Genomic DNA, 57,671 nt, shown 5'->3' with positions numbered 1-57,671 from the left:
CGATCGCCACGTCCGTGAGCCCCGCACGCCAGGGGCGTCCGAAGGTGTCGGTGACGACGACGCCGACGTCGACGCCGAGCGCCTCCCGCAGCCCGTCCCGGATCGCCCGCGCGGACGCGTCCGGGTCCTCGGGCAGCAACAGCACGGTCCCCGAAGGCGTGTTGGAGGCGTCGACCCCGGCGGCGGCCATGATCAGCCCCTGCCGGTTCTCGACGATCCGCAGCATCCCGCGCCGGGCCACGACCCGTACGGTCTCGGCGTCGATCGCGGCCTCCCGGTCGTCCGCCCGGACGATCCGCCCCTCCGCCTTGGACACGATCTTCGACGTCACCAGCAGCACGTCACCGTCGACGAGCCCCGGCTCGGCGGCGGCGATCAGCTTGGCGAGATCGTCACCGCCCTGCACCTCGGGCAGCCCGCCCACGGCCCACACCCGGTAGCCGTCGCCGGGCACAGCGCCCGCAGAGCCGGAGGCCCCCCCGCTCAACACTTCACCCGGCAGCCCGCTCGCCGTCCCGCTCACGCCGCCCGCACCTCCTCCGCCAGCTTCAGCGCCTCCCGGGCCATCTCCGCGGTCGCGTCGAGGTCGCTCATCATCAGCGGGACCGCCCGGCAGCGGATGCCCGCCGCCTCGACCCGCTCCACAGCGCCCGCGTCGACCGTGTCGACGAGCCAGCCGTCCAGCAGTCCCGAGCCGTAGTGCTCGGCCACCGCCGCGGCCGTCGACTCCACGCCGACCGCCGCGAGCACCTTGTCGGCCATCCCCCGCACGGGCGCGTCCCCGACGATGGGGGACAGGCCCACCACCGGCACCCCGGCCTCGGCGATCGCCTCGCGGATCCCGGGCACGGCGAGGATCGTGCCGACCGAGACGACCGGATTCGACGGCGGGAACAGCACGACGTCGGCCTCAGCGATCGCCTCCAGGACACCGGGGGCGGGCTTGGCCTGCTCCGCGCCGACGGGCACGACCGCCTCCGCCGGCACCGAGGCCCGCAGCCGCACCCAGTACTCCTGGAAATGGACGGCCTTGCGCTCCCCGTCGATCTCGACGGCGACATGCGTCTCCACCCGGTCGTCGGTCATCGGGATCAGCCGTACGCCCGGCTGCCACCGGTCGCACAGCGCGTCCGTCACCGCGCTCAGCGGAAATCCCGCGCCTGTCATCTGCGTCCGCACGATGTGTGTGGCGAAGTCCCGGTCGCCGAGCCCGAACCACTCGGGCCCGACGCCGTACGCCCCGAGCTCCTCCTTCAGATGGAAGGTCTCGTCGGCCCGCCCCCAGCCCTGCTCCTCGTTGATGCCGCCGCCGAGCGTGTACATCACCGTGTCGAGGTCCGGGCAGACCTTCAGCCCGAAGAGGTGGATGTCGTCGCCGGTGTTGCCGATGACCGTGATGTCCGCGTCCGGCACGGCCCGCTTCAGACCGCGCAGGAACCGGGCACCGCCGATGCCGCCTGCCAGAACCACAATGCGCATGAGAGCCAGTCTCGCAGGCAGCACCGACAACGCGTCGCCCGGTTGTGGACAACCACCCGGTTGTGGAAAACCCGCCCCCGCCTACGAGCTGACGGTGTCCACTTCATCCCCGTCGTACGAGCCGGGTCCGACCCCGTCGTAGGAGTCGAGCGCCGTGCAGGCCAGGGGGGCCGCCTCGGCCGGCCGGAGCCCGGATCGGAGCCCGGACCCGGAGCGGGGGTGCATCGGCATCTCCGTGAGCCCCGGGAAGTAGACGTGCAGGCTGACCGCCGGCTCCAGCGCGTCGTTGACGACCTCGTGCACGTACCCCGGCGCGAAGACCCTCTCCGCTCCCGCCCCCAGCACGCGCTCGCCCCGATCCGTGCGCTCGGTCAGCTCGCCCTCCAGGACGGTGAGCACGCCGGAGGAGGGGCCGTGGTCGTGCAGCCCGCTGCCCTGCCCGGGCACCCAGGACAGCAGCCACACCTCGTAGCCCGGGCCGGTGCGCAGCCGGTGGTACCAGCGGGTCGTCGCGTCGTAGCGGACGAGGTGCTGCCACTGGGCGCGGTCGGCGGCGAGGGAGCGGGCCAGGCCGACGAACTCGGCGACGGTGGCCGGGTGCTCGCGCGGAGCCTGCAGGAGGTGTTGGACTTCGAGGATGTCGCCGGCGATCTGGAGGTCGCTGTCGCTGTTCATGGGGTGCGGTGTTCCTCGGCGGAAGAGGCGGAAGAGTGGGGGGCCGGGTGTCGCGTACCGTCCGCCCGGGTCGCGGGCGACAGGGATGCCCTGGTGCGGGCGGGGGAACGAGCGGCCGAGTCGCGGTGGACTCAGAGGCAGCCGGAGCGCGCTTGGCTCAACAGCTGGAACGGCAACAACAGCTACAGCGAGCGCGGGCAGCACCGTGGGACCCGGCGGGGCGGGTCGAGGTGAGTGCCAAGTTCGCGAGCATGCCCACAAGAACACCGGTTCACACCCGACGTGTCAACTCGACGCCCGGTATGTGGGACATGGTTCACCTCATCCGGTTCATCTCCGAGGTGAAAGGTTTGTTCATGCCGTCACCGGGACACATGGCGCACAAGCCGGGCGCGCAAGCCCCGGAGTGATCCCGTGATCCGACTGTGATCCGGTTCGCTCTTCGCACGCGTGCCGCAACGAGATCGAACTTCTGGACGTCCTTCCTCGTGCAAGCGCTGTGCGGAGTCGGACCCCTCCAGTGCCTCATCTGCGTGTCAAGGTTTATGGCGATTTGAACACTTACTGCGCAGCCTTGGTTCCGCAGAGTGAATAAGGGGCCCAATAGCAGATCTCGGCTTGACTCGCCCGGAGCAGCACACTTGTAATTTCACTCGTGTCGTTCAGCCGAAATCGGTAACGGCCACGTCACGGGGACGCGAAAAAGACAGAGCGAGGGGCGCACATGACCGAGCTGGTGCAGCAACTGCTGGTCGACGACGCGGATGAGGAACTCGGCTGGCAGGAGCGCGCACTGTGCGCCCAGACCGATCCCGAGTCCTTCTTCCCCGAGAAGGGCGGCTCCACCCGTGAGGCCAAGAAGGTCTGCCTCGCCTGCGAGGTCCGCTCCGAATGCCTCGAGTACGCCCTTGCCAACGACGAACGCTTCGGCATCTGGGGCGGCCTGTCCGAGCGAGAGCGTCGCAGGCTGAAGAAGGCGGCCGTCTGAGCACGGCGGCTGTCCGAGCACGGCGGCCGTCCGAGCAAGGCAGCCGTCCGAAACAAGGCGAACGGCCCGTCGCAGGTGGGTTATCCACAGGCGGCGGGCCGTTGCCATGCCCAGCCGATAGTGTGGGCGCTCGTCCGAGACACCCCGCCGCCCCCACAGGGCGCAGGCGTCCACCGCAGTCCATCGAACCGGGGCCCGTACCTCGATGTCCGTGCACAGCCACACGGCAGCCCATCAAGACAGCGCTGCCACACCTGAGTTCCCGCGTCATGTCGTGACCGCGGTGATCGTCTCCCACGACGGTGCCCGCTGGCTGCCCGACGCGCTCGCCGGGCTGCTCGGCCAGGAGCGCCCCGTCCAGTCCGTCATGGCCGCCGACACCGGCAGCTCGGACGACTCCGCCCAGCTGGTCACCGACGCCCTCGGCGACGACCGCGTCCTGCACCTCGCCCGGCGCACCGGTTTCGGCCAGGCCGTCGAAGAGGCCAGCCGCACGGCCCCGGTCCTCACCCCCGAGGAACTGCCCTACCTGAAGCGGCCCAGCGGTTGGGACCCCGTCACGCGCACGTGGCGCGACGACGCCTACGACATGCCGGAGCTCCCGCACGGAGAGCCGATCCAGTGGCTGTGGCTGCTGCACGACGACTGCGCCCCCGAACCCGACGCCCTGGCCGAACTGCTGCGCGTCGTGGACAACGAGCTCGAACTCGGCCGCGACGACGTGGCCGTCGTAGGCCCCAAGCTCCGCGGCTGGTACGACCGCCGGCAGCTGCTCGAGGTCGGCGTCACCATCGCCCACTCCGGCCGCCGCTGGACCGGCCTGGACCGCCGCGAACAGGACCAGGGCCAGCACGACCACGTCCACCCCGTGCTGTCCGTGTCCACCGCCGGCATGCTGATCCGCCGCGACGTCTTCGACCAGCTCGGCGGCTTCGACCGCCGACTGCCCCTCATGCGCGACGACGTCGACCTGTGCTGGCGCGCCCACGCCGCCGGCCACCGCGTCCTTATCGCCCCCGAAGCCGTCGTACGACACGCCGAGGCGGCCTCCCGCGAGCGCCGCGCCGTCGACTGCGCGGGCCGCACCACCGCCTCCCCGCACAAGGTCGACAAGGCGGGCGCGGTCTACACCCTCCTCGTCAACAGCCGTACGGCCCTGCTGCCCTGGATCCTGGTGCGCCTGGTCCTGGGCACCCTGCTGCGGACCCTCGCCTACCTCGTCGGCAAGGTCCCCGGACAGGCCCTCGACGAGATCCGAGGCCTCCTGGGCACCCTGCTGCGGCCCGAGCGGATCATCGCCGGGCGACGCACCCGCGGCAAGCCGCAGATCGACAAGGACGAGCTGCGGCCGCTGTTCCCGCCGCCCGGCGCGACCGTGCGAGCCACCGTCGAACAGGTCGCCGGCGACTTCTTCGGCGACAGCGACACCGAGATCGCCGCCGGCGCGGGCCGGCACGGCGGCGCCGTCGAGTCCGGACCCGGCGGCGACGACGCCGACTTCCTGGACATCGAGCAGTTCGCCCGCCTCAAGCGCATCGCCCGCAAGCCGGGCCCGGTGCTCTTCCTGGTCCTGCTGCTCGTCTCCCTCGTCGCCTGCCGCAACCTCCTCGGCGGCGGAGCCCTCGCCGGCGGCGCCCTGCTGCCCGCCCCGGCCGACGCCTCCGAGCTGTGGTCGCGCTACCTCGACGCCTGGCACCCGGTCGGCGCGGGCGGCACCTCCGCCGCCCCGCCCTATCTCGCGATCATCGCGACGCTGGCCTCGCTGCTCCTCGGCTCGACCGGCCTCGCCCTCACCCTGCTGCTCGTCTGCTCGGTGCCGCTGGCCGGCCTCACCGCCTACTTCGCCTCCCGCCCGCTCGTCGAGTCCCGCCTCCTGCGCGCCTGGGCCGCGGTCGTCTACGCCTTCCTGCCCGCCGCCACCGGCGCCCTCGCCGGCGGCCGCGTCGGCACCGCCGTACTCGCCGTCCTGCTGCCGCTCATCGCCCGCGCGGGCGTCGCCGCGAGCGGCCTGACGCACGCCTCCGGCGCCCGCGGCAGCTGGCGCGCCACCTGGGCGTACGCGCTGCTGCTGACGATCACCACCGCGTTCACCCCGATCATCTGGCCCGTCGCGCTCGTCCTCGGCCTCGCCGTCCTCGCCGTGCGCCGCACCGACCTCCCCGCCTACGGCCTGCGCTTCCTGGCCCAGCTGGGCATGCCCCTGCTGATCCTCGCGCCCTGGTCGCTGACCCTGCTCCCGCTCGGCTTCTTCACCCAGGCCGGACTGGACTTCGGCGCCTCGTCCGCGTCCGCGACCGACCTGCTCGGCGCCAGCCCCGGCGGACCCGGCACGGTCGACGGGCTGATGCTCGTCGGCGTCGTCCTGGCCGCGCTGGCCGCCCTGCTGCGCAGCGAACGCCACTTCGGCATCTGGGCGGCCTGGGCGGTCGCCCTCGTGGGCCTCGTCTTCGCCGTCCTGTCCAACAGCTCGACGTGGGCCGGCCCCGCCACCCTCGTCTACGGCCTCGCCCTCCTCGCCGCCGCCGTCATGGGCGCCGACGGAGCACGCGCGCGGGTCGCCGAACAGAGCTTCGGCTGGCGCCAGCCCGTCGCCGCCCTCATCGCCTTCGCCTCCGCCGCGGGCCCCCTGCTCCTCGCCGCCGGCTGGATGATCGGCGGCGCCGACGGCCCCCTGGAGCGCCGCGACCCCGTCCAGGTGCCCGCGTTCGTCGCCGAGGAGGCCGGCACCCGCGACCAGGCCCGCACCCTCGTCCTCGACAGCGACTCCGCCGCACACGTCGACTACATGCTGGTCCGCGGCTCCGGCGCCCGCCTCGGCGACGGCGAACTCGCCGCCGCCGACGGCGAGAACGCCATCCTCGACAAGGTCGTCGCCAACCTCGTCGCCGGCTCCGGCGCCGACCAGACCGACGAACTCGGCAAGTTCGCCGTGCGCTACGTCCTCGTCCACAAGGGCGCGCCCCGCGAGGTCACCCGCGTGCTGGACGCCACGCCCGGCCTGAGCCGGCTCAGCCAGCAGGACGGCAGCGCTCTGTGGCGGATCGACCAGGAGGTCTCCCGCGCGGCGATCGTCGCCGCCTCCGGCAAGGGCACGGCGACACCGGTCGCCGCGGGCCCCGTCGACGTCCACACCACCGTCCCCGCCGGCTCCGGCAGCCGCGTCCTGCGCCTGGCCGACGCCGCCGCCGACGGCTGGAGCGCCACCCTGGACGGCAGGCCGCTCACCCGCACCACGGTCGACGGCTGGGCCCAGGGCTTCGAACTCCCCGCCTCCGGCGGAAAGCTGGACGTCACCTACGACGACCCGTTCACCCACACCGCCTGGCTGTGGGCGCAGGGCTTCCTCGCCCTCGTCCTCGTCGTCCTCGCCCTCCCGGGCCGCCGCCGCGACGTCGACGACGACCTCCCCGAGGAGCAGCCGATCCCCGCCCAGGCCACCGAGGGCGAGGGCCGCCGCGCCCGCCGCCTGCGCGCCCAGGCCGAGGCCGAGGCGGAGGCGGAGTCCGAAGGGCCCGACCAGGCCGAGGAGTTCCCCACTCCTGCCGCTCATCCCGTTCCTCCTCAGGAGGAACCCGCCGCCGCGATCCCGCAGCAGCAGCAGCCCTACGACGAGTGGGACCCGGCGAGCTATCAGAACGCCGAGTACGTCGACTACGGCGGCGAGCAGTACCAGAACGCCCCCCAGTACCAGGCGGGGGCCTACGACCAGCAGTCCTACGACCCCTACCAGGCCGGCCCGTACGACCCGTACGCCTACGACGGCCAGGCCCAGCAGACGCCGTACGACCCGGCCTACCCGCAGCAGGGCTACGACCCGCAGGCATACGGCCAGGGCTACGACCCCGCCGCCTACGACCCGGCCCAGCACCCCCACGGCACCGGCAGTGAGCGCCCCGACGGGAGCCAGCAGTGAACCGCACCACCCTGTCCCTGATCGCCGGCACGGCCGCCCTCGCCGCCGTCACCGGGTTCGCGGTGCTCAACCAGCCGCCCGCCCCCTACGCGGACCCCCCCAAGGCTGCCGCCGAACTGCCCGTGGAGCGCACGAGCCTGCTGTGCCCCGCGCCCAGCACCTCCGACCTCGCGGAGACGTCGTACACGTCCTTCACACCCGTCACCAAGGGCACCGGCAGCGACGGCACGGCCGCCCTCGCGGCCGCGGGCGAGGAGTCGGCGGACAGCACGACGGACTCCGAGACCGACAAGACCGACAAGGGTGACAAGGGTGAAAAGGACGGCAAGGGCGACAAGAAGGCGACGTCGGCCAAGCCCGTCCTGACGCCGAAGGCGCCCGGCACGCCGGCCACCGGGGACACCTCCGGCGGCGAGGCGCCCGCGCTCGTCGGCACCGCCGAGGGCAAGTTCGCGCCCGGCTGGACGGTCCAGGAGACCACGGAGGTCGCCGCCGGCAGCGGCCGTGGCCTGCAGGGCGTCACCTGCACCCCGCCGGACACCGAGTTCTGGTTCCCCGGCGCCAGCACAGCCGCCGACCGCACGGACTACGTCCACCTCACCAACCCGGACGACTCCGCCGCCGTCGCCGACATCGAGCTCTACGGCAAGGACGGCGCCCTCGCGACCACGGTGGGGGAGGGCATCACGGTCCCGGCCCACTCCAGCGAGCCGATCCTGCTGTCCACGCTCACCGACGAGAAGCAGGACGACCTCACCGTCCACGTCAGCGTCCGCAGCGGCCGCGTCGGCGCCTCCGTGCAGGCCCTGGACGACAAGCTCGGCGGCGACTGGCTGGCCGCCGCCACCGACCCGGCGAGCAGCCAGGTCGTCCCCGGCATCCCCAAGGACGCCACGGCCGTCCGCCTGATCGCCTACGCGCCGGGCGACGCCGACGCGGATCTGAAAATCCAACTCGCCTCCCCTTCGGGTCTGATCACCCCCGCCGGGCACGAGACGCTGCACATCAAGGCGGGCATGACGGCCGCCGTCGATCTGGGCGACGTCACGCGCGGAGAGGCGGGCTCCCTGATCCTGACCCCCACGGACCAGTCGGTTCCGATCGTCGCGGCCGTACGCGTCCTGCGCGGCAAGGGCGCCCAGCAGGAGTCGGCGTTCATCCCCGCCACCGCCCCCGTCGGCACGCGCGCGTCCGCCGCCGACAACAGCGCCAAGGGCTCCACGCTCTCCCTGACCGCCCCCCAGGGCGCCGCCAAGGTCAAGGTCACCGCCTCCGCGGGCAGCGGCGGCGGCACGGCCGCCTCCAAGACGTACACGATCAAGTCGGGTACGACCCAGGACGTCGAACTCCCCGTCCCCAGCGGCCTGAAGGGCGCCTACGCCCTCACGGTGGAACCCCTCACCACCACCCCGGTCTACGCCTCCCGCACCCTGGCGGCGACCGAGGAGGGCGTCCCGGGCTTCACCGTCCAGACCCTCCCGGCCGACCGGGGCACGGTCGCCGTACCCGAGGCGGACGAGGACGTGGCGGTGCTGCAGAAGTAGCACGAGGTCGCGGCGCGCGCGGCCACTCAAAGGGCAGCGAGGTCACTCAAAGGGCTGCGCGGCAGCTCGAAAGGGCGGGGGCGCAGCTCGAAAGAGAGGCGGTGCTCAGTCCTCGCCGTAGCGCGGATCCACCGTCTCCGGGGTCAGCCCCAGCAGCTCCGCCACCTGCTCCACGACCACCTCGTGCACCAACGCGGCCCGCTCGTCCCGCCCCTTGGTGCGGATCTCCACCGGCCGCCGGTAGACGACCACCCGCGCGCGGTGTCCCTCGCGCGCGGCGACCGTCCCTCCCAGAGGGACCGCCTCGTCGTTCCACGGCTCCCCGGCCGCGGCCGGCCGCGGCACCTCCAGCACCAGGAAGTCGATCTCGGCGAGCTGCGGCCACCGCCGCTCCAGCCGCTCCACCGAGTCCTGCACCAGATCCGCGAAGACCTCGGCGCGACTCGCGGCCAACGGCACCTGAGGGGGCGCGATCGGCCCCCGCATGCCTCGACCGTGGCGATCGCGACGACGGGGCCCGGGGCCTGCGGCGCGGGGCGGTACGGGGTTGTCCATCACTACTGAAGCGTAGTCCCCGCCGCGCGGCCCGGGCGTTGCGCGCCGCATGTCGCGGGATGGCCATTCCAGCCAAGGTTGGCCAGATCCTCCATCTCGCCGAGGCCGTCGAACTCACCGCAATTGATGCCGTTTGTGTCGAGTGGTGACCGGCCCGCTCCTTCTTCCTCCCGTTAATGGCTGGTGTTAGCGCAGGTCAGCGAGGTATGACTGGAGTGGCGCGTGGGGCGTTTCACAACACGACACGGTGGAGTGACCTGGTGGAGAGTCGTCGCGGCCCGCTCAAGAGTGCGGTACCGTCCAACGTCGTGAGCCCTGTACGTCGCTGTTCGCGCACCGCCTGCGGCCGACCCGCCGTCGCGACGCTGACGTACGTCTACGCCGACTCGACCGCGGTCCTCGGCCCGCTCGCCACCTACGCCGAACCCCACTGCTACGACCTGTGCGCTGAGCATTCCGAGCGCCTCACCGCCCCGCGCGGCTGGGAGGTCGTCCGCCTCCTCGACAGCTCGGCTCCCGCGCGCCCCAGCGGCGACGATCTGGAAGCGCTTGCCAACGCCGTCCGCGAGGCCGCCCGCCCGCAGGAACGCGCGGCCGGAGCCGGCGGCATGGGACGCGGAGCGGACCCGATGGAGGTCGCGCGCCGCGGCCACCTACGGGTGCTGCGCTCGCCGGACAACTGAGCTGTCCCGTAGCCGCAGCGGCACCCACATCACCCGGGATTACGTCCCGAAATGCCCACCGGGTTACGTCTGTGGGTCCACTGCGCTGAGCCGCGGCCGATCGCGAACCCGTCCGGGTAGTTTGTGGTGCCTACAGGACGTTTCAGGAAGGTTGACCGTGGCTGCTGATCTGTCGCAGATCGTGAAGGCGTACGACGTACGCGGGGTGGTGCCGGACCAGTGGGACGAGTCCCTCGCCGAGCTGTTCGGGGCGGCCTTCGCCCGGGTGACCGACGCCCAGGCGATCGTCGTCGGCCACGACATGCGCCCCTCCTCGCCCGGTCTGTCCGGCGCCTTCGCGCGCGGGGCGGCGGCACTCGGCGTACACGTCACCGAGATCGGCCTGTGCTCGACCGACCAGCTGTACTACGCCTCGGGCGCCCTGAACCTGCCCGGCGCGATGTTCACGGCCTCGCACAACCCGGCGCAGTACAACGGCATCAAGCTGTGCCGCGCGGGCGCGGCCCCGGTCGGCCAGGACACGGGCCTGACCGAGATCCGCGAACTGGTGGAGCGCTGGACCGACTCGGGCGCCCCCGAACCCGCGCCGGTGCGGGGAACCGTCAGCCGGACCGACACGTTGAAGGACTACGCGGCGCACCTGCGCGGACTCGTCGACCTGACCTCCATCCGCCCCCTGAAGGTCGTGGTCGACGCGGGCAACGGCATGGGCGGCCACACCGTCCCCACCGTGTTCGACGGCCTGCCCCTGACCGTCGTCCCCATGTACTTCGAACTCGACGGCACCTTCCCCAACCACGAGGCCAACCCCCTCGACCCGGCGAACCTCGTGGACCTGCAAAAGCGTGTCCGCGAGGAGTCCGCCGACCTCGGCCTCGCCTTCGACGGCGACGCCGACCGCTGCTTCGTCGTCGACGAACAGGGCGACCCGGTCTCCCCGTCCGCGATCACCGCACTGGTCGCCGCCCGCGAACTCGCCCGCAACGGCGGCAAGGGCACGATCATCCACAACCTGATCACCTCCTGGACCGTCCCGGAGGTCGTGAAGGAACACGGCGGCACACCCGCCCGCACCCGCGTCGGCCACTCCTTCATCAAGGCCGAGATGGCCCGCTCGGGCGCGATCTTCGGCGGCGAGCACTCCGCGCACTACTACTTCAAGGACTTCTGGAACGCCGACACCGGCATGCTGGCGGCCCTCCACGTCCTCGCGGCCCTCGGCGGCCAGAGCGGCCCCCTCTCCTCCCTCGTGGCCGAGTACGACCGCTACACCGGCTCCGGCGAGATCAACTCCACCGTCGCCGACCAGGCCGACCGCATCGCAGCGATCAAGGCCGCCTACGCCGACCGCACCGACGTCACCCTCGACGACCTCGACGGCCTCACCGTCTCCTCCGCCGACTGGTGGTTCAACGTCCGCCCCTCCAACACCGAACCCCTCCTCCGCCTCAACGCAGAGGCCCGCGACGAACCGACGATGACCAAGATCCGCGACGAGGCCTTGGCGATCATCCGAGGCTGAGGGCCCCTCCGGGGGGTGGACGGGGTCCACCGAGGACGGGACGGAGTCCAGGGGGACAGGGCCCACGCGACGGGATCCAGGGGCGGTGCCCCTGCCTAGGCGCAGGGGGCAGAGACCCTGGCGGGGGCCGAACGGGCGGAGCCCCGGGAGATGGGAACGCGCAAGGGTGGCGAGGGCGAAACCCCACACCCCGCCACCCAAGCGCACCCACCCCCGCCCAGCCCAGCCCACCACCCCCGAACCACCCCAAATCCACGCACCCAACCCCCTCCACCCCCACCCCGCCCAACCCTCACGCCCCACCTCCACCAGCGGTACGCTGACCAGGCACATCCGTACGCCCCGACACCCCGCACCCCCCGAAAGGACACGCCATGCCGCTCGAAGCCGGCCTCCTGGAGATCCTCGCCTGCCCGGCCTGCCACGCTCCCCTCAAGGAGCAGGACGCCGAGCTGATCTGCACGAGCCAGGACTGCGGTCTGGCGTACCCCGTCCGCGACGGCATCCCCGTCCTCCTCGTCGACGAGGCCCGCCGCCCCGCGTAACCGCACCCCTGAGCACCACCCCGCTGCACCCTCACCTCCACCCCCGGCCCCGCACACCGACGACGCCCCCAGCGACCGGAGACTGCCGCCATGCTCGACGACTCGCTGCTCGACACGCCGGAGGCCCTCGCCGAGGCCGACCGCCGAGCCCTCCTGCGCGGCGCGGCCGAAGCCGGCGCCCGCGTCCGCACCGCCGCCCGGCACGCCGCCGAAGCCGGCGTCCACCAGCTCAAGCCCGACGGCCGCCCCCGCGCGATCCTCATCGCCGGCCCCGGCGCCGCCGCCACCTGCGTGGCCGACCTCCTCGGCACCCTCGCCGGCGCCGCCTGCCCGGTCATCCGCCTGGCCCCCACCGGCGTCGCCCCCGCCGCAGGAGCCCTGCGCTGGGAACTCCCCGGCTGGGCGGGCTCCGTGGACCTCCTCCTGATCGCCACCCCGGACGGCGCCGAACCCGGCCTCTCCCTCCTCGCCGAGCAGGCCTACCGCCGCGGCTGCACCGTCGTGGCCGTTGCCCCCGCCGGCACCCCCCTCACCGAGGCGCTCACCGTCGCGCACGGCCTGTTCGTCCCGCTCGCGACCGCACCGTACGAACAGGACGAGCAGCCCCCCGTGGCCGCCTCCGCCCCCGGTGTCCTGTGGGCCCTGCTCACCCCGCTCCTCGCCCTGCTCGACCGCATCGCCCTGCTCTCCGCCCCGCCCGAGGCGCTGGAGAAGGTCGCCGACCGCCTCGACAAGGTCGCCGAACGCTGCGGCCCCGCCATCGCCACGTACAGCAACCCGGCGAAGACCCTGGCCGCCGAACTCGCCGACTCCCTCCCGGTGATCTGGACCGAGGGCGCCTCGGCCGGCCCCGCGGGCCGCCGCTTCGCCGCCGCGCTCGCCGAACTGGCCGGCCGCCCCGCCGTCGTCGCCGAACTCCCCGAGGCCCTCGCCGAGCACAACGCCCTCCTCGCGGGTCCGCTCGCCGCCAGCGCCGACCCGGACGACTTCTTCCGCGACCGCGTCGAAGAAGCACCCGCCCTGCACGCGCGCGTGGTGCTGCTGCGCGACCGCCCGCTCGGCGGACTCACCGCCGCCCCCGCCGCCCGCGAGCTGGCCCTCAGCCACGACACGCCGATCAGCGAACTCGAACCGGAAGCCGGCGACGAACTCGTCACCCTCGCCGAACTGATCGCCACCACGGATTTCGCCGCCGTCTACCTGGCGCTCGCCTCGGGAGCCTGACCTCACACCTGACCGTCCACAACCGGACGTCAGACGGCACACAGCCGGCCGACCGCCAACCCACCCCCACAACCCTGACTCCCCGACGCCCCGAAGACCCCAACGCGCAGGCAGAGAGAACCGCATGGACCGCCTCGACAACACCGTCCGCCCTTACGCCTGGGGATCCCCCACCGCGATCCCGCACCTGCTCGGCACCGAGCCGACCGGCGAACCACAGGCCGAGATGTGGATGGGCGCCCACCCCGGCGCCCCCTCGCGCACCGCCCGAGGCACCCTCGTCGAGATCATCGAGGCCGACCCCCAGCAGGAACTCGGCCCACAGACGGTCACCAAGTTCGGCCCCCGCCTCCCCTTCCTCCTCAAACTCCTCGCCGCCGGCGCCCCCCTCTCCCTCCAGGTCCACCCCGACCTCGAACAGGCCAGGCAGGGTTACGAGGACGAGGAGCGCCGCGGCATCCCCGTGGACGCCCCGCACCGCAACTACAAGGACGCCAACCACAAGCCCGAACTCATCTGCGCCCTCACCGAGTTCGACGGCCTGTGCGGCTTCCGTGACCCGCAGCACGCCGCCGACCTCCTCGACGGCCTCGGCGTCGACTCCCTCAAGCCGTACGTCGACCTCCTGCGCGCCCACCCCCCAGAGGCCGCCCTGCGCGAGGTCCTCACCGCGATCCTCACCGCCGACCGCGAGGAGATGACCCACACGGTCACCGCCGCCGCGATCGCCTGCGACCGCCTCGGCGGCGACTACGCCCCCTACGCCGGCATCGCCCACCACTACCCCGGCGACCCCGGCGTCATCGCCGCCATGCTGCTGAACCACGTCCGACTCCAGCCCGGCGAGGCCCTGTTCCTCGGCGCCGGCATCCCGCACGCCTACCTCAGCGGCCTCGGCGTCGAGATCATGGCCAACTCCGACAACGTCCTGCGCTGCGGCCTCACCCCCAAGCACGTCGACGTCCCCGAACTCCTGCGCATCGTCCGCTTCGAGCCCGGCGACCCCGGCGTCCTGCGCCCCGAAGCCGCCCCGGACGGCGAAGAGGTCTACGACACCCCCATCGACGAGTTCCGGCTCTCCCGCCACGTCCTCCCCGAGGGCGCCCCCGCGCACGACCTCACCCTCCCCACCCCCCAGATCCTGCTCTGCACCGCGGGCGCCGTCCGCGCAGGCGAACACCGACTGACCCCCGGCCACTCCGTCTTCGTCCCCGCCGCCGAAAATGCCGAAGTATCCGGGCCCGGTACGGTCTTCCGGGCAACGGTCGTCGCCTGACCCCCGTCACGACGACCTGACGATCCGCCGCCGGACCGGGCTGCAAGAATGACCCACCGGCAAAGGACGGGCAAAGCCGGAAGAAGACGAAGGGACAACGCGAACACATGAGCGCGTCAGGCGGCACCAAGGCGATCGTGGCGGCACTCGGCGCCAACCTCGCGATCGCGGCATCGAAGTTCGTGGCGTTCGCCTTCAGCGGCTCGTCGTCGATGCTCGCCGAGGGCGTGCACTCGCTCGCCGACTCCGGCAACCAGGCCCTGCTCCTCATCGGCGGCAAGAAGGCCCAGCGCGAAGCCACCCCGCAGCACCCCTTCGGATACGGCCGCGAACGCTACATCTACGCCTTCCTCGTCTCCATCGTCCTGTTCTCCGTCGGCGGCATGTTCGCCGTCTACGAGGGCTACGAGAAGATCAAGCACCCGCACGAGATCGAGCACTGGTACTGGCCGGTCGGCGTCCTCGTCTTCGCGATCATCGCCGAGGGCTTCTCCTTCCGCACGGCCATCAAGGAGTCCAACGAACTGCGCGGCACCCATTCCTGGTCGCAGTTCATCCGCCGCGCCAAGGCCCCCGAGCTGCCCGTCGTCCTCCTAGAGGACTTCGGCGCACTGATCGGTCTGGTCCTCGCCCTCGTCGGCGTCGGCCTCGCCCTGCTCACCGGCGACGGCATCTGGGACGGCATCGGCACGCTCTGCATCGGCATCCTGCTCATCCTCATCGCGCTCGTCCTGGCCGCCGAGACCAAGTCCCTGCTCCTCGGCGAGGCCGCCGGCCTGGAAGAGGTCCAGAAGATCGAGGCCGCCGTCGTCGACGGCCACACCGTCACCGGCATCATCCACATGCGCACCCTCCACCTCGGCCCCGAGGAACTCCTCGTCGCCGCCAAGATCGCCGTCCAGCACGACGACAGCGCCGCCGAGGTCGCCACCGCCATCAACGCCGCCGAGGCACGCATCCGCGAGGCCGTCCCCATCGCCCGCGTCATCTACCTCGAGCCCGACATCTACAGCGAGGCCGAGGCCGCCAAGGGCGCCGACCCCGAGGCCACCCCGGGCGGCCCGGCCCAGCTCCCGGCCGACCACTGACCCTCCTTCTCTCCCACGGGGCCCGCGGAACCACCGGCGGGCCCCGTCGCCGTACCCCCTCACCGTCCGTGATCGGCGTGATCTGATCGGAGGCGGACTGGGGCCGCCCGCCGCCCGCGGTGTAGCTTGGAACGGAGCCAGACGTCGCTGCTGATGGCGGTCGGGCGGTCCCCACACGGACCGGCCGAGGGAGAGAGGGCCTCCGACGGACTGCGCTGCGCGTACTGCGGGCATGCCTGGGTCCCCCTTGGGCACCCCTGTGTCCGCCGCCGCGCAGACCAGCCCTACCCACACCTCGACCCAACCCGAGGAGCAGCTCGTATGACGACTGTCGACAACCGGCAGGACTTCAAGGTCGCCGACCTCTCCCTGGCCGAGTTCGGCCGCAAGGAGATCACCCTCGCCGAGCACGAGATGCCGGGCCTCATGGCGATCCGCAAGGAGTACGCCGAGACCCAGCCCCTCGCCGGCGCCCGCGTCACCGGCTCCCTGCACATGACCGTGCAGACCGCCGTCCTCATCGAGACCCTCGTCGCCCTCGGCGCCGAGGTCCGCTGGGCCTCCTGCAACATCTTCTCCACCCAGGACCACGCGGCAGCCGCCATCGCCGTCGGCCCCACCGGCACGCCCGACAACCCGCAGGGCGTCCCGGTCTTCGCCTGGAAGGGCGAGACCCTGGAGGAGTACTGGTGGTGCACGGAGCAGGCCCTGACCTGGCCGAACACCCCCACCGGCGGCCCCAACATGATCCTCGACGACGGCGGTGACGCCACCCTCCTCGTCCACAAGGGCGTCGAGTACGAGAAGGACGGCAAGGTCCCGGACGTCGAGACCGCCGAGTCCGAGGAGCACCGCTTCGTCCTCGAACTGCTCCACCGCACCATCAGCGACGGCTCACAGAAGTGGACCCAGCTCGCCTCGGAGATCCGCGGCGTGACCGAGGAGACCACGACCGGCGTCCACCGCCTGTACGAGATGCAGCGCGACGGCGCCCTCCTGTTCCCGGCGATCAACGTCAACGACGCCGTCACCAAGTCGAAGTTCGACAACAAGTACGGCTGCCGCCACTCCCTGATCGACGGCATCAACCGCGCCACCGACGTCCTCATCGGCGGCAAGACCGCGGTCGTCTTCGGCTACGGCGACGTCGGCAAGGGCTGCGCGGAGTCCCTGCGCGGCCAGGGCGCCCGCGTCATCGTCACCGAGATCGACCCCATCTGCGCCCTCCAGGCGGCGATGGACGGCTACCAGGTCGCGACGCTCGACGACGTCGTCGACAAGGCCGACATCTTCATCACCACGACCGGCAACAAGGACATCATCATGGCCGCCGACATGGCCAAGATGAAGCACCAGGCCATCGTCGGCAACATCGGCCACTTCGACAACGAGATCGACATGGCCGGCCTCGCGAAGATCCCCGGCATCGTCAAGGACGAGGTCAAGCCGCAGGTCCACACCTGGAAGTTCCCCGACGGCAAGGTACTCATCGTGCTGTCGGAGGGCCGCCTGCTGAACCTCGGCAACGCCACCGGCCACCCGTCGTTCGTGATGTCCAACTCCTTCGCGGACCAGACCCTGGCCCAGATCGAGCTGTTCACCAAGCAGTCCGAGTACCCGATCGGCGTCTACACGCTGCCCAAGCACCTCGACGAGAAGGTCGCCCGCCTCCACCTGGACGCGCTCGGCGTGAAGCTGACCACGCTCCGCCCCGAACAGGCCGCGTACATCGGCGTAGAGGTCGCGGGCCCGTACAAGCCGGACCACTACCGCTACTGAGTCCGCAGCCCCGCCCGCCGGGGAACACGTCGACACGTCTGCACGTTGACGCGCTCCCCGGCACCAGCAGGTCCTCCGAGGCAGGCCCCCGCACCCCCGTGCCGGGGGCCTGCCCCTTCGGTCCTCCGGCCGGACCGGCCGTCAGCAGCGCCGGGCCGGCACGCCGAGGTGACCGGACCAGCCCGTCACACCCCAGGACCCCCATGCCCCGCGGCCGTTATTCGCTCCACGATCCGCACGATCACACCCCCCTCGCCCACGAACGCTTCCAGTGCGCTCCCGGCCCCTCCGGCTGGCGCTACGTCTCCCAGCTGACCACCCCCACCGGCGATCACAGCGGCTCCGTCGACCTCACCCTCGACGACCTCGGCCGCCCCATCCGCCTCGAACTCCACGCGAACAGCTGGCAGGTACGCGGCGCCGCCCTCGACGGCGTCACCTGGGTCCGCACCGACCCCACCGGCGCCCACGCCACGGAAGGCAACGTCCCCGCCCACGCCTTCACCGGCACATCCCCCGCCTTCCTCATCGCGACCACCCGTCTCCTGCGCCTCACCCCCTCCTCATCCGCAACCCGCGTCCGCCTGGTCGCGTTCACCGACCCGGTCCTCGCCCCACGCACCGTCGACCAGTCCTGGGCCCTGCTGAAAAGAGAAGCACACGCCACTGACAACGGCCCCCTGACCGTGGACGAATACCAGGTCACAGCCCTGGACACAGGCGAACAGCACACCGTCCACGTCGCCGGCGACGTCGTGCTCGCAGCACCCGGCATCGAACTGGAAGACCTCGAATCACCCCCGTCGACCTTCGCCTGACCCCGACGAGGACGACACCCCCGGCCGGAACCTACGCAGGCGGCGCGAACCCGGTGCCCGACCCCCCGGCCCGCTCGTCAGCCGCCTCCCCGGGCGACACCGGCGGCACAGACGACGACGGCAAGCCGGGCGAGCCATACGGCCCATACGGCGCAGGCGGTCCATATGGAACCGCAGGAGCGTAGGAAGCCGCTGGAGCGTAAGGAGTCGCCGGAGCGTACGGCGTCGGCGGACCGTAACCGCCCACCGCACCCCCCGCGCCCGCCACAGGCCCGGCCCCGCCGCTGCTACTCCCGCCTCCGGGCACACCGCCGGCCACCGCGGCTCCACCCGCAAACGGACCGCTTCCGAAGGCCCGCCGAGCCTCCCGGACCTGCCGCTCCTGCACCACCGCCGCCAGAAACGCGGCCGCCGGCACCCCCTGCGGCACAGGAGCCCCCGTACGCTCCGCCAGATCACCGGCCAGCCGCTCCGCCATCGCCCGGCCCACCTGCGGGTCCAACTGGTTCATCCGCCCCAGGTACTGGCGGATCGCCAACCACAGCCCGTCCGGCACCGCCGACAGATCCAGCCCCTGGAACCGCCCCGCCAGCCACGGCGGAGGCGGCGGCGCGAACCCGGACCGCGCCCTGGGCACCCGCTCCCGCACGACCAACGTCCCGGCGAACACATCACCCAGCCGCCGCCCCCGCGCCGACACGAGCGACGCGATGCACGCCACCACCCCGAACGTGAGCAGGATCTCGACCACACCCAGCGCGCCTCGCACCAACGCATGCCGGAACCGGATCGGCCCGCCGTCGTCCCGCACCACCCGCAACCCGCACGCCATCTTCCCGAGCGACCGCCCCTGGCTGAGCGTCTCCACTGCGATCGGCCCGCCCACCAGCACCAGCAGGAACGAGGCGATCGACACCGCGATCTGCGCCGCCTCGTCCAACGACGCCGTCGCCGCCACCAGAGCGATGCTCACGACGACGTAGGCCACCAGGGCCACGGCCAGATCCAGCAACGTCCCCAGCGCCCTGCTGGGCAGCCTGGCGGGCTGCAGCTCCAACGCCACGGCCTCACCCGTCACCAGCTCACTCACGCCCGCCGCCCTTTCCCTGACCTGCCCCGAGAACAGCCAGTCTGCCAAGCTGAACGCACATCGCGCCGCAGTACGACAAGCTGAAACCCACCACCGGCCGCCGACGAACAGCCGAGGAGCAGGCACACCGATGGACCTCGACGTCTTCGTCTCCGCCCACCGAGCCGAATGGGACCGCCTCGACGCCCTGCTGAGCCGCCGCCGCAGCCTTACCGGCGCCGAGACCGACGAACTCGTCACCCTCTACCAGCGCACCGCCACCCATCTCTCCCTGATCCAGTCCAGCGCCCCCGACCCCCAGCTGACCGGCCGGCTCAGCCAACTCGTGGCACGCGCGCGTAGTGCCGTGACAGGCACCCGCCAGGCCTCCTGGCGCGACGTCACCCGTTTCCTCACCCGGGGCTTCCCGGCAGCCGTCTACCGCTCGCGCCGCTGGTGGATACCCACCGCGCTGCTCTCCACCGTCGTCGCCGCCCTCCTGGGCTGGTGGATCGGCACCCACCCGGAAGTCCAGGCCTCCATAGCCGCCCCCGACGAACTGCGGGAGCTCACCCGCCCCGGCGGCCAGTACGAGACCTATTACTCGAGCCATCCGGCCGCCTCCTTCGCCGCCCAGGTCTGGACGAACAACGCTCAGGCCGCCGCGATGTGCTTGGTCCTGGGAGTCTTCCTGGGCCTTCCGGTCCTGTGGATCCTCTTCCAGAACATGCTGAACCTCGGCATCGGAGCCGGCCTCATGTCCTCGGCGGGCCGACTCGACACCTTCCTTGGCCTGGTCCTCCCGCACGGCCTGCTCGAACTGACCGCGGTCTTCGTCGCCGCCGGCACCGGACTGCGCCTCGGCTGGACCGTCATCGACCCCGGCCCCCGCTCCCGACGCACTGCCCTCGCAGAAGAGGGCCGAGCCGCAGTCGGCATGGCGATCGGCCTGGCCCTCGTCCTCTTCGTCTCCGGCGCCATCGAAGGCTTCGTCACCCCCTCAGGCCTGCCCACCTGGGCCCGCATCACCATCGGCATCACCGCCGAGCTGGCCTTCCTCGCCTACGTCTACGTCCTGGGCGGCCGGGCGGTCCGCACCGGAGACACAGGCGACGTCGAGGCCGCCGAACGCAGCGCCACGGTGCCGACAGCCGCCTGATGTGCAGACGCGCCCGCTGAGCTGCTAGTCTCCTCTTCGCCCCGCAAAAGCCGTTGACACGGAGTGCGTGGGGAGGTAGATTCGAACAGTTGCCTAGAACTGGATGAAGTCCGGTCGGCAAGCGGTTAGTATCTACAGAGCCTCTTGGAATACTGATTCCGTAGAAGCCATCCCCGATGAATCGGAAACGAACCGCCGGTCAAACCGGCTCGAAACTTCTGATAAAGTCGGAACCGCCGGAAAGGGAAACCGCGAAACAAAAGCGGGAACCTGGAAAGCACCGAGGAAATCGGATCGGAAAAGGATCTGATAGAGTCGGAAACGCAAGACCGAAGGGAAGCGCCCGGAGGAAAGCCTGAGAGAGTCTCTCGGGTGAGTACAAAGGAAGCGTCCGTTCCTTGAGAACTCAACAGCGTGCCAAAAATCAACGCCAGATATGTTGATACCCCGTCCCCGGCAGTGATAGCCGAGGATGAGGTTCCTTTGAAAAAACACAGCGAGGACGCTGTGAACGGCCGGGCTTATTCCGCCTGACCGTTCCGCTCTCGTGTGTGTAGTCCCGATTACGGGAAAACATTCACGGAGAGTTTGATCCTGGCTCAGGACGAACGCTGGCGGCGTGCTTAACACATGCAAGTCGAACGATGAAGCCCTTCGGGGTGGATTAGTGGCGAACGGGTGAGTAACACGTGGGCAATCTGCCCTTCACTCTGGGACAAGCCCTGGAAACGGGGTCTAATACCGGATAACACTTCCATTCTCATGGGTGGGGGTTAAAAGCTCCGGCGGTGAAGGATGAGCCCGCGGCCTATCAGCTTGTTGGTGAGGTAACGGCTCACCAAGGCGACGACGGGTAGCCGGCCTGAGAGGGCGACCGGCCACACTGGGACTGAGACACGGCCCAGACTCCTACGGGAGGCAGCAGTGGGGAATATTGCACAATGGGCGAAAGCCTGATGCAGCGACGCCGCGTGAGGGATGACGGCCTTCGGGTTGTAAACCTCTTTCAGCAGGGAAGAAGCGAGAGTGACGGTACCTGCAGAAGAAGCGCCGGCTAACTACGTGCCAGCAGCCGCGGTAATACGTAGGGCGCAAGCGTTGTCCGGAATTATTGGGCGTAAAGAGCTCGTAGGCGGTCTGTCACGTCGGATGTGAAAGCCCGGGGCTTAACCCCGGGTCTGCATTCGATACGGGCAGACTAGAGTGTGGTAGGGGAGATCGGAATTCCTGGTGTAGCGGTGAAATGCGCAGATATCAGGAGGAACACCGGTGGCGAAGGCGGATCTCTGGGCCATTACTGACGCTGAGGAGCGAAAGCGTGGGGAGCGAACAGGATTAGATACCCTGGTAGTCCACGCCGTAAACGGTGGGAACTAGGTGTTGGCGACATTCCACGTCGTCGGTGCCGCAGCTAACGCATTAAGTTCCCCGCCTGGGGAGTACGGCCGCAAGGCTAAAACTCAAAGGAATTGACGGGGGCCCGCACAAGCAGCGGAGCATGTGGCTTAATTCGACGCAACGCGAAGAACCTTACCAAGGCTTGACATACACCGGAAACGTCTGGAGACAGGCGCCCCCTTGTGGTCGGTGTACAGGTGGTGCATGGCTGTCGTCAGCTCGTGTCGTGAGATGTTGGGTTAAGTCCCGCAACGAGCGCAACCCTTGTTCTGTGTTGCCAGCATGCCCTTCGGGGTGATGGGGACTCACAGGAGACTGCCGGGGTCAACTCGGAGGAAGGTGGGGACGACGTCAAGTCATCATGCCCCTTATGTCTTGGGCTGCACACGTGCTACAATGGCCGGTACAAAGAGCTGCGAAACCGTGAGGTGGAGCGAATCTCAAAAAGCCGGTCTCAGTTCGGATTGGGGTCTGCAACTCGACCCCATGAAGTCGGAGTTGCTAGTAATCGCAGATCAGCATTGCTGCGGTGAATACGTTCCCGGGCCTTGTACACACCGCCCGTCACGTCACGAAAGTCGGTAACACCCGAAGCCGGTGGCCCAACCCCTTGTGGGAGGGAGCTGTCGAAGGTGGGACTGGCGATTGGGACGAAGTCGTAACAAGGTAGCCGTACCGGAAGGTGCGGCTGGATCACCTCCTTTCTAAGGAGCATCTAGGCCGCCGGGCTTGCCCGGTGGTCCAGGGCCATTACGTCGGCGAATGTTCGACGATGGTTGCTCAAGGGTGGAACGTTGATTATTCGGTGCACTCGGTCGTCTTGTCCTTCCTAGTACTGCTCTTCGGAGCGTGGAACGGATGAGGGAAGCGGCGGGGAGCGTCGGGCACGCTGTTGGGTGTCTGAGGGCACGGCCGTGAGGTCGGGAAGCCTTCTGATGCCGGCCCCAGTGAACTCGAACCGGTTGGTTCGGGGTGATGGGTGGCTGGTCGTTGTTTGAGAACTGCACAGTGGACGCGAGCATCTGTGGCCAAGTTTTTAAGGGCGCACGGTGGATGCCTTGGCACCAGGAACCGATGAAGGACGTGGGAGGCCACGATAGTCCCCGGGGAGTCGTCAACCAGGCTTTGATCCGGGGGTTTCCGAATGGGGAAACCCGGCAGTCGTCATGGGCTGTCACCCATACCTGAACACATAGGGTATGTGGAGGGAACGCGGGGAAGTGAAACATCTCAGTACCCGCAGGAAGAGAAAACAACCGTGATTCCGGGAGTAGTGGCGAGCGAAACCGGATGAGGCCAAACCGTATGCGTGTGAGACCCGGCAGGGGTTGCGCATACGGGGTTGTGGGATCTCTCTTTTACGGTCTGCCGGCCGTGAGACGAGTCAGAAACCGTTGATGTAGGCGAAGGACATGCGAAAGGTCCGGCGTAGAGGGTAAGACCCCCGTAGCCGAAACATCAGCGGCTCGTTTGAGAGACACCCAAGTAGCACGGGGCCCGAGAAATCCCGTGTGAATCTGGCGGGACCACCCGCTAAGCCTAAATATTCCCTGGTGACCGATAGCGGATAGTACCGTGAGGGAATGGTGAAAAGTACCGCGGGAGCGGAGTGAAATAGTACCTGAAACCGTGTGCCTACAAGCCGTGGGAGCGTCGGAGTGCATGCTTGCATGCACTCTCGTGACTGCGTGCCTTTTGAAGAATGAGCCTGCGAGTTTGCGGTGTGTTGCGAGGTTAACCCGGGTGGGGTAGCCGTAGCGAAAGCGAGTCCGAATAGGGCGTTTCAGTAGCACGCTCAAGACCCGAAGCGGAGTGATCTAGCCATGGGCAGGTTGAAGCGGAGGTAAGACTTCGTGGAGGACCGAACCCACCAGGGTTGAAAACCTGGGGGATGACCTGTGGTTAGGGGTGAAAGGCCAATCAAACTCCGTGATAGCTGGTTCTCCCCGAAATGCATTTAGGTGCAGCGTCGTGTGTTTCTTGCCGGAGGTAGAGCACTGGATAGGCGATGGGCCCTACCGGGTTACTGACCTTAGCCAAACTCCGAATGCCGGTAAGTGAGAGCGCGGCAGTGAGACTGTGGGGGATAAGCTCCATGGTCGAGAGGGAAACAGCCCAGAGCATCGACTAAGGCCCCTAAGCGTACGCTAAGTGGGAAAGGATGTGGAGTCGCACAGACAACCAGGAGGTTGGCTTAGAAGCAGCCACCCTTGAAAGAGTGCGTAATAGCTCACTGGTCTAGTGATTCCGCGCCGACAATGTAGCGGGGCTCAAGCGTACCGCCGAAGTCGTGTCATTCCAGCATATAGCCCCAACGGGTGCTGGGATGGGTAGGGGAGCGTCGTGTGCCGGGTGAAGCCGCGCCGGAAGGCAGTGGTGGACGGTTCACGAGTGAGAATGCAGGCATGAGTAGCGATACAAACGTGAGAAACGTTTGCGCCGATTGACTAAGGGTTCCTGGGTCAAGCTGATCTGCCCAGGGTAAGTCGGGACCTAAGGCGAGGCCGACAGGCGTAGTCGATGGATAACCGGTTGATATTCCGGTACCCGCTGTGAAGCGTCAAACATCGAACCAGGCGATGCTAAGTCCGTGAAGCCGTTCCGGACCCTTCGGGGAATGGAAAGTGGTGGAGCCGACGGACCAGACTTGTAGTAGGTGAGTGATGGGGTGACGCAGGAAGGTAGTCCATCCCGGGCGGTGGTTGTCCCGGGGTAAGGGTGTAGGCCGTGCGATAGGCAAATCCGTCGCACATGTAGGCTGAGACCTGATGCCGAGCCGATTGTGGTGAAGTGGATGATCCTATGCTGTCGAGAAAAGCCTCTAGCGAGTTTCATGGCGGCCCGTACCCTAAACCGACTCAGGTGGTCAGGTAGAGAATACCGAGGCGTTCGGGTGAACTATGGTTAAGGAACTCGGCAAAATGCCCCCGTAACTTCGGGAGAAGGGGGGCCACGTCTGGTGAGGGGACTTGCTTCCCGAGCTGGGTGTGGCCGCAGAGACCAGCGAGAAGCGACTGTTTACTAAAAACACAGGTCCGTGCGAAGCCGTAAGGCGATGTATACGGACTGACGCCTGCCCGGTGCTGGAACGTTAAGGGGACCGGTTAGTCACTCTTCGGGGTGGCGAAGCTGAGAACTTAAGCGCCAGTAAACGGCGGTGGTAACTATAACCATCCTAAGGTAGCGAAATTCCTTGTCGGGTAAGTTCCGACCTGCACGAATGGCGTAACGACTTCTCGACTGTCTCAACCATAGGCCCGGTGAAATTGCACTACGAGTAAAGATGCTCGTTTCGCGCAGCAGGACGGAAAGACCCCGGGACCTTTACTACAGTTTGATATTGGTGTTCGGTTCGGCTTGTGTAGGATAGGTGGGAGACTTTGAAACGTGGACGCCAGTTCACGGTGAGTCGTCGTTGAAATACCACTCTGGTCGTGCTGGATGTCTAACCTGGGTCCGTGATCCGGATCAGGGACAGTGTCTGATGGGTAGTTTAACTGGGGCGGTTGCCTCCTAAAGAGTAACGGAGGCGCCCAAAGGTTCCCTCAGCCTGGTTGGCAATCAGGTGTTGAGTGTAAGTGCACAAGGGAGCTTGACTGTGAGACCGACGGGTCGAGCAGGGACGAAAGTCGGGACTAGTGATCCGGCGGTGGCTTGTGGAAGCGCCGTCGCTCAACGGATAAAAGGTACCCCGGGGATAACAGGCTGATCTTCCCCAAGAGTCCATATCGACGGGATGGTTTGGCACCTCGATGTCGGCTCGTCGCATCCTGGGGCTGGAGTCGGTCCCAAGGGTTGGGCTGTTCGCCCATTAAAGCGGTACGCGAGCTGGGTTTAGAACGTCGTGAGACAGTTCGGTCCCTATCCGCTGCGCGCGCAGGAACATTGAGAAGGGCTGTCCCTAGTACGAGAGGACCGGGACGGACGAACCTCTGGTGTGCCAGTTGTTCTGCCAAGGGCATGGCTGGTTGGCTACGTTCGGGAGGGATAACCGCTGAAAGCATCTAAGCGGGAAGCCTGCTTCGAGATGAGTGTTCCCACCCACTAGATGGGGTAAGGCTCCCAGTAGACGACTGGGTTGATAGGCCGGATGTGGAAGCCCAGTAATGGGTGGAGCTGACCGGTACTAATAGGCCGAGGGCTTGTCCTCAGTTGCTCGCGTCCACTGTGTTGGTTCTGAAACCACGAACAGCCCCACGTCCGGTCACGGCGTGGTGCGGCTGAAACAGTTTCATAGTGTTTCGGTGGTCATAGCGTGAGGGAAACGCCCGGTTACATTCCGAACCCGGAAGCTAAGCCTCACAGCGCCGATGGTACTGCAGGGGGGACCCTGTGGGAGAGTAGGACACCGCCGAACAAATTTTGAGATAACCCCCGTACCGTTTATTCGGTACGGGGGTTATCTGCGTTCACGAGTTCTTGTGTCGCCTTGAATGGGCTCTCTTCGGAGAGCCCATTTTGCGTTACAGGCGTCCTGCTGCTTTCAGTGCCAGATACGAGTCCGCCAGTGCGGGAGCGAGTTCGTCGGGTGTTGCGTCGACGACTGTGACGCCATGCCGGCGGAGTTGCTCGGCGGTGCGATGGCGTTCGGTCTGGGCTTGGGCGGCGGCGGCTGCCGCGTAGACCGCGTCGATGTTGCCGCGGGACCCTGCCATGCGGGCGATGTGCGGGTCGGCGACCGATGCCACCAGGATCGTATGGCGTTGGGTGAGCTGGGGGAGGACGGGGAGGAGGCCCTCTTCGACCGGGGCTGCGTCGAGCGTGGTCAGCAGGACGATCAGGGAGCGGCGGGGCGCCGTACGGAGGGCTGTGGCGGTGAGGCCGCGGGCGTCTGTTTCGACCAGTTCGGGTTCGAGGGCGGCCATCGCGTTGACGAGGGAGGGAAGGACGTCGCGGGCCGTTCGGCCTTGGACGAGGGCGCGTGGGCGGCGGTCGTAGGCGAGCAGGTCCACTCGGTCGCCGGCGCGGGATGCCAGTGCGGCGAGGAGAAGGGCCGCGTCCATGGAGGCGTCGAGGCGGGGGGCGTCCCCGACGCGGCCAGCAGAGGTGCGGCCGGTGTCGAGGACCAGGAGGATGTGGCGGTCGCGTTCCGGGCGCCAGGTGCGGACCGCGACCGTGGCGTGGCGGGCGGTGGCACGCCAGTCGATGGAGCGGGTGTCGTCGCCGGGGACGTATTCGCGCAGGCTGTCGAATTCTGTGCCTTCGCCGCGGGTGAGGACGCTGGTGCGGCCGTCGAGTTCGCGGAGGCGGGCGAGTTTCGAGGGGAGGTGCTTGCGGCTGGTGAACGGGGGCAGGACGCGTACCGTCCAGGGGACTCTGTGGGCGCCTTGGCGGGAGAGGAGGCCGAGAGGGCCGTAGGAGCGGATGGTGACGCGGTCGGCCTGGCGGTCGCCGCGGCGGGTGGGGCGTAGGCGGGTGGTGACGCGGCGGCGTTCGCCGGCGGGGACCGTGAGGTGGTGGCGGGATGCGTCGGTCTCGGTGCCGGGCAGCCAGCTGCTGGGGGGCCAGGCGTCCCGCAGGCGTGCCCGTAGGAGGCGGCGGGACGGGTTGGTGACCGTGAGGGTGACGTCGGCCGTGTCGCCCAGGCGGACGGAGGTGTCTCCGGAGCGGGTCAGGAGCAGGCGTCGTACCGGGGCCGCGAGGGCGTAGTCGCAGGCGCAGGCCGCGGCCAGGGGGGCGTTGACGGCCAGGATGCCCGCCCAGCCGGGGTCCCAGATGCCGACGGGGAGGGAGCCGAGGGCCGCGAGGAGTGCGGCGCGTCCGGTGAGGGCCATCAGCGGGGAACGGGGACGTGGGCGAGGATCGCGTTGATGACGGAGTCGGCCGTCACGCCTTCCATCTCGGCCTCCGGGCGCAGTTGGACGCGGTGGCGGAGGGTGGGGAGGGCGAGGGCTTTGACGTCGTCGGGGATGACGTAGTCGCGGCCGGTCAGCCAGGCCCATGCGCGTGCCGTGGCCAGGAGGGCGGTCGCGCCTCGGGGGGAGACGCCCAGGGTGAGGGACGGGGATTCGCGGGTGGCGCGGCAGATGTCGACGACGTAGGCCGTGATCTCGGGGGAGATGGTTGTTTTGGCCACTGCTGCGCGGGCGGCTTCCAGGTCGGCCGGGCCTGCGACGGGGCGTACGCCGGCGGCATGCAGGTCGCGGGGGTTGAAGCCCTCGGCGTGGCGGGTGAGGACGTCGATCTCCTCCTGGCGGGAGGGGAGCGGGATCGTCAGCTTGAGGAGGAAACGGTCCAGCTGGGCTTCGGGGAGCGGGTACGTGCCCTCGTACTCGACGGGGTTCTGGGTCGCCGCGACCAGGAAGGGGTCGGGGAGGGGGCGTGCGGTGCCGTCGACCGTGACCTGGCGTTCCTCCATGGCTTCGAGGAGGGACGACTGGGTCTTCGGCGGGGTGCGGTTGATCTCGTCGGCGAGGAGGAGGTTGGTGAAGACGGGGCCGGGCTGGAAGGAGAACTCGGCGGTGCGGGTGTCGTAGACGAGGGAGCCGGTGATGTCGCTCGGCATGAGGTCGGGGGTGAACTGGACGCGCTTGGTGTCGAGTTCGAGTGCGGAGGCGAGGGCGCGGACGAGCAACGTTTTGGCCACTCCGGGGACTCCTTCTAGGAGAACGTGTCCGCGGCAGAGGAGGGCGACGACGAGACCGGTCACGGCGGGGTCCTGGCCGACCACGGCCTTGGCGATCTCGGCGCGCAGCGCCTCCAGGGAAGCGCGGGCACGGCCCGGGTCCCCGGTGTGCCCGGCGTTGTCAGTGGTCGGGTCCATCATGGACGGCGTACCTCTCTTTCGAGGGCGTCGAGTTGGTCGGCGAGTGCGATGAGGGCCGCGTCGTCGCCGGGTGGTGGGCCGAAGAGGAGGGAGTGCAGGGACTGTCCGTCGCCGTGGAGGTGGGCGGACAGGGCGGGGAGCAGGGCTTCGGGCGCGTGCGCCTGGGCGACGGGGACGCCTACGAGAGGGGCGAGGCGGGTGCGGGTGGTGGAGCGAAGAGCGGCGGCCGCGCGGTCGCGGGCGGTTGCTTTGCGGTAGAGGCGGGCGCGGCCTTCGACGGTTTCGGAGGCGCGGATCGCGACGGGGAGTTTTTCGGGCACCAGGGGGCCGAGTCGGCGTGCCCGCCAGAGGGCGGCGAGGGCTGCCGCGACGAAGAGCTGCAGTGTGCCCCAGAGCCAGCCGGAGGGGAGCAGGTCGAGGAAGCCCTGTTCGTCGTCGGGGTCGGTGGCGGAGGCGTCGGAGAGCGAGGGGAGGTACCAGACCAGATGGGGCCGGGAGCCGAGGAGTTGAAGGGCGAGCGAGGCGTTGCCCTGCTTGTCGAGGCGGGTGTTGTAGAGGATGTCGGGCGAGCCGAGGACGACGGTGTCGCCGTCTCCGGAGGAGTCTGGGATGCGCAGCACGGTGGCCAGGCGTCGGCTGGGGTAGCACTCGTCCGCGTCGAGATGGGTGGTGCTGTAGCGGATGCCCCCGGTTTCGGCGGTGCCGGCGCGTCGGGCGTCGGGCAGTGCGCAGTCGGGGGAGAGCGCGGAGCCGTAGCTGGTGGCGGGGTCGGCGGTGACGCCGGGGGCGAGCGTCTTCACGGACGGGGTGCCGGGGGCGACGAGGACGGTGCGGCCGCCGGAAGCGGCGGTCGTCGAGTGCAGGGCCGTTTGCTGGCGTTCCGTCAGGAGGTCGGGGGCGGCGACCAGGAGGGTGGTGGCGGAGTCGGCGGCGGCGCGGGCGTCGGCCAGGGTGGTGACCACGCGGGTGGACACGCCTCGGTCGGCGAGGAGTTCGGCCAGGGCGCGGCTGCCGTAGGGGTCGGCGGAGCGTGGGTCGAGGGCTCCGCGCTGGGTGTCGGAGTGGAGGGCGGCCAGCGCGACGGCCCCCGCGAGGAGGAGGACGAGGGCGAGAGCGAGTCCTCGCGCGCGGGTCCATACCTGGCGGGCGGTGGGCGAGGCCGGGGTGGAGGGGAGCGTGGCCCCGGTGGTCATTCGGCGGCTCCCTGGCGGGCGGTGGGGGCCGCGGTGAGGGTGCTGCTCGCCGGGAGCTGGGGCTTGGTGCGTTCCAGGTCGCGGTCGAGTTCCGCGATGCGGTGGTACGACTGCTCGCTCGCCCTGCGGCCGCCGTATGTCACGTCGTCGAAGTCGCGGGCGGCGGTGCGCAGTCGGTCGAGGTGGGCGGGCAGGGTGCGGCCGGCTTCGGCGGCTGCCTCGTCGGCCGTGCGGCCGGGGCGGGCGTCGAGGAGGGCGCGTTCCTCCAGGGAACGGACGATGGCGCGCATGCGTTCCTGGACGGCCTGGTTCCAGTGGCCTTGGGCGGCGTGCGCCTCGGCGGCCGCGCGGTGCTCGGCGGCGCTGCGGGGGCGGTCGTCGAACAGGGCGGCGGCGGAGGCGGGTTGGCGGCGCGGGGTGCCCAGGCGCCACCACAGGGCGCCCACGACGGCAACGACGGCCAGGATGACGACGAACAGGCCCAGCGTGCCGCCGGGGGTGGCGGTGGACGCGGAGCCGAGCAGGTCGCCGATCCACTCCCAGAAGCGGTTCAGGGCGCGTTCGAACAGGCCGGGGTCGTTCTCGTGGTACAGGCGTTTGGACAGCTCGCGGCGGGCCGCCTCCCGGGCGGGATCCCGGGGGATCGTCACGGGCGGTTCGTCGCTCGAGCGGGCCAGCGCCGGCATCGGGCCGTCGGCCGCCCGCAGCAGGGCACGTACGGCTCTGTCGGCGGCCCGCGACAGGGCCGCGGGAGCCGTGTCGGTGACGCCGTGCAGTACGCGCGCGGGTGTGCCGCCCGGGTGCGGTACCGCTGTGAGAACTCCCCCCGTCGGACGCACCGCATCAGCTCCCGGGGGTCGTGCCGGGGGCGGAGGAGCCGTAGTCCTGGATGCCTGCGGCGCGGGCCAGGTCGAGGTCGAGGGCCTCGCGGCGGATGCGCCGGTCGATGTAGAGGAGCACGAAGACGCCTGCCGTGATGGGGTACGTGATCATGGAGCCGATCACCGAGCCGACCCCGCTGACGATCAGGTAGGTCCAGCCGTAGGCGCCGCCGGCGTCGATGAGGCCGCCGATGCCTTCGTCGCTCAGGCCGGCGCCGAGGAGGGCGAAGGGGACGACGACGAGCGTCGCGACGATGTTCGCGATGACCAGGGCGAGCAGCTGGATGCCGAAGACCCGCCACCAGGAGCCGCGCACGAGCTTCGCGGAGCGGCCCAGGGACTTCCTGATGCCTTGCTTCTCGAGCATCAGGGCGGGCGAGGCGAGGGAGAAGCGGACCAGCAGCCACAGCGCGACGACGACCGACGCGAGGCTGCCCAGGCCGGTGAGCGCGGCGCCCGCTTCGCTGCTGCCCGCGGCGGCGACGAGGATGCCCGGCAGCACGCCCGCGAGGCCGACGCCGGCCGCGATGAGCAGAAGCAGGAAGATCAGGCCGAAGAGCCTGGGCACCTGGGGGCGGGCGTCGCGCCAGGCCTCCTTGAGGGTGACCGACTTGCCGAGCACCGCGCGGCTGGTGACGGCGGTGAGCAGGGCGGTCGCGACGATGGTGCCGATCAGCGTGACGAGGAGGATGACGCCGGAGTTGAGCATGACGTCGCGCATGGCGTCGGTCTGCTCTTCGAAGGTGGCACTGGGGTCGCTGAGGGCGGATGTGTCCGTGGTGCCGTTCAGGACCAGGCCCTGCAGCAGGACGACGATGATCTCGGTGACGATCGCGACGGTCAGGGAGATGCCGAGGACCGTGCGCCAGTAGGTGCGCATGGTGGAGACGGCGCCGTCGAGGATCTCGCCCACGCCGAGCGGGCGCAGCGGGATCACGCCGGGCTTGGCCGCGGGGGGCGGGCCGCCCCAGCCGGCGCCCCAGCCGCTGGGAGCGCCGTAACCGCCGGGGCCGCTGTAGCCTGCGGGGCCGCCGCCGTAGCCGCTGGGGCCGGCGGGCGGTCGGTTGCCCCAGCCGGGGCCGGGCGGTGGGGGCGGCGGGGCCTGGCCCGGGTTCTGCGGGCCTGTGGGCGCGGACCACTGGGCGGGTGGCGGCTGTTCCTCGGACCACTTCGGGCCGGGGCTCTGCGGGTTCACGCCCGGCTGGTCCGTGGGCTGCGCGCCGGTCGGCCGGTCGTGGGGAGCGGACGCGCCGGGCTCCTGTCCGTCGGACGGGGCGGATCCGGGCGAGGCCCAGCCCGGAGTGTCTTTCATCGTCGCTCCTTCACGGTGCCCGTCCGCGGTCGCGGCGGCCGGTTGGGAGCCATCGTGCCATGGGGCGGTCACCGGGTGACCGGCCGCGGTAGGGGCTGCACACCTTCAATTGTCCGCCGGATACGGGGCAGACTGACCGCATGGCTGATCAGTACGCGCGATCCGGCGAGGACAAGCGGCCGGCCGGGATACCGGCGATCCGATGGCAGGAGCCTCCTGAAGGTCCCGTCCTGGTGCTTCTCGACCAGACGAGACTGCCGGCCGAGGAGGTCGAACTGGTTTGTACGGACGCGTCCGCGCTGGTGGAGGCGATCCGCTCGCTCGCAGTGCGCGGGGCGCCGCTGCTCGGGATCGCCGGGGCGTACGGCGTCGCGCTCGCCGCCGCGCGCGGCTTCGACGTGGACGAGGCCGCGACGGCGCTGGCGGGCGCCCGGCCCACCGCGGTGAACCTGTCCGTCGGCGTGCGCCGGGCCCGGTCCGCGTACCTGGCGGAGCTCGCCGGGGGCGGGGATCCGGGGCAGGGCGCTCGGGCTGCGCTGGCAGCCGCGCGGCAGCTGCACCGGGAGGACGCCGAGGCGAGCACCCGGATGGCCCGGCACGGGCTGGCGCTCCTCGACGAACTGCTGCCCGGCGGCGGGCACCGCATCCTCACGCACTGCAACACCGGCTCGCTGGTGTCGGGCGGGGAGGGGACGGCGTTCGCGGTGGCGCTCGCGGCGCACCGGGCGGGGCGGCTTCGCCGGCTGTGGGTGGACGAGACGCGTCCGCTGCTGCAGGGCGCGCGCCTGACGGCGTACGAGGCGGCCCGCAACGGCATGGCGTACACCCTGCTCACCGACAACGCGGCGGGCTCGCTGTTCGCGGCGGGCGAGGTCGACGCGGTGCTGATCGGGGCGGACCGCATCGCGGCCGACGGAGCAGTGGCGAACAAGGTGGGGAGCTATCCGCTGGCGGTGCTCGCGCGCTACCACCATGTGCCGTTCATCGTGGTCGCGCCGTTGACGACGGTGGATCCGGACACGGCGGACGGGGCGTCGATCGAGGTCGAGCAGCGCGCCGGGTCCGAAGTGACGGAGTTCGCGGTGCCGCAGGCGCCGGCGACGGGAGCGGGAGGAGGGATCGCGGTGGCCCCGCTGGGGACGCAGGCGTACAACCCGGCGTTCGATGTGACGCCGCCCGAGCTGGTGACGGCGATCGTCACGGAGGAGGGCGCGGTGTCGCCGGTGACCGGCGGGGCGCTCGCCGAGCTGTGTGCCAGGTCGGGCCAGGACCAGGGGCGGTCCCGACCGTGACCGGCAGGCGAGAGCGGCGGGAGAGCGGCTGACGGTCGCATCGGGTGGTGGACGGGGTCTCGGTTCTACGACCGTGCGGGCTGGTTGGCGATCAGAAGGGTGGTGGAGGTGGGGCGGAAGCCCAGGCGGGCGTAGAGGCGGGCGACGCCGGCATCGGCGTAGGCGAGGAAGATCGTGCCGACGCCGTGGTCGCGGGCGTGGGCGACCAGGGCCGCGGTGACGGCGGCGGCCAGTCCCTGACGGCGGGCGGTGGGAAGGGTGCCGATGCCGCCGATCTCGGTGGCGCCGTTCGCCGGGTGGTAGTGGCCGGTGGCGAGCGGGGCGCCGTCCGGGGCCAGGGCGGCGACGAGCGTCTTGTGCCCGGCGCTGAGGGTGGGGCGGACCGTGGCCACGGTGCCGTCGGCGGTCAGCTCCTGGGCCAGCGCCGTCAGCTCCGTACGGACCGCCGACGCCACCGTGGGGGCCTCCTTGGCGAAGGCCAGGCGGGGCAGGGCGAGCGCTGCGGGCAGGACCGGGTCGTCCGCCGTCAGCACCCGAAGCGTCACACCGTCCGGCAGGGGCTGCGGGGCCAGCGGGAGGTGCGGATCGAGCACCATCAGCGGGCGTTCCAGCACCGGCAGTCCGGCCGCCTCGACAAGGGCACGCAGTGCCGGAGCGGACTCGGCCAGCCACTCGAACGCCTCCGGCACGCCCAGCTCGCGCTGGCGGGCACGCACCCGGGCGATGTCGGCGGTGCGGACCGACGGCGCGCCCTCGGCAGTGGGCTGAGCGTGACTCGGGCCGCCGTAGTACGGGGCGCCCGGGTCCTTCCGTACGAACAGGCGCAGTGGGCCGAAGTCCTCGGCGGCGGCGAAGAGCAGGGGGACGGTGGCGTAGTACTGCTCGATACGGTCGTGCAAGGAGTCGGTCATGCGGCGCATCCCACCACCGGTGGGCGCCGTACCGCACCGAGATTTTCCGGTCGGGGGAGTGCCGTCGGGCCGGTGGCGCACGGGATTCTCCTGGTGCTGACATCAGCGCTGACGGCTGCGACGACGGTCGGGGCAGACAGTGACCGCCGCGTACGACTATCGTCACGGGCCAGTGACCCTGCTCACCAGCGCCGCTGTCACTGTTACGAGAATGGGATGATGTCGTTTATGAAGGGACGAGTCCTTGTCGTCGACGACGACACCGCACTGGCCGAGATGCTCGGCATTGTGTTGCGTGGTGAAGGTTTTGAGCCGTCTTTCGTAGCCGACGGCGACAAGGCGCTGGCTGCTTTCCGTGAGGCGAAACCCGACCTGGTGCTGCTGGACCTGATGCTGCCCGGCCGGGACGGCATCGAGGTGTGCCGCCTGATCAGGGCGGAGTCCGGGGTGCCGATCGTGATGCTCACGGCCAAGAGCGACACCGTCGACGTGGTCGTCGGGCTGGAGTCCGGCGCCGACGACTACATCGTGAAGCCGTTCAAGCCGAAGGAGCTCGTCGCCCGTATCCGGGCGCGGCTGCGGAGGTCGGAGGAGCCCGCGCCCGAGCAGCTCACCATCGGCGACCTCGTCATCGACGTGGCCGGTCACTCCGTGAAGCGGGAAGGGCAGTCGATCGCGCTGACCCCGCTGGAGTTCGACCTGCTGGTCGCCCTGGCGCGCAAGCCGTGGCAGGTGTTCACCCGCGAGGTGCTCCTGGAGCAGGTGTGGGGCTACCGGCACGCCGCGGACACCCGCCTGGTGAACGTGCACGTACAGCGGCTGCGCTCCAAGGTCGAGAAGGACCCGGAGCGGCCGGAGATCGTGGTGACCGTCCGAGGCGTCGGTTACAAGGCAGGACCGAGCTGACATGTCCGGGGACAGTGCCGCTTCGGCCCCCGGCCGGTCCGGGGCCCGTCCGGAGCGGCCTGTCGGCCGGAAGACCGCGGGATCGCGCTTGGGACGCCTCCTCGAAGGCGGACTGCTGCAGGGCGGGGTGCAGGGCAGCCCCGTCCTGAGGCTGCTGCTGCGCTGGGTGCGCCGGCCGCTGCTGCCGGTCATGCGGTTGTGGCGGCGCAACATCCAGCTCAAGGTCGTCGTCACGACCCTGCTGATGTCGCTGGGCGTCGTCCTGCTGCTCGGGTTCGTCGTCATTGGGCAGGTGCGCAACGGGCTGCTGGACGCCAAGGTCAAGGCGTCCCAGAGCCAGGCCACCGGCGGGTTCGCCGTGGCCAAGGCGAAGGCCGACGAAGCGGCCAGCGCGGCCTCCGCCGACGGCACCCCGGCGGACGGCGCCGCCTCGCAGAACGCCATCGAATGGATGAGCGAGCTCGTGCAGTCGCTGTCCAGCGGCGGCCAGGGCGCGTTCGACGTGGTCACCCTGCCCCCGGGCGACGACAGCGGCGGCGTCCGCGGGCCGCGTGCCTCCGGCTCCGTGGACTACAACAAGAGCGTTCCGGACGACCTGCGCGCCAAGGTCAACAGCAGCACGGGAGCGGCCCAGATCTACTCCCGCGTCATCTACCTCGACGACAAGGACTCCCAGCCTGCGCTGGTCATCGGCAAACGGGTCAACGACCCCAACGGCGACCCCTACGAGCTGTACTACCTCTTCCCGCTCACCCAGGAGGAGAAGTCGCTGAGCCTGGTCAAGGGCACGCTCGCGACCGCCGGACTCTTCGTCGTCGTACTCCTGGGCGCGATCGCCTGGCTCGTGGTGCGGCAGGTCGTCACGCCCGTGCGGATGGCCGCAGGAATCGCCGAGCGGCTGTCCGCGGGACGGCTCCAGGAGCGGATGAAGGTCACCGGCGAGGACGACATCGCGCGCCTCGGCGAGGCCTTCAACAAGATGGCGCAGAACCTTCAGCTCAAGATCCAGCAGCTGGAGGACCTGTCGCGGATGCAGCGCCGGTTCGTGTCCGACGTGTCGCACGAACTGCGCACCCCGCTCACGACCGTGCGGATGGCCGCCGACGTCATCCATGACGCGCGCGTCGACTTCGACCCGGTGACCGCGCGGTCGGCGGAACTGCTCGCCGACCAGCTCGACCGGTTCGAGACGCTGCTCGCGGACCTGCTGGAGATCAGCCGCTTCGACGCCGGGGCCGCCGCCCTGGAAGCCGAGCCGATCGACCTCAGGGAAGTCGTGCGCAGGGTCGTCAGCGGGGCCGCGCCGCTCGCCGAACGCAAGGGCACCACCGTCCGGGTCATCGGCGACCAGCAGCCCGTGGTCGCCGAGGCCGACGCCCGGCGCGTGGAGCGGGTGCTGCGGAACCTGGTGGTCAACGCCGTCGAGCACGGCGAGGGCAAGGACGTCGTCGTCAAGCTCGCCGCGGCCGGCGGCGCCGTCGCGATCGCCGTGCGCGACTACGGCGTCGGCCTCAAGCCCGGAGAGGCCACCCGCGTCTTCAGCCGCTTCTGGCGGGCCGACCCGGCACGCGCGCGTACCACCGGCGGTACCGGTCTGGGGCTGTCCATCGCCCTGGAGGACGCGCGGCTGCACGGCGGCTGGCTCCAGGCCTGGGGCGAGCCGGGCGGCGGCTCACAGTTCCGGCTGACCCTGCCCAGGACCGCGGACGAGCCGCTGCGAGGCTCGCCGATACCGCTGGAACCCAAGGACTCCCGCCGTAATCGCGGACTCAACGACGCCGGCCTCCCGCGCGCGGGAGGCGAGAAGAGCGCCACGGTGCCGGTGCAGACCGCCGGTGAGCAGTTGTCGCCCGCCCGGGCGCCGCTCACGCCCCGGATGGCCGCCGCGGCCCCCACGGCCGACCCGACGGCGCTGCCGGGCAACGGCGCGCGCGTGGTCCCCCGGCCCTCCTCGGCGACGCCCACGCGACGCCAGGACGACCCGCCCGCCGCCGACACGGGGCGCGATGAGAACCCGCGCGACACGGCGGACGCGGATGTGAATCCGGGTGCGGTGGAGGGCGGGACGCCGGAGCGGACGGATGTGGTGGGGAGCGGGGCTTCCAGCCGGGCGGACGCGGCACGGAGTGCGGCTTCGGGTCGGACGGACGCGGCCAGGAGTGGGGTTTCGGGTCGGCGGAACGCCGGGTCGGAGGGCTCGGACGAGCAAGGGGAGGCATTTCGTGGGCGCTGACCGCAAGGGGGGCGACCGGCGCACGCCGGCGCGCGCGATGGCGTACGCCGCCTGCGGTGTCGTACTGCTGGCGGGGTGCGCCTCGATGCCCGACAACGGGGATCTGCGCGGCGTCGAGTCCACGCCGCGTCAGGACACGCAGGTGCGGGTGTTCGCGATGCCGCCCCGGGACGACGCCCCGCCCTCGGAAATCGTCCAAGGCTTCCTCGAAGCGCTGACCAGCGACGACCCGCGCTACTCGACCGCACGGCAGTACCTCACCCCCAGAGCTGCCCAGAAATGGGAGCCGGAGCGCTCCACGACGGTGCTGGCGGACGGCCCCGGGACCGAAGCGGGCCGGTCGGGCGGCCGGGAGGAGGGCGACGACTTCTCGTTCACCCTGACCGGCGCCAAGGTCGCCACCGTGGACGCGCAACAGTCGTACACGCCGGCCGCCGGCGGCTACAGCCAGACCGTGCACCTCACGCGCGACAAGAAGAGCAGCCAATGGCGCATCGACGCGCTCCCCCAGGGCGTCGTCATGGGCAAGTCCGACTTCCAGCGCAACTACATGTCCGTCAACAAGTACTACTTCGCCTCGAACACCACGGCCGCCGGCTCCGGACAGCCGATGGCCGTCGCCGACCCCGTCTACGTGCGCGAACGCGTCGACCCCACGACCCAGATGGTGCGCTCCCTGCTCAGCGGACCCACCAGCTGGCTCCGCCCCGTCGTCAGATCGAGCTTCCCCACGGGCACGACGCTCCGGAAGGACGTCACCGCGCTCACGCCCGACGACCAGAACAAGCTCACCGTGCCGCTGAACGACAAGGCGGCCCGCATCGGGCGCGGCAAGTGCGACGAGATGGCCGCCCAACTGCTCTACACCCTCCAGAGCCTCACCCCCACCGTGGACGAGATCGCACTGCGGGCCGACGGCAGGCAACTCTGCTCGCTCACCGAGGAGGAGGCCGTCGGCGTCGCCTCCCGCGGCTCCGTCACCCGCCCCGCCTACCTGTACTTCATCGACGGCCGCCACCGGCTCGTCAGGATGGCCAGCAGCGCCGGCGGCACCGCCAAGGCCGACGCCGTGCCCGGGGCCCTCGGCGACGGCGCCAAGGCGCTGCGCTCGGTCGCCGTGGCCCGCGACGAACACAGCGCCGCCGGAGTCTCCCTCGACGGCAAGACGCTCTACGTCACCTCCACCGTGACCAGCAGCTCCCTCGGCGAGCCCGTCCTGCAGAGCAGCGGCAAGACCGAGACCGACCGCCTCACCACCCCCAGCTGGGACGCCCAGGGCGACCTGTGGGTGGCCGACCGCAACCCCGCCGCCCCCCGGCTGCTTCTGCTGGAGAAGGGCGGAGGGCAGCCGCTGGAGGTGCTCACGCCCAGGCTGGACGGTCGGATCAACGCCGTACGGGTCGCCGCGGACGGGGCGCGCATCGCGCTCGTCGTGGACAAGGACGGCAAGCAGTCCCTGCTCATCGGGCGGATCGAGCGGACCGCCGGCAGCGGGGACCAGCAGTCCGTCTCCGTCCAGGAACTGCGCTCCGCGACACCCGAACTGGAGCAGGTCTCGGCCGTGTCATGGGCCGGAGACAGCCGGCTCGTCGTCGTCGGGCGCGAGTCCGGCGGAGTGGAGCAGGTGCAGTACGTGCAGTGCGACGGCTCGATCCCCGAGGCGGGCACCCTGCCGGGCCTCACGGAGGTCAAGAGCATCGCCGCCTCCGAGGACAGCGACGCCCCCCTCTTCGCCACCTCCAAGGACGGACTGTTGTGGCTGCCCGGCGGGAGCGGCTGGCGAACCCTGAAGGAGACGGCTTCGGCCGCGTTTTATCCCGGGTGATCTGATCTTTTCCTTTGTCGGGGAGAGATGAGGAGAGGGAGAGAGCCTTCCGAGTGCCTGCCCGCCCTATGGCGGTGCGATCTTGCGATTTTCCGGGCTGAGCTGCTTCTTTACTTTGGCCTGACGGCTTCCAGGGCGTCTTTTCGACGGTTGTCCACAGGGTGGGCCGGAGAAGTTATCCACAGGGGTGGCGCGCCCGTTCCCGCCTTGGCACTGTGGTCGTCGTGGAAGCCGTTCGCGGATGGTGGCAGGAGCTGGCCGGCCTGATGCTGCCGACCGAGTGCGGCGGCTGCGGCAGCGGCCGCACGGCGCTCTGCCCCCAGTGCCGCACCGCACTGGACGGAGCCGCGCCCGCCCGGGTACGGCCCACACCAGAACCGCCCGGGCTGCCCGCCGTGCACGCGGCGACCCGGTACGCGGACGAGGTACGGGCGATGCTGCTGGCCCACAAGGAGCGCGGCGCGCTGGCACTTGCGCGACCGCTCGGCGAGGCGTTGGCGGGGGCGGTGCGCGCGGGGTTGGGGGAGGCGGGGGTGGGGGAGGGGGCCCCTCCCCCCGGAGCAGGAGTGCTGCTCGTCCCCGTTCCCTCCACCCCCGCCTCGGTCCGCGCCCGAGGTCATGACCCGGCCCGCCGGATCGCCTTCGCTGCGGCCGGTGAGCTGCGTAGGGCCGGGGTGTCGGTGCGGGTGGCGGCGGTGTTGCGGCAGCGGCGGGCGGTAGCTGACCAGGCCGGGCTCAACTCCCGGCAGCGACTGGACAACCTGGTGGGCGCGTTGGTGGTGGCTCCCGGCGGGGCGCGGGTGCTGTCCGGCGGTCCGGTGGTGCTCGTCGACGACCTGATCACGACAGGCGCGTCCCTCGCGGAGGCGGCGCGCGCGGTGCGGGCGGCCACGGCGGCGGAGCGGGCGGATGCGGAGCGGCCGTACATGGGGTGGGATGTGGGCGCGGCGGTTGTGTACGCGCGTGTCGGCAGGGAAGGCAGAGAGGTACGGCCGTCCGGAGCAGCGGAGGGAGGTGCGGGCGGGTCGTCGGCGGGGCCGGGCGGCGGGGGCCGCGCCGGTGAGGTGGTCTGCGCGGCCGTGGTCGCGGCGCCACCGGATTCCTTCGCTATAAACCGGAACTGAGTGAGAACTTGCGTCGTTGCAGGTAATGAGAGGGTCAATTCACCTGAACGGAGGTACGCCGCAGTAGAGGGTGACGACATCCGTCCGGGCGAGATATGTTCGGTTGTGAGGGAAAGCCGCAGGCCACACCTCTCATTTCCGAATGCCGTGCTGCGGGTTTCGTAATCCCCTGCAGCACCTGGGGTGTAGATCTCGTCCATGGGGGAGGAGGAGGTGGAAGTCGCCGAGTCAGAGGTTCCGGTGCCTACCGGGGCCTGGTGCAAAAGGGAGATGCTCCGCCGCTGAAGCGGAGTGATCCGGGAACGGAGTTCTGCGTGGACATCGTCGTCAAGGGCCGCAAGACCGAGGTGCCCGAGCGGTTCCGCAAGCACGTGGCCGAGAAGCTGAAGCTGGAGAAGATCCAGAAGCTCGACGGCAAGGTGATCAGCCTCGACGTCGAGGTGTCCAAGGAGCCCAACCCCCGACAGGCCGACCGCTGTGACCGAGTGGAGATCACGCTCCGCTCCCGCGGTCCGGTGATCCGGGCGGAGGCGGCGGCCAACGACCCGTACGCGGCACTCGACCTGGCTGCGGAGAAGCTCGACGCCCAGCTGCGCAAGCAGCACGACAAGCGTTACACGCGCCGCGGCGCGCGACGGCTCTCCGCGGCAGAGGTCCCCGACCACGTTCCGGGTGTGGCGACGCTCAACAGCAACGGCCACGCCGTCCCGGCGGACGAGTCGGCCAGTGTGCCGACCAAGAAGATCGGTTCGCTGGAGGTACAGGGCGATGGCCCGCTGGTGGTCCGCGAGAAGACCCACGTCGCCGCTGCGATGACCCTCGACCAGGCCCTCTACGAGATGGAACTGGTCGGCCACGACTTCTATCTGTTCGTCGACTCCGAGACCAAGCAGCCCAGCGTCGTCTACCGGCGGCACGCCTACGACTACGGCGTGATCCACCTCGACACGGACCCGATGGTCGCGCAGGCGCACTCCCCCGAGGCGGGCGGCGCGCTGGGCGGCTGACCTGGCCCGGTGACACTCAGCGGCGTGCCCCTGGAGCGCTTGTGCGCCCCCAGGGGCACCCGTGCGCGACCCCTTCGGGCACCGCACTGTCACCCCGTTGTCGTCCGGACATGGAATCATGGCAAGGGCGGCTCAACCGGTGGGCCGTTGCCTTGGGTTGGCGATGGCCCTGGACCACGGCCGCAGCCTTCAGGGGGAGGAACGATGGCGGACAGCTTCGGACCGATGCGTGACGAGGATGCCGACGGTGGCGTCGTCGGCATGGGCCCGGACGGGGGCACCTCACGCAAGGAGCCGATCAGAGTCCTTGTCGTGGACGACCACGCCCTGTTCCGCCGCGGACTGGAGATCGTGCTGGCGGCCGAGGAGGACATCCAGGTCGTCGGCGAGGCGGGCGACGGCGCCGAGGCCGTGGACAAGGCCGCCGACCTGCTGCCGGACATCGTGCTGATGGACGTACGGATGCCCAAGCGCGGTGGTATCGAGGCGTGCACCTCCATCAAGGAGGTGGCCCCCAGCGCGAAGATCATCATGCTGACGATCAGCGACGAGGAAGCCGACCTCTACGAGGCGATCAAGGCGGGCGCGACCGGTTATCTCCTCAAGGAGATCTCCACGGACGAGGTGGCCACCGCGATTCGCGCGGTCGCCGACGGGCAGTCGCAGATCAGTCCCTCGATGGCGTCGAAGCTGCTCACCGAGTTCAAGTCGATGATCCAGCGGACCGACGAGCGTCGGCTCGTCCCGGCGCCGCGGCTGACGGACCGCGAGCTGGAGGTGCTCAAGCTCGTCGCGACGGGGATGAACAACCGTGACATCGCCAAGGAGTTGTTCATCTCCGAGAACACCGTGAAGAACCATGTGCGCAACATCCTGGAGAAGCTGCAGCTGCACTCCAGGATGGAAGCGGTGGTGTACGCGATGCGGGAGAAGATCCTCGAGATCCGGTGAGCCGGGGATCCGGTGAGCCGGTCATCCGATCGGGCGGTGAGCCGGTGACGTGGGTCAGGTCAGTGCGCGGGCGAGTTCCTGGGCGAGCGGCTCGCGCAGCTCCGGGGCGTCCACGCGCTCCACGCGTACGTTCGTGCAGTCGACCCAGCTCGCCGCCTCCAGCAGGGCCTGGGCGACCGCCGGGACCGCCTTCGGGCCGTCCAGGGTGACCTGCTTGGCCACCAGTGTGTTGCCCTCTCGGGCAGGATCCACGCGGCCGACGAGGCGCCCGCCCGCCAGGACCGGCATCGCGAAGTAGCCGTATACCCGCTTCGGCTTGGGGACGTAGGCCTCCAGGCGGTGGGTGAAGCCGAAGATCCGCTCGGTGCGCGCGCGTTCCCAGACGAGGGAGTCGAAGGGGGACAGGAGCGTGGTGCGGTGGCGGCCGCGCGGAGGTGTCCGAAGAGCGGCCGGGTCGGCCCAGGCCGGCTTGCCCCAGCCCTCGACGGTGACGGGGACCAGGCCCGAGTCGGCGATCACCGCGTCGACCTGTTCGCCCTTGAGACGGTGGTAGTCGGCGATGTCCGCGCGGGTGCCGACGCCGAGGGACTGGCCGGCCAGGCGGACCAGCCGGCGCAGGCACTCGGTGTCGTCCAGCTCGTCATGCAGCAGGTCGGCCGGGACGGCGCGTTCGGCGAGGTCGTAGACGCGCTTCCAGCCGCGGCGCTCGACGCAGACGACCTCGCCGTACATCAGTGCGCGTTCGACGGCGACCTTGGTGCCGGACCAGTCCCACCACTCGCTGGTCTTCTTCGCGCCGCCCAACTCCGTCGCGGTGAGGGGGCCTTCGGTGCGGAGCTGTTTGACGACCTGGTCATAGGTGCCGTCCGGGAGGTCGTGGTTCCAGTGAGGGCGGTTGCGGTAGGCGCGGCGGCGGAAGGCGAAGTGGGGCCATTCCTCGATGGGGAGGATGCAGGCGGCGTGGGACCAGTACTCGAAGGCGTGCGTGTCCTTCCAGTAGGCGTTCTCCACTGTCTTGCGGTCGACGGCGCCGAGACGGGCGTACGGGATGAGTTCGTGGGACCGGGCGAGGACGGAGATGGTGTCGAGTTGGACCGCGCCGAGGTGGCGGAGGACTCCGCGGACGCCGGCCTTGCGGTCGGGGGTGCCGAGGAAGCCCTGTGCGCGGAGGGCGATGCGGCGGGCTTCGTCTGCGGAGAGCTCCGTGGAGTGCTCTGCGGTGTGGCGCGGGGTCGTCATGTGTCCGCACGATAGGCGGTGGGACTGACAGTGGGGGGTGAGCTGGGGGTTTGTGCTGTGGGGGTGGGCCTTGAGGGTTTTCGCCCCCGCCGCCCCTTCCCGTCCCGAACCTGGGGGCTGAGTCCCCAGACCCCCGCTTTCGGCCGCTAAAGGGCCTCGTCCTCAAACGCCGGACGGGCTGAAGGGGCCGGTAGGTAGGGGGCCGCCGACGGTAGGCCCAGGTCTGAGGGGAGGAGGGAGGCCAGCCAGCAGTCGCGGCGTACGCCGTTGTTGTTGAAGGCGGAGCGCAGGGTGCCCTCCAGGGTGAAGCCGATGTGTTCGGCGACCGCGCGGGAGGCGGTGTTGCCGACCTCGGCGCGCCATTCGACGCGGTCGATGGAGAGGGCGGTGAAGGCCCAGCGGGCGGCGGTGAGGGCGGCCTCGGCGGTGTAGCCGTGGCCGCGGTGCTCCTTCGTCGCCCAGAAGCCGATCTCGGCGGTGCCCAGGGAGCGCATCATGAGGCTGAGCATGCCGGCCAGGGCTCCTTCGGGGAGGAAGACGCCGAAGGTGAACGTCGAGCCGTCGGCCCAGCCGTGCGGGGCGAGTTCCTCGGTGAAGCTGCGGGCGTGTTCGGGGAGATAGGGGGAGGGGATGGTGGTCCAGCGTTGGATGTCGGGGTCCTGGGCGGCGGCGTACACGGCGTCGGCGTCCTGCGGGCCGACCGGGCGCAGGACGAGTCGGTCGGTGGTGAGGGTGACGGGCTCCATCGCCCGATTCTGTTCGGGGGTGTGCGGGGGGCGCCATTGTTTTGCGGTGCGTGAGTGGGTGATCACAATTCGCGCAATTCGCGTGCCGGACGCGGCACCATCGGCGGGGCCCGGCCGTTCTCCTCTTTGGAGAAGATTTTGGAGCAGGCGCGCAGGAGTGTGCGGTCCTCGTCACGGCAGGCCTCCCGGGGCGGCGGGGTCCTCGCATACGATGGCCGTTGCTCAGTGAGTCATGTGGAATATGGAAACCGACCGTCCTAGGCCCGACCGGCAAGGAGACCAACCCCCGTGTCCGTCCTCTCGAAGATCATGCGTGCAGGCGAAGGCAAAATCCTGCGCAAGCTGCACCGCATCGCGGACCAGGTCAACTCCATCGAAGAGGACTTCGTCGACCTCTCCGACGCCGAGCTGCGGGCCCTCACCGATGAGTACAAGCAGCGTTACGCTGACGGTGAGAGTCTGGACGACCTGTTGCCCGAGGCCTTCGCCACCGTGCGCGAGGCCGCCAAGCGCACGCTGGGCCAGCGCCACTACGACGTGCAGCTCATGGGCGGGGCAGCCCTGCACCTCGGCTATGTGGCCGAGATGAAGACCGGTGAGGGCAAGACGCTGGTGGGCACGCTGCCCGCGTACCTCAACGCCATTTCCGGCGACGGCGTCCACCTCATCACGGTCAACGACTACCTGGCCGAGCGCGACTCCGAGATGATGGGTCGCGTCCACAAGTTCCTGGGTCTGGAAGTCGGCTGCATCCTGGCCAACATGACGCCGGCCCAGCGCCGCGAGCAGTACCTGTGCGACATCACGTACGGCACGAACAACGAGTTCGGCTTCGACTATCTGCGCGACAACATGGCGTGGTCCAAGGACGAGCTCGTCCAGCGCGGCCACAACTTCGCCATCGTCGACGAGGTCGACTCGATCCTGGTCGACGAGGCGCGTACGCCGTTGATCATCTCCGGCCCGGCCGACCAGGCCACCAAGTGGTACGGCGACTTCGCCAAGCTGGTCACCCGCCTGAAGAAGGGCGAGGTGGGCAACCCGCTCAAGGGCCTCGAGGAGACCGGCGACTACGACGTCGACGAGAAGAAGCGCACGGTCGCCATCCACGAGCCCGGTGTCGCCAAGGTCGAGGACTGGCTGGGCATCGACAACCTCTACGAGTCGGTGAACACGCCTCTGGTGGGCTACCTGAACAACGCCATCAAGGCGAAGGAGCTCTTCAAGAAGGACAAGGACTACGTCGTCATCGACGGCGAGGTCATGATCGTCGACGAGCACACGGGCCGTATCCTCGCCGGCCGCCGTTACAACGAGGGCATGCACCAGGCCATCGAGGCGAAGGAAGGGGTGGACATCAAGGACGAGAACCAGACGCTCGCCACGATCACCCTGCAGAACTTCTTCCGCCTCTACGGCAAGCTGTCCGGCATGACCGGTACGGCGATGACCGAGGCCGCCGAGTTCCACCAGATCTACAAGCTCGGCGTGGTCCCGATCCCGACGAACCGGGCGATGGTCCGCAAGGACCAGTCGGACCTGATCTACCGCACCGAGGTCGCGAAGTTCGAGGCGGTCGTCGACGACATCGCCGAGAAGCACGAGAAGGGCCAACCGATCCTCGTCGGCACGACGTCGGTCGAGAAGTCCGAGTACCTGTCGCAGCAGCTCTCCAAGCGCGGCATCCAGCACGAGGTGCTGAACGCCAAGCACCACGAGCGTGAGGCGTCGATCGTCGCCCAGGCCGGTCGCAAGGGCGCGGTGACCGTGGCCACCAACATGGCCGGCCGTGGTACCGACATCAAGCTCGGCGGCAACCCCGACGACCTCGCCGAGGCGGAGCTGCGGCAGCGCGGCCTCGACCCCGAGGAGCACATCGAGGAGTGGGCGCAGGCCCTGCCCGCCGCCCTGGACAAGGCCGAGCAGGCGGTCAAGGCGGAGTTCGAGGAGGTCAAGGACCTCGGCGGCCTCTATGTCCTCGGCACCGAGCGGCACGAGTCGCGGCGTATCGACAACCAGCTGCGCGGCCGTAGCGGCCGTCAGGGCGACCCGGGCGAGTCCCGCTTCTATCTGTCGCTCGGCGACGACCTGATGCGTCTGTTCAAGGCCCAGATGGTCGAGCGCGTGATGTCGATGGCGAACGTCCCGGACGATGTGCCGATCGAGAACAAGATGGTCACGCGCGCGATCGCGTCGGCGCAGTCGCAGGTCGAGCAGCAGAACTTCGAGACCCGTAAGAACGTCCTGAAGTACGACGAGGTCCTCAACCGGCAGCGTGAGGTCATCTACGGCGAGCGTCGCCGTGTCCTGGAGGGCGAGGACCTGCAGGAGCAGGTCCACCACTTCATGGACGACACGATCGACGCGTATGTCGGCGCGGAGACCGCCGAGGGCTTCCCGGAGGACTGGGACCTGGACCGGCTGTGGGGCGCGTTCAAGCAGCTGTACCCGGTGAAGGTCACCGTGGAGGAGCTGGAGGAGGCGGCCGGCGACCGGGCCGGTCTGACCGCCGAGTTCATCTCCGAGTCCATCAAGGACGACATCCGCGAGCAGTACGAGGGCCGGGAGACGCAGCTCGGCTCCGAGATCATGCGTGAGCTGGAGCGCCGGGTCGTGCTGTCGGTCCTGGACCGCAAGTGGCGCGAGCACCTCTACGAGATGGACTACCTCCAGGAGGGCATCGGCCTGCGCGCGATGGCGCAGAAGGACCCGCTGGTGGAGTACCAGCGTGAGGGCTTCGACATGTTCTCCGCGATGATGGACGGCATCAAGGAGGAGTCCGTCGGCTATCTGTTCAACCTGGAGGTCCAGGTCGAGCAGCAGGTCGAGGAGGTCCTGGTGGAGGACGCCGAGCCGGTCGACATGGAGAAGCAGGACGTGGTGCCGGCGCAGTCGGGCGGGCGTCCGGAGATCCGTGCCAAGGGGCTGGACGCTCCGCAGCGTCGCCAGCTGCACTTCTCGGCGCCGACCGTGGACGGCGAGGGCGGCACGATCGAGGGCGATTTCGAGAGTGACGACGACGAGCCGGTCCGTTCCGAGGCCGACGGTCTCACGCGCGCGGAGCGCCGTAAGCAGGCCAAGGCGGGGCGGCGGCGCAAGAAGTAGCGTCGTAAGCGTGAGAAGCAGGGCTGTATGAAGTAGCGCAGCGGCTTGGGGCCGGGTCACCCGAGGGTGGCCCGGCCCTTGTGCGTGCGTATGCGCGTGGGGCGGGCCGGGTCGTCTCAGTCGCGCGGGCGCGGGCTGCGGGGGCCGCCCAGTTCCACTGCGGTGCACCGCCAGCGGCGGTCGGCGCCGAGTTCCAGGCGGAAGGCCATCGCGCGCAGACGGTCGCCGGAGCCGATGCGGGCGAAGGCCTCGATCGCACCGGGGCGGGGGACGTAGTAGCCGATGTCCCGGACGATCGGGCTGATGCCGTCGCGGGTGCGCAGGGGGCCGCGTTCGGCGAGGCGCGCGAGGTCGTCGTAGGCGGGGCCGACGGTGTGCCGGAGCATGAAGTGGACGGGACGCCGGCCGCTCAGGACGGCGAGGAGGCGGTCGGCGAAGAGGTCGGTGGGGCGGGGCTGGGCGACGGGGGCGACGGGGGTGCTGGGGGCCGTTGTGGCGGGCTGGGGCGCGGTCGGCGTCGTACGGGAGGTGTGGGTGCGGGGTGGGGCGCCTGCGGGGCGGCTGTCGGCAGGGCGGGTGTGGGCGGGGCCTGCGGAGCCGGGGGAGCCGGGTGGGCGGCCGCCGTCGGGCGCCGTGCGGGGCGTGCCGCCGCCCGGGGTGCGCGGCGGGGCGCCCGCGGGGCGGCGGGTGTCGCGGCGGCCGGGCGGGCGGGTGCCGGGGTGGTGCTGCGCCCTCGTCATGACCTTGTTCATGGGTGTCCCCGTTCTACGTTCCACGGGCCCGGATCTACCGGGCGGTAACTTGCCGTTGTGGATCTTGTAGAGGGTCGCGGTGTGTGACGGCAAGGGAGCGGAGAGTGGGGGCAGGGGGTGGAGGGGATTCACCTATCAGGGTGGTCGGTGGAGGGAAAAGCCCGGGTGGGCGGGGTGCGGGGGGTGAATTCCGGGGCATGCGGTGGACGCGTTCCGGGGTGTGGGCAGGGGCCCGAAAGGGGACTCCCGCACGTATCCTGAAGGTCCTCCGGGGAGGCGCGGGAGCGTCCTTCGCGTCCTTGCCGGAGCGCCGAGCGGAGCCTTCGACCACGAAAGAGCGGCCAGTCATGCGCGTCTACGTTCCCCTGACCCTCCCCGGCCTCGCCGAGGCCCACAAGACGGGGGAGCTGGGGTCCGGGCCGCTCGTCGCGTACGCCGTCACGCCCGCGTTGCGCGAGTGGTACCTCTCCGACGACATCGAGGAGCTGGAGTACGCGGCCCTCAGCCGGGCGGCGCTCGCCTCGCTGCGGCTGCTCGCGGTGGATGCGGGGGCGCCGCGGCGGCGGGTCGTGGTCGCCGTGGACGTACCCGACCGGGCGGCCGTGGCCGACCCCGACCGGGGGCTGGACCCGGCGGCGCTCGGCGAGGTGCGGGTGGCCGGGATCGTGTCGCTGGCCAAGGCGGCCGCCGTGCACGTCGACTCGGGCGACGCGGAGGCGGACGTGACCGCGGCGGCCGCGGCGGTGGCGGCGGCGGAAGGCGGGGACGACGACGCGCAGTTCGTCGTGGACGGGGCCGAGGATCATGAGCTGCTGTGGTTCGCCACGCAGGAGATCCCGAATCTGGTGGGGTCCGGGGAGTAGCCGAAGGGAACGGCGGCTTCCCCGTCCCGTTCCGTGGGCCGGTGTTCTCTTGATTGTCAGTGGTGGCGGGTACGTTTGCGGGTATGGGGAAGCAGCAGGAAGCGGTGCATATCGTCTGGGACTGGAACGGGACGCTGTTCCACGACAACGAAGCGATCATCGGGGCGACGAACGCGGCGTTCGTCGAGTTGGGGCTGGAGCCGATCACGCTGGAGCGGTACCGGGCGTTGTACTGCGTGCCGGTACCGAAGTTCTATGAGCGGCTGATGGGGAGACTGCCCACCGACGAGGAGTGGGAGGTCATGGACGAGGTCTTCCATCGGTACTACGCGGAGCACCGGGCGCGGTGCGAGCTCACCCAGGGGGCGGTGGAGCTGCTCGCGGGGTGGCGGTCGGCGGGGCACAGTCAGTCGCTGCTGAGCATGTACGTCCATGAGGAACTCGTTCCGCTGGTGCGCGGGTTCGGGATCGAGCCGCACTTCGTACGGGTGGACGGGCGGACCGGACCGTCCGGCGGGAGCAAGGCCGAGCACATGGTGCGGCATCTCGCGGCGCTGGGAGGGGTGGAGCCGGCGCGGACGGTGGTGATCGGGGACGCCGCCGATGACGCGGTGGCCGCGATGCATGCGGGGGCGAGAGCCGTGCTGTACACCGGGGGGTCGCACAGTCGGGCCAGCCTCGAGGGGGTCGGGGCGCCCGTGGTGGACACGTTGGCGGAAGCGGTGGAGGTTGCGGGGCGGATGGCCGCGTGAGGTAGCGGGGGCGGGTGGCTGGGTGAGGTTGTGCCGCGGGGCCGCGCCGACTTGTCCTCGCCCCCGCCCGTCCCCTCCCGTCCCCGCCCCCGCACTTCACCCCCTCCCCTGCCCCCCCCGCACATCACCCCCCTCTCCCCCCTGTGCAGAACGGCAAAGTTAGGGCCCTTGTTTTGTACACATACGGCTCATGACGGGGGGCCGGGGAGGGGCGATAGCCTGGTGGCGTGATCAGCGCGATAGTTCGCGGGGGCGTGGTTGCCCCTGCCCTGCGCCCGGTGAGTGCGGATTGTCTCCGTGACCGGGCTGCGGTCGCTGGTCTTCGCGGGCGGGACGGGGTCGCAAGGGCCCCCAGGACGCCGTACACACTCCGGGTGCACGCTCCGCAGAGAGCAGTGTCACACCCCGGGGACGTGTCGAGAATGGCTGATAACCCCCCGCTCATCTCACCTTGCGGCATAGCGTCGGAGCAGACCGGACACCCCGCGTCGCGGCGTTACGTCGGAAGCGAAGAGACCGTACTTCCTTCTACGTCACGCAATGGCGCGCGACAGGAGCCAGAGGACAATGCAGACCAAGCTGGACGAAGCCAAGGCCGAGCTGCTCGAGCGGGCGGCCCGGGTCGCTGAGAACAGTCCGGTCGGGGGGCGCCTACCGACTGGGACGAAGGGCGGGGGCACTCCGGACACCCCGGACCGTGCGTCCTTGCTGTCGTTCCTCCAGCGCTACTACCTGCACACCGCGCCGGAGGACCTCGCCGACCGTGACCCGGTCGACGTCTTCGGCGCCGCGCTCTCCCACTACCGGCTCGCCGAGAACCGGCCGCAGGGCACCGCGAACGTCCGGGTGCACACGCCGACCGTCGAGGAGAACGGCTGGGCGTGCAGTCACTCCGTCGTGGAGGTGGTGACGGACGACATGCCCTTCCTCGTCGACTCCGTGACCAATGAGCTGACCCGGCAGGGACGCGGGATCCATCTCGTCATCCATCCGCAGGTCGTCGTCCGCCGCGATGTCGTCGGCAAGCTCATCGAGGTGCTCGACGCGCCCTCGGCCGGCGGGGAGCTTCCGCACGACGTGCACGTCGAGTCCTGGATCCACGTGGAGACGGACCGGGAGTCCGACCGCGCCGATCTGAAGCAGATCACGGCTGATCTGCTGCGCGTCCTGTCCGACGTCCGGGAGGCCGTCGAGGACTGGGAGAAGATGCGCGAGGCCGCGATGCGGATCGCGGACGACCTGCCGAGCGAGCCCGTCCCCGGCGATCTCACCTCGCCCGAGGTCGACGAGGCCCGCGAGCTGCTGCGCTGGCTGGCCGCCGATCACTTCACCTTCCTCGGCTACCGGGAATACCAGCTGCGCGAGGACGACTCCCTCGCCGCCGTCCCCGGCACCGGGCTGGGCATTCTGCGGGCCGATCCGCATCACGCCGACGGCGACGCCCACCCCGTCAGCCCCTCCTTCGAGCGGCTCCCGGCCGACGCCCGCGCCAAGGCGCGCGAGCACAAGCTGCTGGTGCTGACCAAGGCGAACAGCCGGGCCACCGTCCACCGGCCCTCCTACCTCGACTACGTCGGCGTGAAGAAGTTCGACGCCGACGGGAATGTGGTGGGGGAGCGCCGGTTCCTGGGCCTGTTCTCCTCCGCCGCCTACACCGAGTCCGTGATCCGGGTCCCCGTCGTGCGCCGCAAGGTCGACGCCGTGCTGACGGGCGCGGGTTTCTCGCCCAACAGCCACGACGGGCGCGACCTGCTCCAGATCATGGAGACCTACCCGCGCGACGAGCTGTTCCAGACGCCGGTGGACGAACTGAGGTCCATCGTCACCAGCGTCCTGTATCTGCAGGAGCGCCGGCGGCTGCGGCTCTACCTGCGGCAGGACGAGTACGGCCGCTACTACTCCGCGCTCGTCTACCTGCCCCGTGACCGGTACACGACCGGCGTGCGGCTGCGGATCATCGACATCCTGAAGGAGGAGCTCGGCGGGACCAGCGTCGACTTCACCGCCTGGAACACCGAGTCGATCCTGTCCCGGCTGCACTTCGTCGTCCGCGTCCCGCAGGGCACCGAGCTGCCGGAGCTGTCCGACGCCGACAAGGACCGCATCGAGGCGCGGCTGGTGGAGGCGGCGCGCTCCTGGGCCGACGCCTTCGCCGAGGCTCTGAACGGGGAGTGCGGGGAGGAGCGGGCCGCGGAGCTGCTGCGGCGCTACAACAACGCCTTCCCCGAGGGCTACAAGGCCGACCACATCCCGCGCGCCGCGGTCGCCGACCTCGTCCGGCTCGAGAAGCTCACCGAGGAGCAGAACTTCGCGTTCAGCCTGTACGAGCCGGTGGGCGCAGGGCCCGACGAGCGCCGCTTCAAGATCTACCGCAAGGGTGAGGCGATCTCCCTGTCGGCCGTCCTGCCGGTGCTCAGCCGGCTCGGCGTCGAGGTGATCGACGAGCGGCCGTACGAGCTGCGCTGCGCGGACCGCAGCATCGCCTGGATCTACGACTTCGGTCTGCGCATCCCCGGGAACCTGTCCGGTCCGGGCGGCGACTCCCTCGGCGACGACGGGCGTGAGCGGTTCCAGGAGGCGTTCTCCGCGACCTGGACCGGCAGGGCGGAGAACGACGGGTTCAACGCGCTGGTGCTGGGCGCGGGGCTGACTTGGCGGCAGGCGATGGTGCTGCGGGCGTACGCCAAGTACCTGCGGCAGGCCGGGTCCACCTTCAGCCAGGACTACATGGAGGACACCCTCAAGACCAACGTCCACACCACCCGGCTGCTGGTCTCCCTCTTCGAGGCGCGGATGTCGCCGGACCGCCAGCGTGCCGGGCACGAGATCGTCGACGCCCTGCTGGAGGAGCTCGACGCGGCCCTGGACCAGGTGGCCTCTCTCGACGAGGACCGGATCCTGCGGTCCTTCCTCACCGTCATCAAGGCGACCCTGCGCACCAACTTCTTCCAGAAGAGCGCGCACGGCGCCCCGCACGACTACGTCTCCATGAAGTTCGACCCGCGGGCCATCCCCGATCTGCCGGCGCCCCGGCCGGCGTTCGAGATCTGGGTGTACTCGCCGCAGGTCGAGGGCGTGCACCTGCGGTTCGGGAAGGTCGCGCGCGGCGGTCTGCGCTGGTCCGACCGGCGTGAGGACTTCCGGACCGAGGTGCTCGGTCTGGTCAAGGCGCAGATGGTGAAGAACACCGTGATCGTGCCCGTCGGCGCGAAGGGCGGCTTCGTCGCCAAGCGGCTGCCCGACCCGGCCGTGGACCGCGACGCGTGGCTGGCCGAGGGCATCTCCAGCTACAAGACGTTCATCTCGGCGCTGCTGGACATCACCGACAACATGGTCGGCGGGGAGGTCGTGCCCCCGCAGAACGTCGTACGGCACGACGAGGACGACACCTACCTGGTGGTCGCGGCCGACAAGGGCACGGCGACGTTCTCCGACATCGCCAACGAGGTCGCCCAGTCGTACGACTTCTGGCTCGGCGACGCCTTCGCCTCCGGCGGCTCGGCCGGCTACGACCACAAGGGCATGGGCATCACCGCCCGCGGAGCCTGGGAGTCCGTCAAGCGGCACTTCCAGGAGCTGGGCGTCGACACGCAGACCGAGGACTTCACGGTCGTCGGCATCGGCGACATGTCCGGCGACGTGTTCGGCAACGGCATGCTGCTCTCCGAGCACATCCGGCTGATCGCCGCCTTCGACCACCGGCACATCTTCATCGACCCGAACCCGGACGCGGCCGTCTCCTACGCCGAGCGCCGCCGCCTGTTCGAGCTGCCCCGCTCCAGCTGGGCCGACTACGACGGCGACCTCGTCTCGGCCGGCGGCGGCGTGTTCCCCCGTACGGCGAAGGCGATCCCCGTCAACGGGCACATCCGTGAGGCCCTCGGCATCGAGCCGGGCGTGACCAAGCTGACCCCGGCCGACCTGATGAAGGCGATCCTGCGGGCGCAGGTGGACCTGCTGTGGAACGGCGGCATCGGCACGTACGTGAAGTCGGGCACGGAGTCGAACGCGGACGTCGGCGACAAGGCCAACGACCCGATCCGCGTCGACGGCGCCGATCTGCGCGTCAAGGTCGTCGGCGAGGGCGGCAACCTGGGCCTGACCCAGCTCGGCCGGATCGAGTTCGCGCTGCGCGGCGGCAGGATCAACACGGATGCCATCGACAACAGCGCGGGCGTGGACACCTCCGACCACGAGGTGAACATCAAGATCCTGCTCAACGGCCTGGTCACCGACGGCGACATGACCGTCAAGCAGCGCAACAAGCTGCTCGCCGAGATGACCGACGAGGTCGGCGCTCTCGTGCTGCGCAACAACTACGCGCAGAACACGGCGATCGCCAACGCCCTGCTCCAGTCCAAGGACATGCTCCACGCGCAGCAGCGCTTCATGCGCCACCTGGTCCGCGAGGGGCACCTCGACCGGGCGCTGGAGTTCCTGCCCACCGACCGGCAGATCCGTGAGCGCCTCGGCGCCGCGCAGGGGCTGACCGGGCCGGAGACGGCCGTGCTGATGGCGTACACGAAGATCACGGTGTCGGACGAGCTGCTGCACACCTCGCTGCCCGACGACCCCTATCTGCGCAGCCTGCTGCACGCGTACTTCCCGACCGCGCTGCGCGAGAGGTTCCCGAGCTACGTCGACAGCCACCCGCTGCGCCGCGAGATCACCACGACGGTGCTGGTCAACGACACGGTCAACACGGGCGGTACGACGTATCTGCACCGGTTGCGCGAGGAGACCGGCGCGTCGCTGGAGGAGATCGTGCGGGCGCAGACCGCGGCCCGGGCGATCTTCCGCTCGGCGCCGGTGTGGGATGCGGTCGAGGCTCTCGACAACCGGGTCGAGGCCGGCGTGCAGACCCGTATCCGGCTGCATTCGCGGCGGCTCGTCGAGCGCGGCACGCGCTGGCTGCTGAACAACCGGCCGCAGCCGCTGCAGCTCGCCGAGACCGTCGAGTTCTTCGCCGAGCGCGTCGAGCAGGTCTGGTCGCAGCTGACGAAGCTGCTGCGCGGCGCGGACCTCGAGTGGTGGCAGAAGATCTACGACGAGCTGACCGAGGCCGGGGTCCCGGACGAGCTGGCCACCCGGGTGGCCGGGTTCTCCTCGGCGTTCCCGGCGCTGGACATCGTCTCGGTGGCCGACCGCATGGGCCGTGACCCGCTGGACGTGGCCGAGATCTCCTACGACCTCGCCGACCGGCTGCACATCACCCAGCTCATGGACCGCATCATCGATCTGCCGCGCGCCGACCGCTGGCAGTCCATGGCCCGCGCCTCGATCCGCGAGGACCTGTACGCGGCCCACGCGGCGCTGACCGCGGACGTCCTGGCCGTCGGCAACGGCAGCTCGACGCCCGAGCAGCGCTTCAAGGCGTGGGAGGAGAAGAACGCGGCGATCCTGGGCCGGGCGCGCACCACCCTGGAGGAGATCCAGGGCTCGGAGACGTTCGACCTGGCCAACCTGTCGGTGGCGATGCGCACGATGCGCACGCTGCTGCGGACGCATTCGTAGGTGCGGATGCGAAGGAGGGGCGCCCCGGGTCTTCGGGGCGCCCCTCCTTCGCGCTGGTGCGCCGTGCGCTGTGCCGCCGTCCGTTGCCCGGTCGGCGCTGTGCCGCCGTCCGTTACGCGGTCGCCGCGACCGGCTTCGGCTTCGGGGCGGGCTTCTTCTTGGCCTTGCCGTCCCCGGTGAAGGCCTCGTACTCCTGCATGACGTCCTCGGTGGGGCCGTCCATCTTCAGCTCGCCGCGTTCCAGCCAGATCACCCGCTCGCAGGTCTCGCGGATCGAGCTGTTGCTGTGGCTGACCAGGAAGACGGTGCCCGCGTGCTCGCGCATCTCGCGGATCCGGTCCGCCGAGCGTCGCCGGAACTGCGCGTCGCCGGTGGCGAGGGCCTCGTCGATGAGGAGGACGTCGTGGTCCTTGGCGGCGGCGATGGAGAACCGCAGGCGGGAGCCCATGCCGGAGGAGTAGGTGCGCATGGGCAGGGAGATGAAGTCGCCCTTGTCGTTGATGCCGGAGAACTCCACGATCTGCTGGTAGCGCTCCTTGATCTGCTCCCGGGACATGCCCATCGCCAGACCGCCGAGGTAGACGTTGCGCTCGCCGGTCAGGTCGCCCATCAGGGCCGCGTTGACGCCGAGGAGGGAGGGCTGGCCGTCGGTGTAGATCCTGCCGTTCTCCACCGGCAGCAGGCCCGCGACTGCCTTGAGCAGCGTCGACTTGCCGGAGCCGTTGGAGCCGATCAGGCCGATCGCCTCGCCCTTGTACGCCACGAACGAGACGTTCTTCACGGCGTGCACCAGCCGGGTGCCCGCCGCCTTCTCGGTCTGTTTGCGGCGCAGGATGCGGTTGAGGGCGGCGGTGGCGCTGCCGCGGCCGCCGCCGGTGCCGTTGACCCGGTAGACGATGTCGACGCCGTCGGCGATGACGGTGGGGGCCCGCTCGCCGTCGTACGCGAAGGGCTCGGGGTGGATCGTGTTGTCAGCCACGGCCGTACGTCTCCTCAGCCTTCCAGAAGTAGATGAAGCCGCCGACGCCCGCGAGCAGTGCCCAGCCGGTCGCGACCAGCCATACGTGGGGCGGCAGCTGGCTCGCGTGGAAGCTGTCGATCAGCGCGAAGCGCATCAGGTCGATGTAGACGGCGGCCGGGTTGGCGCGCAGCACGTCGACGACCCAGGACGGCAGGCCGGTGTGCTTGCTGAGCAGCTTGTCGATGCTCCACATCACGCCGGACAGGTACATCCAGGTGCGCAGGACGAACGGCATCAGCTGCGCGATGTCCGGGGTCTTCGCCCCGGCCCGGGCCAGGATCATCGACACACCCGCGTTGAAGATGAACTGCAGCACCAGGGCGGGGATCACCAGCACCCAGGAGAGCGCCGGCGGCACGCCCATGACGAACAGGATGATCAGCAGGGCGGCCATCGAGAACAGCAGTTGCTGGAGCTGTTGCAGGCAGTACGAGATCGGCAGCGCGGCCCGCGGGAAGTGCAGGGCCCGCACCAGGCCGAGGTTGCCGGCGATGGCCCGGGTGCCCGACATGATGGAGCTCTGGGTGAACGTCCAGACGAACACGCCCGTAACCAGGAAGGGGATGTAGTCCGGCACGCCTTTCTTGGTCTGCAGCAGCACGCCGAAGATGAAGTAGTACACCGCCGCGTTCAGCAGTGGGGTCATCACCTGCCAGACCTGGCCCAGCTTCGCGTCGCTGTACTGCGAGGTCAGCTTGGCGGTGGCGAAGGCGGTGATGAAGTGGCGGCGCGCCCACAGCTGGCGGATGTACTGGGGCAGGGAGGGGCGGGCACCGCTGACCGCGAGGCCGTGACGGGCGGCGAGAGCCGCGAGGTCGTCGTGGGGTACGGCCTGTGTCCTGGGCGGTGTGTGGAGTACCTGGCTCACATCCGCTGCTTTCACTCGGGGGGAGGGGGTGCGGGTACGGCGGCTCGCGCCGCCGTCGTCCGACGTTTCCTTACGCTTCTCTTCACGTTTTCTTACGTCGGGACGGGACCGTATCGTCGCAACGTGAGCGTAGGCCGAATCGACGTCGGAACGCAACCGTTTCGTCGTAACGCCCTATGCTGGTTCGTATGACGACGAACGCGACGAACGCCGACGGGTCCCAGGTGCGGCCGCGCCGCCGGGCCCCCGCCGGAGCGGCCGTGCTCCGTGAGGATGTGACGGAAGCCATTCGGGCGGCCGTCTTCGAGGAGCTCGCGACCGTCGGCTATGCGCGGATGTCCATCGAGGGCATCGCCCGGCGCGCCGGCGTGGGCAAGACCGCGGTCTACCGGCGCTGGCGCTCCAAACTGCACCTGGTCCTCGACATCGTCTCGGCGATCGCCGTGCAGGGCCTGCCAGCCCCGGAGACGGGCAGCCTGGAGGGCGATCTGCGGGTGCTGTACGAGGTGACGTCCCGGGCGCTGCGCCACCCCGTGGCCTCGCAGATCATCCCCGACCTGCAGGCCGAGGCGGCCCGCAACCCCGAGATCGCCGAGGCGCTGCAGAAGGCGCTGCGGGAGGGGCAGGAGGGGGTCGCGCTGAAGATCGTGGCGGCGGCGGAGCTGCGCGGCGAGGTTCGCGGGGGACTGGACGAC

Annotated in this window: 40 protein-coding genes and 3 rRNA genes (2 of these 43 running past the window's edge); 27 read left to right on the top strand and 16 right to left on the bottom strand. The window is 70.1% G+C overall.

Going from position 1 to position 57,671, the window contains the following annotated elements; genetic code table 11:
- From OG562_RS16760 to OG562_RS16750, 3 genes are all read right to left on the bottom strand, one after another.
- Positions 1-487 carry the start of a coenzyme F420-0:L-glutamate ligase gene (locus tag OG562_RS16760; protein WP_266409304.1) on the bottom strand. The gene continues 863 nt to the left of window position 1, outside the view, so the window shows 487 of its 1,350 coding nt (coding positions 1-487); its start codon is at positions 485-487; its stop codon lies off the left edge, out of view.
- A 32-nt stretch (positions 488-519) separates the two neighbouring features.
- Complete coding sequence (gene cofD / locus OG562_RS16755) at positions 520-1,479, bottom strand: 2-phospho-L-lactate transferase (RefSeq protein WP_266398332.1); 960 nt, start codon at positions 1,477-1,479, stop codon at positions 520-522.
- Positions 1,480-1,560: 81 nt separating this feature from the next.
- Positions 1,561-2,154, bottom strand: a complete 594-nt coding sequence (locus OG562_RS16750; protein WP_266398329.1) for a cysteine dioxygenase family protein — start codon at positions 2,152-2,154, stop codon at positions 1,561-1,563.
- Between the two features lie 724 nt (positions 2,155-2,878).
- Between OG562_RS16750 and OG562_RS16745 the strand changes: the two genes are divergently transcribed.
- From OG562_RS16745 to OG562_RS16735, 3 genes are all read left to right on the top strand, one after another.
- Complete coding sequence (locus OG562_RS16745) at positions 2,879-3,142, top strand: WhiB family transcriptional regulator (RefSeq protein ID WP_003975777.1); 264 nt, start codon at positions 2,879-2,881, stop codon at positions 3,140-3,142.
- Positions 3,143-3,347: 205 nt separating this feature from the next.
- Positions 3,348-7,055: a glycosyltransferase gene (locus tag OG562_RS16740; RefSeq protein ID WP_266398239.1), complete on the top strand. Its 3,708-nt coding sequence runs from the start codon at positions 3,348-3,350 to the stop codon at positions 7,053-7,055.
- Positions 7,052-8,599: a DUF5719 family protein gene (locus OG562_RS16735; RefSeq protein ID WP_266398236.1), complete on the top strand. Its 1,548-nt coding sequence runs from the start codon at positions 7,052-7,054 to the stop codon at positions 8,597-8,599. The genes OG562_RS16740 and OG562_RS16735 overlap by 4 nt, the downstream gene beginning before the upstream one ends.
- Before the next feature lie 105 nt (positions 8,600-8,704).
- On the opposite strand, the gene OG562_RS16730 is transcribed toward OG562_RS16735, so the two are convergent.
- The gene (locus tag OG562_RS16730; RefSeq protein ID WP_266398233.1) at positions 8,705-9,154 is read right to left on the bottom strand and encodes a metallopeptidase family protein; all 450 of its coding nucleotides are present in this window, start codon (positions 9,152-9,154) and stop codon (positions 8,705-8,707) included.
- Between the two features lie 260 nt (positions 9,155-9,414).
- Between OG562_RS16730 and OG562_RS16725 the strand changes: the two genes are divergently transcribed.
- The 8 genes from OG562_RS16725 (at position 9,415) to OG562_RS16690 (ending at position 18,089) form a co-directional block, all read left to right on the top strand.
- The gene (locus OG562_RS16725; RefSeq protein ID WP_266398230.1) at positions 9,415-9,837 is read left to right on the top strand and encodes a DUF3499 domain-containing protein; all 423 of its coding nucleotides are present in this window, start codon (positions 9,415-9,417) and stop codon (positions 9,835-9,837) included.
- Positions 9,838-9,994: 157 nt separating this feature from the next.
- Positions 9,995-11,359 (top strand): phosphomannomutase/phosphoglucomutase, encoded by a 1,365-nt coding sequence (locus OG562_RS16720; protein ID WP_266398227.1) that lies wholly within the window; start codon positions 9,995-9,997, stop codon positions 11,357-11,359.
- 374 nt (positions 11,360-11,733) lie between these two features.
- On the top strand, positions 11,734-11,904 hold the full coding sequence (locus tag OG562_RS16715; RefSeq protein ID WP_004000724.1) for a Trm112 family protein: 171 nt from the start codon (positions 11,734-11,736) through the stop codon (positions 11,902-11,904).
- A 90-nt stretch (positions 11,905-11,994) separates the two neighbouring features.
- Entirely contained in the window at positions 11,995-13,128 is a 1,134-nt protein-coding gene (locus tag OG562_RS16710; protein WP_266398224.1) for an SIS domain-containing protein, read from the top strand.
- A gap of 124 nt (positions 13,129-13,252) precedes the next feature.
- On the top strand, positions 13,253-14,404 hold the full coding sequence (gene manA / locus OG562_RS16705) for a mannose-6-phosphate isomerase, class I (protein ID WP_266398223.1): 1,152 nt from the start codon (positions 13,253-13,255) through the stop codon (positions 14,402-14,404).
- Between the two features lie 107 nt (positions 14,405-14,511).
- A complete protein-coding gene (locus OG562_RS16700) occupies positions 14,512-15,492 on the top strand; it encodes a cation diffusion facilitator family transporter (RefSeq protein ID WP_266398222.1) in 981 nt (326 codons plus the stop codon).
- Positions 15,493-15,813: 321 nt separating this feature from the next.
- Positions 15,814-17,271, top strand: a complete 1,458-nt coding sequence (gene ahcY, locus OG562_RS16695; RefSeq protein WP_266398219.1) for an adenosylhomocysteinase — start codon at positions 15,814-15,816, stop codon at positions 17,269-17,271.
- A gap of 203 nt (positions 17,272-17,474) precedes the next feature.
- On the top strand, positions 17,475-18,089 hold the full coding sequence (locus OG562_RS16690; RefSeq protein ID WP_266398216.1) for a hypothetical protein: 615 nt from the start codon (positions 17,475-17,477) through the stop codon (positions 18,087-18,089).
- A 31-nt stretch (positions 18,090-18,120) separates the two neighbouring features.
- Here the strand turns inward: OG562_RS16690 and OG562_RS16685 are convergent, their stop codons facing one another.
- The gene (locus OG562_RS16685) at positions 18,121-19,179 is read right to left on the bottom strand and encodes an RDD family protein (RefSeq protein WP_266398214.1); all 1,059 of its coding nucleotides are present in this window, start codon (positions 19,177-19,179) and stop codon (positions 18,121-18,123) included.
- A gap of 130 nt (positions 19,180-19,309) precedes the next feature.
- Between OG562_RS16685 and OG562_RS16680 the strand changes: the two genes are divergently transcribed.
- The 4 genes from OG562_RS16680 to rrf all read left to right on the top strand — a co-directional run bounded on the left by OG562_RS16680 (position 19,310) and on the right by rrf (position 26,072).
- Complete coding sequence (locus OG562_RS16680; protein WP_266398211.1) at positions 19,310-20,317, top strand: stage II sporulation protein M; 1,008 nt, start codon at positions 19,310-19,312, stop codon at positions 20,315-20,317.
- Between the two features lie 576 nt (positions 20,318-20,893).
- Positions 20,894-22,419 (top strand): 16S ribosomal RNA (locus OG562_RS16675).
- A gap of 322 nt (positions 22,420-22,741) precedes the next feature.
- A 23S ribosomal RNA gene (locus OG562_RS16670) occupies positions 22,742-25,865 on the top strand.
- 90 nt (positions 25,866-25,955) lie between these two features.
- Positions 25,956-26,072, top strand: a 5S ribosomal RNA gene (gene rrf, locus OG562_RS16665).
- Together the 16S, 23S and 5S rRNA genes form the textbook arrangement of a ribosomal RNA operon.
- 106 nt (positions 26,073-26,178) lie before the next feature.
- On the opposite strand, the gene OG562_RS16660 is transcribed toward rrf, so the two are convergent.
- The 5 genes from OG562_RS16660 to OG562_RS16640 all read right to left on the bottom strand — a co-directional run bounded on the left by OG562_RS16660 (position 26,179) and on the right by OG562_RS16640 (position 31,867).
- Complete coding sequence (locus OG562_RS16660) at positions 26,179-27,489, bottom strand: DUF58 domain-containing protein (protein ID WP_266398209.1); 1,311 nt, start codon at positions 27,487-27,489, stop codon at positions 26,179-26,181.
- The gene (locus OG562_RS16655; protein WP_266398207.1) at positions 27,489-28,478 is read right to left on the bottom strand and encodes a MoxR family ATPase; all 990 of its coding nucleotides are present in this window, start codon (positions 28,476-28,478) and stop codon (positions 27,489-27,491) included. Before OG562_RS16655 ends, OG562_RS16660 begins: the two co-directional genes overlap by 1 nt.
- Positions 28,478-29,674 (bottom strand): DUF4350 domain-containing protein, encoded by a 1,197-nt coding sequence (locus tag OG562_RS16650; RefSeq protein ID WP_266398205.1) that lies wholly within the window; start codon positions 29,672-29,674, stop codon positions 28,478-28,480. The genes OG562_RS16655 and OG562_RS16650 overlap by 1 nt, the downstream gene beginning before the upstream one ends.
- Entirely contained in the window at positions 29,671-30,360 is a 690-nt protein-coding gene (locus OG562_RS16645) for a DUF4129 domain-containing protein (protein WP_266409302.1), read from the bottom strand. The genes OG562_RS16650 and OG562_RS16645 overlap by 4 nt, the downstream gene beginning before the upstream one ends.
- A 157-nt stretch (positions 30,361-30,517) precedes the next feature.
- Positions 30,518-31,867, bottom strand: coding sequence for a hypothetical protein (locus tag OG562_RS16640; RefSeq protein ID WP_266398203.1), 1,350 nt, complete (start codon positions 31,865-31,867; stop codon positions 30,518-30,520).
- 140 nt (positions 31,868-32,007) lie between these two features.
- On the opposite strand from OG562_RS16640, the gene mtnA reads away from it, so the two are divergent.
- Positions 32,008-33,159 carry an S-methyl-5-thioribose-1-phosphate isomerase gene (gene mtnA, locus OG562_RS16635; RefSeq protein WP_266398200.1) on the top strand — a complete coding sequence of 384 codons (1,152 nt, stop codon included), beginning with the start codon at positions 32,008-32,010 and terminating at the stop codon, positions 33,157-33,159.
- A 65-nt stretch (positions 33,160-33,224) separates the two neighbouring features.
- On the opposite strand, the gene OG562_RS16630 is transcribed toward mtnA, so the two are convergent.
- Complete coding sequence (locus OG562_RS16630; protein ID WP_266409300.1) at positions 33,225-34,079, bottom strand: GNAT family N-acetyltransferase; 855 nt, start codon at positions 34,077-34,079, stop codon at positions 33,225-33,227.
- Positions 34,080-34,286: 207 nt separating this feature from the next.
- Here OG562_RS16630 and mtrA point away from each other — a divergent pair, with 207 nt between their 5' ends.
- The 6 genes from mtrA (at position 34,287) to OG562_RS16600 (ending at position 42,116) form a co-directional block, all read left to right on the top strand.
- Positions 34,287-34,976 carry a two-component system response regulator MtrA gene (gene mtrA / locus OG562_RS16625; RefSeq protein ID WP_187282414.1) on the top strand — a complete coding sequence of 230 codons (690 nt, stop codon included), beginning with the start codon at positions 34,287-34,289 and terminating at the stop codon, positions 34,974-34,976.
- A 1-nt stretch (position 34,977) separates the two neighbouring features.
- Complete coding sequence (mtrB, locus tag OG562_RS16620) at positions 34,978-37,209, top strand: MtrAB system histidine kinase MtrB (protein WP_266398198.1); 2,232 nt, start codon at positions 34,978-34,980, stop codon at positions 37,207-37,209.
- Entirely contained in the window at positions 37,199-39,034 is a 1,836-nt protein-coding gene (locus tag OG562_RS16615) for an LpqB family beta-propeller domain-containing protein (RefSeq protein ID WP_266398196.1), read from the top strand. The genes mtrB and OG562_RS16615 overlap by 11 nt, the downstream gene beginning before the upstream one ends.
- 266 nt (positions 39,035-39,300) lie before the next feature.
- On the top strand, positions 39,301-40,158 hold the full coding sequence (locus tag OG562_RS16610; protein WP_266409299.1) for a ComF family protein: 858 nt from the start codon (positions 39,301-39,303) through the stop codon (positions 40,156-40,158).
- A 314-nt stretch (positions 40,159-40,472) separates the two neighbouring features.
- Complete coding sequence (gene raiA / locus OG562_RS16605) at positions 40,473-41,165, top strand: ribosome-associated translation inhibitor RaiA (RefSeq protein WP_266398195.1); 693 nt, start codon at positions 40,473-40,475, stop codon at positions 41,163-41,165.
- A gap of 204 nt (positions 41,166-41,369) precedes the next feature.
- Positions 41,370-42,116, top strand: a complete 747-nt coding sequence (locus OG562_RS16600; protein WP_266398193.1) for a response regulator transcription factor — start codon at positions 41,370-41,372, stop codon at positions 42,114-42,116.
- Positions 42,117-42,170: 54 nt separating this feature from the next.
- Here the strand turns inward: OG562_RS16600 and OG562_RS16595 are convergent, their stop codons facing one another.
- Complete coding sequence (locus OG562_RS16595; RefSeq protein WP_266398190.1) at positions 42,171-43,355, bottom strand: winged helix-turn-helix domain-containing protein; 1,185 nt, start codon at positions 43,353-43,355, stop codon at positions 42,171-42,173.
- A gap of 146 nt (positions 43,356-43,501) precedes the next feature.
- Positions 43,502-44,101 (bottom strand): GNAT family N-acetyltransferase, encoded by a 600-nt coding sequence (locus OG562_RS16590; RefSeq protein ID WP_266398187.1) that lies wholly within the window; start codon positions 44,099-44,101, stop codon positions 43,502-43,504.
- 288 nt (positions 44,102-44,389) lie between these two features.
- Here OG562_RS16590 and secA point away from each other — a divergent pair, with 288 nt between their 5' ends.
- Positions 44,390-47,206: a preprotein translocase subunit SecA gene (gene secA / locus OG562_RS16585; protein ID WP_266398186.1), complete on the top strand. Its 2,817-nt coding sequence runs from the start codon at positions 44,390-44,392 to the stop codon at positions 47,204-47,206.
- A gap of 116 nt (positions 47,207-47,322) precedes the next feature.
- Here secA and OG562_RS16580 read toward each other — a convergent pair whose 3' ends face one another.
- A complete protein-coding gene (locus OG562_RS16580) occupies positions 47,323-47,958 on the bottom strand; it encodes an Rv3235 family protein (protein ID WP_266398183.1) in 636 nt (211 codons plus the stop codon).
- A gap of 347 nt (positions 47,959-48,305) precedes the next feature.
- Here OG562_RS16580 and OG562_RS16575 point away from each other — a divergent pair, with 347 nt between their 5' ends.
- From OG562_RS16575 to OG562_RS16565, 3 genes are all read left to right on the top strand, one after another.
- Positions 48,306-48,821: a hypothetical protein gene (locus OG562_RS16575; protein WP_266398182.1), complete on the top strand. Its 516-nt coding sequence runs from the start codon at positions 48,306-48,308 to the stop codon at positions 48,819-48,821.
- Positions 48,822-48,904: 83 nt separating this feature from the next.
- Complete coding sequence (locus OG562_RS16570; RefSeq protein ID WP_266398179.1) at positions 48,905-49,573, top strand: HAD family hydrolase; 669 nt, start codon at positions 48,905-48,907, stop codon at positions 49,571-49,573.
- 567 nt (positions 49,574-50,140) lie between these two features.
- The gene (locus OG562_RS16565) at positions 50,141-55,087 is read left to right on the top strand and encodes an NAD-glutamate dehydrogenase (RefSeq protein WP_266398177.1); all 4,947 of its coding nucleotides are present in this window, start codon (positions 50,141-50,143) and stop codon (positions 55,085-55,087) included.
- Between the two features lie 112 nt (positions 55,088-55,199).
- Here OG562_RS16565 and OG562_RS16560 read toward each other — a convergent pair whose 3' ends face one another.
- Entirely contained in the window at positions 55,200-56,066 is an 867-nt protein-coding gene (locus tag OG562_RS16560) for an ABC transporter ATP-binding protein (protein ID WP_266398175.1), read from the bottom strand.
- Positions 56,059-56,976, bottom strand: coding sequence for an ABC transporter permease (locus OG562_RS16555; RefSeq protein WP_266398174.1), 918 nt, complete (start codon positions 56,974-56,976; stop codon positions 56,059-56,061). Before OG562_RS16555 ends, OG562_RS16560 begins: the two co-directional genes overlap by 8 nt.
- Before the next feature lie 176 nt (positions 56,977-57,152).
- Here OG562_RS16555 and OG562_RS16550 point away from each other — a divergent pair, with 176 nt between their 5' ends.
- Positions 57,153-57,671, top strand: the 5' portion of a protein-coding gene (locus tag OG562_RS16550) for a TetR/AcrR family transcriptional regulator (RefSeq protein WP_266398171.1). It continues 129 nt past the right edge of the window; the window shows 519 of its 648 coding nt (coding positions 1-519); it begins with the start codon at positions 57,153-57,155; the stop codon falls past the right edge of the window.

Origin of the sequence: Streptomyces sp. NBC_01275 (genome assembly GCF_026340655.1) — a bacterium.
GTDB lineage: Bacteria > Actinomycetota > Actinomycetes > Streptomycetales > Streptomycetaceae > Streptomyces.
Note: the sequence above shows the minus strand (reverse complement) of the source record. Positions and strands in the feature narration are given on the sequence as shown.

Bases quoted from the DNA above. Each gene is read 5' to 3' on its own strand.
- cofD (WP_266398332.1), bottom strand. From the start codon at position 1,479: ATGCGCATTGTGGTTCTGGCAGGCGGCATCGGCGGTGCCCGGTTCCTG.
- OG562_RS16750 (WP_266398329.1), bottom strand. From the start codon at position 2,154: ATGAACAGCGACAGCGACCTCCAGATCGCCGGCGACATCCTCGAAGTC.
- OG562_RS16745 (WP_003975777.1), top strand. From the start codon at position 2,879: ATGACCGAGCTGGTGCAGCAACTGCTGGTCGACGACGCGGATGAGGAA.
- OG562_RS16740 (WP_266398239.1), top strand. From the start codon at position 3,348: ATGTCCGTGCACAGCCACACGGCAGCCCATCAAGACAGCGCTGCCACA.
- OG562_RS16730 (WP_266398233.1), bottom strand. From the start codon at position 9,154: ATGGACAACCCCGTACCGCCCCGCGCCGCAGGCCCCGGGCCCCGTCGT.
- OG562_RS16715 (WP_004000724.1), top strand. From the start codon at position 11,734: ATGCCGCTCGAAGCCGGCCTCCTGGAGATCCTCGCCTGCCCGGCCTGC.
- OG562_RS16710 (WP_266398224.1), top strand. From the start codon at position 11,995: ATGCTCGACGACTCGCTGCTCGACACGCCGGAGGCCCTCGCCGAGGCC.
- manA (WP_266398223.1), top strand. From the start codon at position 13,253: ATGGACCGCCTCGACAACACCGTCCGCCCTTACGCCTGGGGATCCCCC.
- OG562_RS16700 (WP_266398222.1), top strand. From the start codon at position 14,512: ATGAGCGCGTCAGGCGGCACCAAGGCGATCGTGGCGGCACTCGGCGCC.
- ahcY (WP_266398219.1), top strand. From the start codon at position 15,814: ATGACGACTGTCGACAACCGGCAGGACTTCAAGGTCGCCGACCTCTCC.
- OG562_RS16690 (WP_266398216.1), top strand. From the start codon at position 17,475: ATGCCCCGCGGCCGTTATTCGCTCCACGATCCGCACGATCACACCCCC.
- OG562_RS16680 (WP_266398211.1), top strand. From the start codon at position 19,310: ATGGACCTCGACGTCTTCGTCTCCGCCCACCGAGCCGAATGGGACCGC.
- OG562_RS16660 (WP_266398209.1), bottom strand. From the start codon at position 27,489: ATGGCCCTCACCGGACGCGCCGCACTCCTCGCGGCCCTCGGCTCCCTC.
- OG562_RS16655 (WP_266398207.1), bottom strand. From the start codon at position 28,478: ATGGACCCGACCACTGACAACGCCGGGCACACCGGGGACCCGGGCCGT.
- OG562_RS16650 (WP_266398205.1), bottom strand. From the start codon at position 29,674: ATGACCACCGGGGCCACGCTCCCCTCCACCCCGGCCTCGCCCACCGCC.
- OG562_RS16645 (WP_266409302.1), bottom strand. From the start codon at position 30,360: ATGCCGGCGCTGGCCCGCTCGAGCGACGAACCGCCCGTGACGATCCCC.
- OG562_RS16640 (WP_266398203.1), bottom strand. From the start codon at position 31,867: ATGAAAGACACTCCGGGCTGGGCCTCGCCCGGATCCGCCCCGTCCGAC.
- mtnA (WP_266398200.1), top strand. From the start codon at position 32,008: ATGGCTGATCAGTACGCGCGATCCGGCGAGGACAAGCGGCCGGCCGGG.
- OG562_RS16630 (WP_266409300.1), bottom strand. From the start codon at position 34,079: ATGCGCCGCATGACCGACTCCTTGCACGACCGTATCGAGCAGTACTAC.
- mtrA (WP_187282414.1), top strand. From the start codon at position 34,287: ATGATGTCGTTTATGAAGGGACGAGTCCTTGTCGTCGACGACGACACC.
- mtrB (WP_266398198.1), top strand. From the start codon at position 34,978: ATGTCCGGGGACAGTGCCGCTTCGGCCCCCGGCCGGTCCGGGGCCCGT.
- OG562_RS16610 (WP_266409299.1), top strand. From the start codon at position 39,301: ATGCTGCCGACCGAGTGCGGCGGCTGCGGCAGCGGCCGCACGGCGCTC.
- OG562_RS16600 (WP_266398193.1), top strand. From the start codon at position 41,370: ATGGCGGACAGCTTCGGACCGATGCGTGACGAGGATGCCGACGGTGGC.
- OG562_RS16595 (WP_266398190.1), bottom strand. From the start codon at position 43,355: ATGACGACCCCGCGCCACACCGCAGAGCACTCCACGGAGCTCTCCGCA.
- OG562_RS16590 (WP_266398187.1), bottom strand. From the start codon at position 44,101: ATGGAGCCCGTCACCCTCACCACCGACCGACTCGTCCTGCGCCCGGTC.
- OG562_RS16580 (WP_266398183.1), bottom strand. From the start codon at position 47,958: ATGAACAAGGTCATGACGAGGGCGCAGCACCACCCCGGCACCCGCCCG.
- OG562_RS16575 (WP_266398182.1), top strand. From the start codon at position 48,306: ATGCGCGTCTACGTTCCCCTGACCCTCCCCGGCCTCGCCGAGGCCCAC.
- OG562_RS16570 (WP_266398179.1), top strand. From the start codon at position 48,905: ATGGGGAAGCAGCAGGAAGCGGTGCATATCGTCTGGGACTGGAACGGG.
- OG562_RS16565 (WP_266398177.1), top strand. From the start codon at position 50,141: ATGCAGACCAAGCTGGACGAAGCCAAGGCCGAGCTGCTCGAGCGGGCG.